The sequence below is a fragment of the Treponema socranskii subsp. buccale genome (assembly GCF_024181585.1).
Lineage (GTDB): Bacteria > Spirochaetota > Spirochaetia > Treponematales > Treponemataceae > Treponema_D > Treponema_D buccale.
In genome coordinates this window covers 518,499-576,169 of the sequence record NZ_CP054258.1, presented here as the reverse complement: position 1 = coordinate 576,169, position 57,671 = coordinate 518,499, and the positions used below count along the sequence as shown (strand labels likewise).

General features: G+C 51.6%; 54 protein-coding genes, 2 tRNA genes and 1 pseudogene (2 of these 57 cut by a window edge). 16 read left to right on the top strand and 41 right to left on the bottom strand.

From position 1 onward, the window contains the following. Positions 1–933: the 3' end of an ATP-dependent helicase gene (locus HRI97_RS02570; RefSeq protein WP_253726337.1), read on the top strand. The gene continues 1,083 nt to the left of window position 1, outside the view; the window shows 933 of its 2,016 coding nt (coding positions 1,084–2,016); the start codon falls outside the window, past its left edge; it ends in the stop codon at positions 931–933. Between the two features lie 212 nt (positions 934–1,145). On the opposite strand, the gene HRI97_RS02565 is transcribed toward HRI97_RS02570, so the two are convergent. The 3 genes from HRI97_RS02565 to HRI97_RS02555 all read right to left on the bottom strand — a co-directional run bounded on the left by HRI97_RS02565 (position 1,146) and on the right by HRI97_RS02555 (position 5,784). After that, complete coding sequence (locus tag HRI97_RS02565) at positions 1,146–2,192, bottom strand: YncE family protein (protein ID WP_253726336.1); 1,047 nt, start codon at positions 2,190–2,192, stop codon at positions 1,146–1,148. A 10-nt stretch (positions 2,193–2,202) separates the two neighbouring features. After that, positions 2,203–3,846 carry an ABC-F family ATP-binding cassette domain-containing protein gene (locus tag HRI97_RS02560; protein WP_253726335.1) on the bottom strand — a complete coding sequence of 548 codons (1,644 nt, stop codon included), beginning with the start codon at positions 3,844–3,846 and terminating at the stop codon, positions 2,203–2,205. Positions 3,847–4,092: 246 nt separating this feature from the next. Beyond that, positions 4,093–5,784, bottom strand: coding sequence for a DEAD/DEAH box helicase (locus HRI97_RS02555; protein WP_253726334.1), 1,692 nt, complete (start codon positions 5,782–5,784; stop codon positions 4,093–4,095). Positions 5,785–5,814: 30 nt separating this feature from the next. Between HRI97_RS02555 and HRI97_RS02550 the strand changes: the two genes are divergently transcribed. Further along, positions 5,815–7,023 carry a class I SAM-dependent methyltransferase gene (locus HRI97_RS02550; RefSeq protein ID WP_253726333.1) on the top strand — a complete coding sequence of 403 codons (1,209 nt, stop codon included), beginning with the start codon at positions 5,815–5,817 and terminating at the stop codon, positions 7,021–7,023. 46 nt (positions 7,024–7,069) lie between these two features. On the opposite strand, the gene rpmE is transcribed toward HRI97_RS02550, so the two are convergent. From rpmE to HRI97_RS02510, 8 genes are all read right to left on the bottom strand, one after another. Continuing rightward, positions 7,070–7,288, bottom strand: coding sequence for a 50S ribosomal protein L31 (gene rpmE / locus HRI97_RS02545; RefSeq protein ID WP_016520528.1), 219 nt, complete (start codon positions 7,286–7,288; stop codon positions 7,070–7,072). A 104-nt stretch (positions 7,289–7,392) separates the two neighbouring features. Then, a complete protein-coding gene (rho, locus tag HRI97_RS02540) occupies positions 7,393–9,147 on the bottom strand; it encodes a transcription termination factor Rho (RefSeq protein WP_253726332.1) in 1,755 nt (584 codons plus the stop codon). 361 nt (positions 9,148–9,508) lie between these two features. Further along, entirely contained in the window at positions 9,509–9,934 is a 426-nt protein-coding gene (locus HRI97_RS02535) for a bactofilin family protein (protein ID WP_180486729.1), read from the bottom strand. Between the two features lie 6 nt (positions 9,935–9,940). Then, positions 9,941–11,587, bottom strand: a complete 1,647-nt coding sequence (gene lnt / locus HRI97_RS02530; RefSeq protein ID WP_253726331.1) for an apolipoprotein N-acyltransferase — start codon at positions 11,585–11,587, stop codon at positions 9,941–9,943. Further along, positions 11,572–11,871, bottom strand: coding sequence for an HU family DNA-binding protein (locus HRI97_RS02525; protein ID WP_180486731.1), 300 nt, complete (start codon positions 11,869–11,871; stop codon positions 11,572–11,574). Before HRI97_RS02525 ends, lnt begins: the two co-directional genes overlap by 16 nt. Positions 11,872–11,953: 82 nt before the next feature. Continuing rightward, positions 11,954–12,247: a 30S ribosomal protein S20 gene (gene rpsT, locus HRI97_RS02520; protein ID WP_180486732.1), complete on the bottom strand. Its 294-nt coding sequence runs from the start codon at positions 12,245–12,247 to the stop codon at positions 11,954–11,956. A 154-nt stretch (positions 12,248–12,401) separates the two neighbouring features. Then, entirely contained in the window at positions 12,402–13,205 is an 804-nt protein-coding gene (locus tag HRI97_RS02515) for an ABC transporter ATP-binding protein (protein WP_253726330.1), read from the bottom strand. Next, the gene (locus HRI97_RS02510) at positions 13,202–14,134 is read right to left on the bottom strand and encodes an ABC transporter permease (RefSeq protein ID WP_253726329.1); all 933 of its coding nucleotides are present in this window, start codon (positions 14,132–14,134) and stop codon (positions 13,202–13,204) included. Before HRI97_RS02510 ends, HRI97_RS02515 begins: the two co-directional genes overlap by 4 nt. Before the next feature lie 140 nt (positions 14,135–14,274). On the opposite strand from HRI97_RS02510, the gene HRI97_RS02505 reads away from it, so the two are divergent. After that, on the top strand, positions 14,275–14,979 hold the full coding sequence (locus HRI97_RS02505) for a DUF3298 and DUF4163 domain-containing protein (protein WP_253726328.1): 705 nt from the start codon (positions 14,275–14,277) through the stop codon (positions 14,977–14,979). A 323-nt stretch (positions 14,980–15,302) separates the two neighbouring features. On the opposite strand, the gene HRI97_RS02500 is transcribed toward HRI97_RS02505, so the two are convergent. From HRI97_RS02500 to glgX, 7 genes are all read right to left on the bottom strand, one after another. Next, positions 15,303–16,697: an MATE family efflux transporter gene (locus HRI97_RS02500; RefSeq protein ID WP_253726327.1), complete on the bottom strand. Its 1,395-nt coding sequence runs from the start codon at positions 16,695–16,697 to the stop codon at positions 15,303–15,305. Positions 16,698–16,756: 59 nt separating this feature from the next. After that, on the bottom strand, positions 16,757–17,479 hold the full coding sequence (locus HRI97_RS02495; protein ID WP_253726326.1) for an amino acid ABC transporter ATP-binding protein: 723 nt from the start codon (positions 17,477–17,479) through the stop codon (positions 16,757–16,759). Next, positions 17,466–18,137, bottom strand: coding sequence for an amino acid ABC transporter permease (locus tag HRI97_RS02490; RefSeq protein ID WP_253726325.1), 672 nt, complete (start codon positions 18,135–18,137; stop codon positions 17,466–17,468). The genes HRI97_RS02495 and HRI97_RS02490 overlap by 14 nt, the downstream gene beginning before the upstream one ends. A gap of 63 nt (positions 18,138–18,200) precedes the next feature. After that, a complete protein-coding gene (locus tag HRI97_RS02485; RefSeq protein WP_253726324.1) occupies positions 18,201–18,974 on the bottom strand; it encodes a transporter substrate-binding domain-containing protein in 774 nt (257 codons plus the stop codon). A 431-nt stretch (positions 18,975–19,405) separates the two neighbouring features. Further along, positions 19,406–20,308, bottom strand: a complete 903-nt coding sequence (locus HRI97_RS02480; RefSeq protein WP_253726323.1) for a DMT family transporter — start codon at positions 20,306–20,308, stop codon at positions 19,406–19,408. Beyond that, a complete protein-coding gene (locus HRI97_RS02475; protein WP_253726322.1) occupies positions 20,305–22,761 on the bottom strand; it encodes a glycogen/starch/alpha-glucan phosphorylase in 2,457 nt (818 codons plus the stop codon). Before HRI97_RS02475 ends, HRI97_RS02480 begins: the two co-directional genes overlap by 4 nt. A gap of 61 nt (positions 22,762–22,822) precedes the next feature. Next, the gene (gene glgX / locus HRI97_RS02470; RefSeq protein ID WP_253726321.1) at positions 22,823–24,937 is read right to left on the bottom strand and encodes a glycogen debranching protein GlgX; all 2,115 of its coding nucleotides are present in this window, start codon (positions 24,935–24,937) and stop codon (positions 22,823–22,825) included. 167 nt (positions 24,938–25,104) lie between these two features. Between glgX and era the strand changes: the two genes are divergently transcribed. From era to HRI97_RS02450, 4 genes are all read left to right on the top strand, one after another. Then, a complete protein-coding gene (gene era / locus HRI97_RS02465) occupies positions 25,105–26,022 on the top strand; it encodes a GTPase Era (RefSeq protein WP_253726320.1) in 918 nt (305 codons plus the stop codon). A gap of 183 nt (positions 26,023–26,205) precedes the next feature. After that, positions 26,206–27,297: a chorismate synthase gene (gene aroC, locus HRI97_RS02460; protein WP_253726319.1), complete on the top strand. Its 1,092-nt coding sequence runs from the start codon at positions 26,206–26,208 to the stop codon at positions 27,295–27,297. Between the two features lie 96 nt (positions 27,298–27,393). After that, on the top strand, positions 27,394–28,920 hold the full coding sequence (locus HRI97_RS02455) for a D-alanyl-D-alanine carboxypeptidase family protein (protein WP_253726318.1): 1,527 nt from the start codon (positions 27,394–27,396) through the stop codon (positions 28,918–28,920). A gap of 305 nt (positions 28,921–29,225) precedes the next feature. After that, complete coding sequence (locus HRI97_RS02450) at positions 29,226–29,417, top strand: hypothetical protein (protein WP_253726317.1); 192 nt, start codon at positions 29,226–29,228, stop codon at positions 29,415–29,417. 28 nt (positions 29,418–29,445) lie between these two features. Here HRI97_RS02450 and hisIE read toward each other — a convergent pair whose 3' ends face one another. Then, positions 29,446–30,741, bottom strand: coding sequence for a bifunctional phosphoribosyl-AMP cyclohydrolase/phosphoribosyl-ATP diphosphatase HisIE (gene hisIE, locus HRI97_RS02445; RefSeq protein ID WP_253726316.1), 1,296 nt, complete (start codon positions 30,739–30,741; stop codon positions 29,446–29,448). Positions 30,742–30,857: 116 nt separating this feature from the next. After that, the gene (locus HRI97_RS02440; protein ID WP_253726315.1) at positions 30,858–32,201 is read right to left on the bottom strand and encodes an MATE family efflux transporter; all 1,344 of its coding nucleotides are present in this window, start codon (positions 32,199–32,201) and stop codon (positions 30,858–30,860) included. 156 nt (positions 32,202–32,357) lie between these two features. On the opposite strand from HRI97_RS02440, the gene trxA reads away from it, so the two are divergent. The 3 genes from trxA to HRI97_RS02425 are packed head-to-tail and all read left to right on the top strand — an operon-like array spanning position 32,358 to position 34,209. Further along, positions 32,358–32,669, top strand: a complete 312-nt coding sequence (gene trxA / locus HRI97_RS02435) for a thioredoxin (protein ID WP_253726314.1) — start codon at positions 32,358–32,360, stop codon at positions 32,667–32,669. Next, positions 32,666–33,346, top strand: a complete 681-nt coding sequence (locus HRI97_RS02430; RefSeq protein WP_253726313.1) for a tRNA-uridine aminocarboxypropyltransferase — start codon at positions 32,666–32,668, stop codon at positions 33,344–33,346. Before trxA ends, HRI97_RS02430 begins: the two co-directional genes overlap by 4 nt. A 32-nt stretch (positions 33,347–33,378) precedes the next feature. Continuing rightward, positions 33,379–34,209 (top strand): carbohydrate-binding protein, encoded by an 831-nt coding sequence (locus HRI97_RS02425; protein WP_253726312.1) that lies wholly within the window; start codon positions 33,379–33,381, stop codon positions 34,207–34,209. A 142-nt stretch (positions 34,210–34,351) separates the two neighbouring features. Here the strand turns inward: HRI97_RS02425 and HRI97_RS02420 are convergent, their stop codons facing one another. From HRI97_RS02420 to pepF, 7 genes are all read right to left on the bottom strand, one after another. After that, on the bottom strand, positions 34,352–36,055 hold the full coding sequence (locus tag HRI97_RS02420) for a glycoside hydrolase family 3 protein (protein WP_253726311.1): 1,704 nt from the start codon (positions 36,053–36,055) through the stop codon (positions 34,352–34,354). After that, positions 36,052–36,993, bottom strand: coding sequence for a thioredoxin-disulfide reductase (trxB, locus tag HRI97_RS02415; RefSeq protein WP_253726310.1), 942 nt, complete (start codon positions 36,991–36,993; stop codon positions 36,052–36,054). Before trxB ends, HRI97_RS02420 begins: the two co-directional genes overlap by 4 nt. 50 nt (positions 36,994–37,043) lie before the next feature. Continuing rightward, a tRNA-Cys gene (locus HRI97_RS02410) sits at positions 37,044–37,115 on the bottom strand. 140 nt (positions 37,116–37,255) lie between these two features. Continuing rightward, complete coding sequence (locus HRI97_RS02405) at positions 37,256–38,509, bottom strand: aminopeptidase (protein WP_253726309.1); 1,254 nt, start codon at positions 38,507–38,509, stop codon at positions 37,256–37,258. Between the two features lie 11 nt (positions 38,510–38,520). Then, positions 38,521–40,449 carry an AMP-dependent synthetase/ligase gene (locus HRI97_RS02400; protein WP_253726308.1) on the bottom strand — a complete coding sequence of 643 codons (1,929 nt, stop codon included), beginning with the start codon at positions 40,447–40,449 and terminating at the stop codon, positions 38,521–38,523. A 34-nt stretch (positions 40,450–40,483) separates the two neighbouring features. Further along, positions 40,484–41,515 (bottom strand): adenosine deaminase, encoded by a 1,032-nt coding sequence (add, locus tag HRI97_RS02395; protein WP_253726307.1) that lies wholly within the window; start codon positions 41,513–41,515, stop codon positions 40,484–40,486. A gap of 61 nt (positions 41,516–41,576) precedes the next feature. Beyond that, entirely contained in the window at positions 41,577–43,379 is a 1,803-nt protein-coding gene (gene pepF, locus HRI97_RS02390) for an oligoendopeptidase F (protein WP_253726306.1), read from the bottom strand. A 403-nt stretch (positions 43,380–43,782) separates the two neighbouring features. Here pepF and HRI97_RS02385 point away from each other — a divergent pair, with 403 nt between their 5' ends. Beyond that, complete coding sequence (locus tag HRI97_RS02385; protein WP_253726305.1) at positions 43,783–44,571, top strand: TetR/AcrR family transcriptional regulator; 789 nt, start codon at positions 43,783–43,785, stop codon at positions 44,569–44,571. 94 nt (positions 44,572–44,665) lie between these two features. On the opposite strand, the gene HRI97_RS02380 is transcribed toward HRI97_RS02385, so the two are convergent. Continuing rightward, the gene (locus tag HRI97_RS02380) at positions 44,666–45,811 is read right to left on the bottom strand and encodes an FAD:protein FMN transferase (protein WP_253726304.1); all 1,146 of its coding nucleotides are present in this window, start codon (positions 45,809–45,811) and stop codon (positions 44,666–44,668) included. After that, the gene (gene aspS, locus HRI97_RS02375) at positions 45,808–47,652 is read right to left on the bottom strand and encodes an aspartate--tRNA ligase (RefSeq protein ID WP_253726303.1); all 1,845 of its coding nucleotides are present in this window, start codon (positions 47,650–47,652) and stop codon (positions 45,808–45,810) included. Before aspS ends, HRI97_RS02380 begins: the two co-directional genes overlap by 4 nt. A gap of 183 nt (positions 47,653–47,835) precedes the next feature. Here aspS and HRI97_RS02370 point away from each other — a divergent pair, with 183 nt between their 5' ends. The 5 genes from HRI97_RS02370 to HRI97_RS02350 all read left to right on the top strand — a co-directional run bounded on the left by HRI97_RS02370 (position 47,836) and on the right by HRI97_RS02350 (position 50,503). After that, positions 47,836–48,096 carry a type II toxin-antitoxin system Phd/YefM family antitoxin gene (locus HRI97_RS02370; RefSeq protein ID WP_180486837.1) on the top strand — a complete coding sequence of 87 codons (261 nt, stop codon included), beginning with the start codon at positions 47,836–47,838 and terminating at the stop codon, positions 48,094–48,096. Next, positions 48,083–48,553: a type II toxin-antitoxin system VapC family toxin gene (locus HRI97_RS02365; RefSeq protein WP_253726302.1), complete on the top strand. Its 471-nt coding sequence runs from the start codon at positions 48,083–48,085 to the stop codon at positions 48,551–48,553. Before HRI97_RS02370 ends, HRI97_RS02365 begins: the two co-directional genes overlap by 14 nt. A gap of 115 nt (positions 48,554–48,668) precedes the next feature. Beyond that, a complete protein-coding gene (locus HRI97_RS02360) occupies positions 48,669–49,718 on the top strand; it encodes a mannose-1-phosphate guanylyltransferase/mannose-6-phosphate isomerase (RefSeq protein ID WP_253726301.1) in 1,050 nt (349 codons plus the stop codon). Positions 49,719–49,736: 18 nt separating this feature from the next. After that, the gene (locus HRI97_RS02355; protein ID WP_253726300.1) at positions 49,737–50,414 is read left to right on the top strand and encodes an HAD-IA family hydrolase; all 678 of its coding nucleotides are present in this window, start codon (positions 49,737–49,739) and stop codon (positions 50,412–50,414) included. Between the two features lie 16 nt (positions 50,415–50,430). Then, a tRNA-Ala gene (locus HRI97_RS02350) sits at positions 50,431–50,503 on the top strand. A gap of 350 nt (positions 50,504–50,853) precedes the next feature. On the opposite strand, the gene HRI97_RS02345 is transcribed toward HRI97_RS02350, so the two are convergent. From HRI97_RS02345 to rplF, 12 genes and pseudogenes are all read right to left on the bottom strand, one after another. Then, positions 50,854–51,108, bottom strand: coding sequence for a hypothetical protein (locus tag HRI97_RS02345; RefSeq protein ID WP_253726299.1), 255 nt, complete (start codon positions 51,106–51,108; stop codon positions 50,854–50,856). A 107-nt stretch (positions 51,109–51,215) separates the two neighbouring features. Further along, positions 51,216–51,770, bottom strand: a complete 555-nt coding sequence (gene rplQ, locus HRI97_RS02340) for a 50S ribosomal protein L17 (protein WP_253726298.1) — start codon at positions 51,768–51,770, stop codon at positions 51,216–51,218. Beyond that, positions 51,760–52,809, bottom strand: a complete 1,050-nt coding sequence (locus HRI97_RS02335; RefSeq protein WP_180486842.1) for a DNA-directed RNA polymerase subunit alpha — start codon at positions 52,807–52,809, stop codon at positions 51,760–51,762. The genes rplQ and HRI97_RS02335 overlap by 11 nt, the downstream gene beginning before the upstream one ends. A 200-nt stretch (positions 52,810–53,009) precedes the next feature. After that, positions 53,010–53,390, bottom strand: a complete 381-nt coding sequence (rpsK, locus tag HRI97_RS02330) for a 30S ribosomal protein S11 (RefSeq protein ID WP_180486843.1) — start codon at positions 53,388–53,390, stop codon at positions 53,010–53,012. 107 nt (positions 53,391–53,497) lie between these two features. Beyond that, entirely contained in the window at positions 53,498–53,866 is a 369-nt protein-coding gene (rpsM, locus tag HRI97_RS02325; protein WP_016520667.1) for a 30S ribosomal protein S13, read from the bottom strand. Positions 53,867–53,877: 11 nt separating this feature from the next. Further along, positions 53,878–53,991 carry a 50S ribosomal protein L36 gene (gene rpmJ, locus HRI97_RS02320; protein WP_016520668.1) on the bottom strand — a complete coding sequence of 38 codons (114 nt, stop codon included), beginning with the start codon at positions 53,989–53,991 and terminating at the stop codon, positions 53,878–53,880. Positions 53,992–54,029: 38 nt separating this feature from the next. Beyond that, on the bottom strand, positions 54,030–55,367 hold the full coding sequence (secY, locus tag HRI97_RS02315) for a preprotein translocase subunit SecY (protein WP_253726297.1): 1,338 nt from the start codon (positions 55,365–55,367) through the stop codon (positions 54,030–54,032). Between the two features lie 113 nt (positions 55,368–55,480). Next, positions 55,481–55,936: pseudogene (gene rplO / locus HRI97_RS02310) on the bottom strand (50S ribosomal protein L15); the annotation flags it as partial. After that, positions 55,936–56,121: a 50S ribosomal protein L30 gene (gene rpmD, locus HRI97_RS02305; RefSeq protein ID WP_180486846.1), complete on the bottom strand. Its 186-nt coding sequence runs from the start codon at positions 56,119–56,121 to the stop codon at positions 55,936–55,938. The gene rpmD and the pseudogene rplO, both read right to left, overlap by 1 nt. A gap of 3 nt (positions 56,122–56,124) precedes the next feature. Beyond that, positions 56,125–56,760, bottom strand: coding sequence for a 30S ribosomal protein S5 (gene rpsE / locus HRI97_RS02300; protein ID WP_180486847.1), 636 nt, complete (start codon positions 56,758–56,760; stop codon positions 56,125–56,127). A gap of 10 nt (positions 56,761–56,770) precedes the next feature. Further along, positions 56,771–57,133 carry a 50S ribosomal protein L18 gene (rplR, locus tag HRI97_RS02295; RefSeq protein ID WP_016520673.1) on the bottom strand — a complete coding sequence of 121 codons (363 nt, stop codon included), beginning with the start codon at positions 57,131–57,133 and terminating at the stop codon, positions 56,771–56,773. An 11-nt stretch (positions 57,134–57,144) separates the two neighbouring features. Further along, on the bottom strand, positions 57,145–57,671 hold the 3' portion of the coding sequence (rplF, locus tag HRI97_RS02290) for a 50S ribosomal protein L6 (RefSeq protein ID WP_180486848.1). 13 nt of this gene lie beyond the right edge of the window; only the last 527 of its 540 coding nucleotides appear in the window; its start codon lies beyond the right edge, outside the window; it ends in the stop codon at positions 57,145–57,147.

Genomic DNA, 57,671 nt, shown 5'->3' with positions numbered 1-57,671 from the left:
CTTCAAGCGAACATTCCCTATACGATGAGCGGCGGTACGAGTTTTTTCGAACGGCTCGAAATAAAAGATATCGTAAGCTATCTGCGCGTCGCGGCAAATCAAAGCGACGACATCAATCTGCTTCGGATCATCAATACGCCGCGGCGGGGCATCGGGAGGAGTACGATTTCGGCGATAAACGAAACGGCAAAGCAAAATGCGAGCACGCTGTGGGATGCGATCCGCTATCTGCAAAAAGATCCCGCAGGAGCGCTTTCCGATTCGGCAAAAAAATCGCTCGGAGAATTTATCGATACGATCGAAGGCGCAAGGGCGAAGCTTTTCGGCGGTCGGGGGCTTGCAAACAAAGTGCGCGAACTCATCGACGAGGTACAGTACCGCGACTACATCATCGGCGAATTTCAAAAAAACGAAAAAGCGGTGCGCTTTAAATTGCAGAATATCGAAACGCTGCTCATGTCGATCGAAACGTGGGAAAACAATCCCGACAATTTCGATCCGAGTCTGTTCAATTATTTGAACCGCATTACGCTCTTGAGCCGCGACGACATCGAAGACGACGACGGCAAAGGCAAAGTCAATTTGATGACGATCCACGCGTCGAAGGGGCTCGAATTTCCCGTCGTGTTTATCGCCGGTGCGGAAGAAGGGCTTATGCCGCACGCGCGTTCCGTCGAAGAAACGGACGGAGACGTCGAAGAAGAGAGGCGCCTTTTTTACGTCGCGATCACGCGCGCACGGGACAAATTATTGATTACGTCGTGCCAAAAGCGGAGGCGCATGCAGGCGACGGTCGAATGCACGCCGTCGCGTTTTCTTGAAGAGATACCGGAAAACCTCGTCGAATATCACGAAGCGAAAAAAGCGGAGCCGGTGAGCGAAGATAAAGCACACGATTATTTTGCCGACATGCTGAAAAAACTCAAAAGCTGAAATCTCAGGCGGTGCAACGTCTGCAATGCACGGGAGCGAACCGGCGGGTGTGCGGTATGTACGCGCGCACAAACCGACGAGAATGCGTACGCTCGCGCGACTGCAACACACACGAGAACATGCGATTTGTATGAGCGGGAGTCCCTTGTGCAAAACGGTCGCTCACCGGCGGAAACTCCGTCGTTCGCCGCGGCACAGATCGCGCGCGGCTTTTAAAATTCGGACGGCGGTCTTATGCGGTAGAGTTCGATGTTCGCATCTTGAAAATTCGAAGAACACAGGTACTTGCCGTCGTTTGAAATGCCGAGTCCCGTCGGCTGATTGCCGCCTTCTATCTCCTGTACTATTTTCCACGAGTCGATATCGATGACGGAAAGCCTGCCGTTGACAGGACTGCGTTTCGTGTAATCTTCGGGATTGTTCGGTCCGCGGGAAGAAACGAAAAGATAGCTGCCGTAAAGGGCTATCGTATTCGGATTCGAAAAAACGCGTATCGAACGCGTAAACGTAAATTTTATTAAATCGATTTCATATACCGAACAGTGATACATATCGCTCACATAGGCTTTCGTCTCATCGGCATTTATAACGATATGGCGCATCGCAGCTTTTTCTTTTTCGATCGCTTGTATGAGAGAGCCCGATTCGGTATCGAATTTTTGGATGGAGCCGCCGCCGAAACACAAAACGATAAGAGAGATGCCGCCCGAAGTAAACGCCGTTCCGCGAGGCTCCTTTCCCGTCTTGAGCGTACGCACGAGGCTTCCCGTTTCGTAATCGATGAGGCTTACGGTATTCGACACCCAATTCGAAACGGCGAGCATATTTTTTTCGTTCGACCACGAAATGAATTTCGGCCAGACGCCGAACGTTTTTATTTCACGGCGGTACGTAAATCCGGGCCACACGTATTCGTAGATATAACCGGTCGTCATCTGCGAAATAAAAAACGCATTTTTTTCGGCGACGAACAGAGCTTCGGCAAAACCTTTTTGCGCCGAACGCGGAGGATACATCGCGCGCACACTTTGATCGCCGGTCTGTACAATTTGAAAGCCTGCGTCATCGAGGAGCGGCAGGGCTATGCAGCTTCCGTCGGGAGAAAAGACGACCTGCTTCGGCTGCTTTCCGCACGGAACGGTATGAAGCTTTGTGAGGATCGGAAAATCTTTCGGCTTTGCGCTTTCTCCTGAGACAAAAGACACGGCGCACAATAAAACCGAAAGCGAAAAAATCATCCGCACTTTTTTGGTCGCCATGTACCCTCGCTCACACGCGGTATTTGATTTTTTTGCCGGTGCCTTCGTAATATTTTTTTCGAAGCTCCGTCACCGTATCGTCTGCGATATAGTCGTCGAAGTTCATCATGCGGTCGATGACGCCGTTCGGCGTGATTTCGACGATGCGGTTTGCGATCGACGAAATGAATTCGTGATCGTGGCTGTTGAACAGCACGACGCCCGGAAAATCTTCAAGCGCGTTGTTGAGACTTTCGATCGCTTCCAAATCCAAATGATTGGTCGGATCGTCGAATATGAGCACGTTCGCATTCTGCAGCATCATCTTCGAAAGCATGCACCTCACTTTTTCGCCGCCGGAAAGCACTTTAACCGGCTTCAGCGATTCGTCGCCGCTGAAAAGCATCCTGCCTAAAAATCCGCGCACGTAAGCGTCGTCCTGTTCTTTCGAATACTGTTTAAGCCACTCGGTAATCGTCAAATCGTTTTCAAAATACTTGTTCGTGTCGCGCGGTAAGTAGGAATAACTCGTCGTCTGTCCCCAAAACACTTCACCCGAATCCGCCTTCTTTTCACCTGCGATGATGTCGAAAAACGCCGAAATGGAATTGTGTTCGATACCGACGAAGGCGACTTTATCGGTACGGTTTACGATGAGCGAAAAATCTTTCAAAAGCTCGACACCGTCCTGAGCGTAATTGAGCTTTTTCACTTCGAGCGTGTTGTTGCCGATGGCGCGCTCTTGAGCAAAGTGAATGTACGGAAATTTTCTGCTCGTGACGGGAAGCTCTTCGAGGGCAAGCTTATCGAGCACTTTTTTGCGGCTCGTCGCTTGCCGGCTTTTCGCCGCGTTCGACGCAAAGCGCTGGATAAATTCTCTCAAGTCGGCCATTTTGTCTTCGCGCCGTCTCGCCTGATCTTTCGCCTGCTTTTGCAGCATTTGGCTCATCTGATACCAAAAATCGTAATTGCCGGAAAACTGCGTGATCTTTCCGTAATCGATATCGCAGATGACCGTACACACCGTATTGAGAAAGTGGCGATCGTGACTGACGACGATGACGATGTTTTCAAAGTCGAGCAGAAAATTTTCGAGCCACGTAATCGATTCGATATCGAGACCGTTCGTCGGCTCGTCGAGCAGCAGTATGTCGGGATTTCCGAAAATCGCCTGCGCGAGGAGAACGCGCACTTTTTGACTTTCGTCCAAATCGCTCATCGCTTTGTCGTGATATTCTTCTTCGAGACCGAGGCCGGAAAGCATCTGCTCGATTTGATTTTCCGCTTCGTAGCCGCCGAGTTCGCCGAACTCCGCCTCGAGTTCCGACGCTTTGATGCCGTCTTCTTCGGAAAAATCCGCTTTCGCGTAAATTTCGTCCCGCGCCTTCGTGCATTCGTAGAGTTTCGGATAACCCATCATCACCGTTTCTTTGACGGAATAATCGTCGAACGCAAAGTGGTTTTGCTGCAAAACGGCCATACGCTTTCCCTGCGCCATAGCTATGGTGCCGGTATCGTGTTCGAGTTCTCCCGAAAGCACTTTCAAAAAAGTCGATTTTCCGGCTCCGTTCGCGCCGATAATGCCGTAGCAGTTGCCCGGCGTAAATTTCACATTGACGTCTTTAAACAGCGGCTTGTCGCCGAATTTGACACTGACATCGGATACGGTTATCACTCACAGCTCCCTTGATAATATAAATAAATTGAACGGCGAATTTTAAAAATATTAATTAATCAACACCCCCGACGCAAGCGTCGGGTACAGTGCTCAACGTTTCGCACTGTATGTTCTCATAAGGTGGTTGCAGTCGGCTTTAATACCCTTTGTTACGACGCAAGCGTCGGGATATTAAACCCTCCGCACGAATAAAAATACGCGGCGCTCTCCGTGTGCACGGACTTCGGCGCACACGCTCGCGCCTTATTTTTTTCCGAACAGCGATTTGATTTTATGCCACAAGCTCTGCGACTGCAAACCTTTTTTGCTTTCGTCGTAGCGCTGCACACCGCTCCTCTTTTTCGCAGCCGACGGTTTTTGCACGTCTTGTCTCCCCCTCTCGAAAGAAGAGCGGGAAGCACCCTGCCCTCCACCGTTTTTGCGGCCGGTTTTTGCGCGGTCTTTTTTAGAGAACGGCTTTGCGCCCTTCGATTCGGAAGAAGAGCCGCCTTTGCCGTCCGTAAGCGCCGAAGCGGACTTTGCGTATTTTTCTTTATAGAGCTTCATGCGCTCTTCGAAAGACATACTCTGAAGCTTTTCCGTGTCGTCTTCGGTAAAGCGCTCTTTTCGAAACGCCGGTCTCTCGGATGCGCTTCCCGTTTTCCGTCTGCCGCGGCTTCCGCTTCGCGCATCGCTTTTTTTCGAATCGCGTCTTCCGGAAAACTTTCCGCCGCCCGCACCGCCTCTCCGCGAAGAAGAGCGGCCTCCATCGTAATCTTCGCGCCAATTTTCCGTTCTGATATACACGCCTTCGCTCGCATCGTTTCCGAGCATCGATGCATCGGCGACGCGCGAGGGAATTTGCATTTCTATATAACGTTCGATAGCAGGAAGATTGTATACGTCCTGTTCGCTGCAAAACGTATACGCTTTGCCCGTCTTGCCTGCGCGGGCGGTGCGCCCGATGCGATGCACGTAGTTTTCCGATTCGTTCGGCAAATCGTAATTGACGACCATCGCCAAATCGTGCACGTCGATGCCGCGTGCGGCGACGTCGGTTGCGACGAGGATCGAAACGCTTCCGTCTTTAAATCGGTTCAGCACTTGCAGCCGTTTCGCCTGCGGCAAATCGCCGATGATGAATTCGCTTTTAAAACCGTTTTTGACAAGCCGCTTCGAAACGACTTCGCACGAACGTTTCGTATTGCAAAAGACGAGTACGCTTTCGGGTTTTTCTTTTGAGAGGATACCGACGAGCAGTTTCATCTTTGCATCGCTCGAAACGTGCAGCAGTTCCTGATCGATTTGTTCGACGGTGACAGTATCCGATTCGATCGTAATCTCTTTCGCATCCCGCGTGTATTCCCATGCGAGATTTTTTACGTATGAATTGAGCGTCGCGGAAAAAAGCATCGTTTGGCGGTCTTCCGCTTTCGGCAGCACTTTGAGCAGCGTGCGCAAGTCGGGGTAAAAACCCATATCGAACATACGGTCGGCTTCATCGACGACGAGAAAACCGACATTCGACAAGTCGAGCTGGCGGCTTTGCTGAAGATCGATCATGCGGCCGGGAGTACCGATAATGATATCCACTCCTTTTTTGAGTGCAGCGATCTGCCGCTCATAGCCGACGCCGCCGTAAAAACTGAACGCTTTCAGCTGCGTTCCGCTCGTCAATTTTTTCGCTTCTTCTTCAACCTGCACCGCAAGCTCGCGTGTCGGAAGCAGGATGAGCACTTTTTTGCCCGCATTATCCGGAGAGGCGAGGAGTTCCTGTAAAATGGAAACGAGGTACGCCGCCGTTTTTCCCGTTCCCGTTTGAGACTGAACATATAAATCGGATCCGTCGAGCGCCGTTTTGAGCACCGCTTCCTGAACCGGCGTGCACGTCACATAACCTGCCGTTTCGAGGCCATTGAGCAGGTTTTCGTGCAAATTAAATTCGGTAAAATCCATATCTTTTTACTATATACTTTTTCCTTCGTTATGTATAGTATTGCGCTTATGCCGACGGAATGCAAAGACGATTATCAAGCCCAACTGTTTTCAAACCGCCTCGCAAAGCGCTTGAAGCACCTTCGAAAATGGGCGCGCAAAAACGGTGTTACTTGCTATCGCGTGTACGACCGCGATATACCGGAAATCCCGATTTCGGTCGATCTCTACGAATTTTTGCCGGACGAAATCGGAGATAAAAAAAGCGCCGTCCGTTTTACCGCAGACGAATTCGCACACCTTTCTGAAAACGATGCCGGGATGCAGGCGGAAATCGCTTCGAGGAGCGCCCTCGTCATCTGTCTGTACGAACGCCCGTACGAAAAAGCGGAAGCCGAAGAGAGAGCATGGCTTTCCAAAATCGCACAGGCGGCAAGCGCCGTCGTCGGTACGGCGGAAAATCGCATCGTCGTCAAAACGAGAAAACGCGATAAGGGCGGAAGCCAATACGCGGAAGACGTAAACGACATACAAAGCGCAGATCATATTGAAGGGCTCATACAGGAGTGCGCGTCTCTTTTCCGCGTCTCTATAAGTTCCCGCATCGACAGCGGACTTTTTTTCGATCACCGCCCCCTCCGCGCAAAAGTCCGTGAAAACGCGAGCGGAAAATCGGTATTGAATCTCTTTTGCTATACAGGCTCTTTTTCCGTGTACGCCGCCGAAGGAAACGCGCGCCTCGTCGATTCGGTCGATTTGTCGAATACCTATATCGAGCGCGCAAAAGAAAATATGCGCTTAAACGGTTTTTCCGACGAAAAAAAATATCGCTTTATCCGCGCGGATGCCGCCGAATTCATCTTTCAAAAAAAAGCATCCGGTGAGCGATACGATATCATCATTCTCGATCCGCCGACGTTCAGCAATTCGAAGATGACGAATACCGTACTCGATCTTGTAAAAGATTGGCCGCGCTTCGTAAACGGCTGCATCGCCCTGCTTACAAAAGGAGGCGTGCTCTATTTTTCGACGAACGCCAAACGCTTACGCTTCGACGAAAGCCTTATCGAAATACCGGCGAACGGGAACGATGAGTATGGAAGGAATGCGGGCAAAAAAGACGCGACAGAGGGAAACAATTCGCACGGAAGCGGTGCAAGTGAAAACACAATCACCGTGCGCGACATCACCGCTTCGACGATCCCCGAAGACTTTTTGCAAAAAAAGCCGCACCGCGCGTGGGAAATCCGCAGGAAGTAAAATATAAAAAAACCGCCCCCTAAGGAGCGGATTTTTTATACGGCGGTCAGTTTGCCGCGTCTTCGGACTTGATGCCGTAGCGCTTGTTGAAGCGGTCGATGCGACCTGCGGTGTCGACGAGCTTTTGCTTACCCGTATAAAACGGATGGCACGCCGAACAGATTTCCACGCGGATGTTTTGAGCCGTCGATCGCGTTTCGATGACGTTTCCGCACGCGCACGTGATCTTTGTCAATTTGTATTCGGGATGAATTCCTTTTTTCATAATTGCTCCTTTCATTTTGCCCGGCTGCGCGGCACGGGTTTACGCGCTGAGCGCAGCCACAAAACGACGATGTTCTATCAATATAGTAAAAAAATACGCGCTTGTCAATTATCCGAAACGGCTGCCGTACCGGTGTTCATGGACGCAAGGAAGGCTTCGTTCGTCTTCGTCTTTCTCATGCGGTCGAGCAAAAGTTCGAGAATGTCCGCGTCTTCCATAGGATTGAGCACTTTGCGCAGCACCCACATCTTTTGCAGTTCGTTTTCGGACAAAAGCAGTTCTTCTTTGCGCGTCCCCGATTTTTTGATGTTGATCGCCGGGAAAAGCCTGCGTTCGGCAAGCTTTCTGTCGAGGTCGATTTCGCTGTTGCCGGTGCCTTTGAATTCTTCAAAGATGACTTCATCCATGCGGCTTCCCGTTTCGATGAGCGCCGTCGAAATGATCGTCAAACTGCCGCCCTCTTCCACGTTGCGCGCCGCGCCGAAAAAGCGCTTGGGCTTGTGAAGGGCGTTCGAGTCGACGCCGCCGGAAAGCACTTTGCCCGACGTCGGTACCGTTTGGTTGTATGCGCGCGCAAGACGCGTAATCGAATCGAGGAAGATGACGACGTCGCGCTTGTGTTCGACGAGTCGCTTCGCTTTTTCGAGTACCATTTCCGCAACCTGCACATGGCGAGTCGCCTGTTCGTCGAAAGTCGATGAGATGACTTCCGCTTGAATCGAGCGCTCCATTTCGGTCACTTCTTCGGGACGTTCGTCGATAAGCAAAACGATGAGGTACACTTCGGGATGATTTTTCGTGATCGCATTTGCGATCTTTTGCATGAGGATCGTTTTACCGGCTTTCGGCGGCGCGACGATCAGGAGACGCTGCCCCTTACCGATCGGATTGAAAAGATCGAGGATGCGCGTCGAAACTTCGGTCGAAACCGTTTCGAGATGCAGTTTGTGATTCGGATAGAGCGGCGTCAGATTTTCAAACGGAATTCTCGTCTGCGCGACGCGCGGTTCGTCGAAGTTCACCGACTCGATGCGCAGCAGCGCAAAAAAGCGCTCGCCCTCTTTCGGAGACCGCGTCTGCCCGTACACGGTATCGCCCGTCTTTAAATTGAAAAGCCTGATTTGGCTCGGCGAAATATAGATATCGTCGGGGCCGGGAAGATAGCTGTTTTGCGGAGAGCGCAAAAAGCCGTAACCGTCCGGCAGGATTTCGAGCGCGCCGGAGGCAAATATCGTGCCGCCGTGTTCGGTGTGCGCTTTTAAGATGACGAAGATGAGCTCCTGCTTTTTCATCGGCGCCAAATCGTCGCTCGAAAAACCGTACTTCATCGCAAGCTCTCGAAGCTGCGTCATACCCATGACGGTCAAATCGTTTATGACAAGCTTCGGTTTCGCCTCTTCGTCTCCGTCGCTCTCCATAGGAAGCGATGCCTGATTTTGGAGGGCGGCGTCGACTGCGGGACTGGAATATGCACGGTTTGAACCGTAGCGCGCAGGCTTTCGGTACGTTTGATTTGCGTTTCCGTTCCAGCGCGGACGCGATCGCCGATCCGCAAAGGATTCGTGCACTTCTTCCGTCTCCGTTTCCTGAGCCGCATCGGCTTCACTCGCTTCTTCTTCCGCCGCCTTATCGACTTTGATCACCGCGCGGCGCCGAGTTTTAACGGTGCGTACCGGACGCGATTTTCCGCCGTCGTCTTCGGCAGGCGCTTCATCGGAAATTTTTTCTTCGGTTTCACCGGAAGCGGATTCCGCCGACTCGTAAGAATCCGGTTGAGCTTCGGACTCGCTCTGTACTTTTTCCGTCTTTTCAACATCACCTGATGCGTCGGCAGTGCGGCGCTTTCGTATTGGTGCCATTAATAATTCTCCATTGCGTTATGATTTATAAAAAATGACATACTCGATTTTAGGATGAAAGTATTCCTTAGAAAAGGGATATCGAAACGATTATGCAGTATTTTATTATTAGCGCATTTTCGAACGGTTGTCAAGCGCTTTTGTCAATCGTCTTTTGTCAATCGGTCGAGGATTTTCAAAACGGTAAGCACTTGCTGCTTTGAAACGCGTTGACAATCCTCATCCCGTCTCAAGCATTCCGTAAATGCGGACAGCTCGTTGTAATACCAGCCGACCGACGAAATCAGACGGAGAGTGAAATGACAAGCAGCAATTCATTTGTCATAAATTAAAATAATATGCGGCATTACAGAACAGCCGGTCAGCGGATCGCGTCGGATTTCAAAACGAGCGCGTCTTTGTATTCGGAAGACGCGACGGAAAACAGATCGATATCCGGCTCTTTGTCGAGCATTGTAACCTGCCCTTCAAAATTGACGTCGCTTGCAATGCGAAGACGGGATGTCGTTATGTCGCCGGTAACGCTGCTGCCGCTGCATATTTCAACGCGCTCGGATGCTTCGAGGTTTCCGGTAACGCTTCCCGACACGATGATCGACCGCGCCGTAATCGCTTCTCCGGTGCACACCGCGTCCTTTGCGATTTCCAAGTCGCCGCTCGCTTTTATCTTTCCGTTGAATTTTCCGGTGATGATGAGTTTGTCCGAAAATTCGAGCTCTCCGTCGAACTCCGTTTCCGGTCCGAATACCGTCACATTAATTTTTTCGTCGTCGTGTTTTTCCGCCATACTATCCTACTTCCGTTTTCGATTCCGAACGATGCAAACGATGCTCATGAGCAAAGCCGCCGCGACAAAAAAAATCGCAAGCGCATCGCCTGTTTTATTATACAGCGTTTTTCCCGCAGTGTCATCCGCGACAGGCATCATGCCGGTTAAATAGGTTTCGGTAAAGGGTTCCGCTTCGCACAAAATCTTTCCGGTGCGGTCGACGATGCACGTTTGCCCCGAGGCTGTGCTCCGAACGGCGGGCACTCGATTTTCGGCGCATCGGAAAACCGCCATTGCAAGGTGCTGATTTTGGCAGCTCAGGCTTTTCGACCACGCATCGTTCGACATATTGACAAAAGCGCGCGCACCGTCTGCGACAAAGCGGCGGCAGTCGTCACCGAACGTATCTTCAAAGCAGATCGGCACGGAAAACGAAATTCCCGCAGCGTGAAAAACGGTGCGCTCTCTTCCTTTCGCCCATAAATGCGTGTCCGCTTTTTCAAGCGCGTCGTAGAGCCACGGAAGCCGCTTTGCAAACGGCACCGTTTCCGTAAACGGCACCAAGTGAATTTTTCGATAGATTTCGGGTTCGGGCGGCACGACGTTTTTTCCGGGCGTAAAAACGAAAGCGCTGTTGTAATCGTCGGTGTGAATGCCGCCCGTGTCGACGGAGTGAAAGTTTCCGATTACGAACACGGCTTTTTTTTCATCGATAAAATGCAGCACGGAATCGACAAGATCGAACCGTCTCCTGTCGAGCCGCTTGGTATAGTGCGTCAAAATCGACGGAACGACGGCCGTCTCCGGCCACACGACAAGCGCTATGTCGGGATTTTCCGAAAGCGCACGATCCGTAAGCTTCATAAGCGTTTTAACGTCTTTTTCGTACGACGCTATATCACCCTGCCACGGATCGGTATTGTGCTGTACCGCACAGACTTTAATAAATTTTCCGTTTTCGTTTTTTTGCGAAAGAAGAAAAGTGCCGTACACGATGAACGCGGCGAGTGCACACGCCCAGATCGCAATACCCCGCGCGCGGCAAAAAGCCGAAGCTTTAAAGCCTGCGATATCTTTTGTTTCCGCGCCGATATAGACGGCGTAGAACCATGCGGATGTAAAATCGATAAGAAAAGTAAGCGCCCACACGCCGAAAAGGGAAGCGCTTTGAATGAGGATAAGATTTTGCCACTGCGTATAACCTGCAACGCCGTAGGAAAATCCCGCGAAGCCCGTCGTTTTAAGGTATTCGTGCGAACAGAGGATGAGCCACTGGACGATCCACGCGCGGCGTCCGCAAAACCTGTCTGCGATCTTCAAACATAAAAAGAGCAGCGCATACGATATAAAATATTCGATACTTATCGCCGCGGCGGCGACGGCATGAAAGGTGACGAGCCACGAAACGTACAAACAATACGAAAGCGCTCCGTATACGCCGCCCCACAGCCACACCGTTTTAAAGGACGAACGGCGGACGAGCATAAAGGCGGGAAAATACATCACCCACGCGGCAAGCGGAACGCCTTTCGAAAAAATAAAACCGGGATTTGCGAGCGCAAACAAAACCGCTCCCGCAAGCGTAAAACCTATATTAATAAAAAAACGATTCCGGGCGGAATTATTTTCCGAATGCGTCATCGGTTCGTCCGCTCTTACTTGAGATTCCACAATGACTTTTTAAGCTCCTGTCCGGAACGAAACGCGGCGACGTAATGAGGATCGACGGAAAGCGTTTCGCCGGTTTTCGGATTACGCGCAACGGATCTTCCCTTCCGTAAACGGGGTTCAAAAGTTCCGAAGCCGCGCAGTTCGATCGTCGCCCCTTCGATAAGCGATTTTTTAATTTCCTCAAGAAAATTTTCCATAACCTGCTGAACGACGCGCCGTTCACAGTCGGATACGCGATATACCGATTCGACAAGATCGTATTTCGTTATTTTTTTCTGAGGCATATCATTCCCGGATAAAGACGAAAAAAATTCCGGCAGAAAGCGCACGTCCGCTCCCGCCGGATTTTAAAAAGATAAGCCGAAATTATTTTGCCGCAGCTTCTTGAGGCGCGGAAAAAGTCACATTGAAAAGTTTTCTCATGCGGGATTTTTTGCGTGCGGCGGTATTGCGTTTTAAAACGCCTTTACTGCGCGCGGAATCGAGTTCTTTTTGAACAAGATTGTACATTTCTTCCGCTTTCTGCTGCTCTTTGCTCTGTACGGCGGCAATGAAATGCTTTACGGCCGTTCTGCAGCGCGATTTGATCGCTTTATTATGAAGGCGGCGCGCTTCGCTCTGCTTAAATCGTTTTTGCGCAGATGTCTGTTTTTTTGCCAAAGGAAACCCCCAGTTACTAACAAAAAAAATTACTGATCGTATAGTATCGAAGCGTTCGGCTTTAGTCAAGCAGCCGCATTTCGATCCGCATTTCGGGCAGGGGCGGCAAGGCGGCGCTTCGGACGGATTTTTTCGTGAGTGAATACTGTGCGATTTACTGCAATATCATGCGGTCGCTCGTAAGCGCCTTTTTCTTTATGGAGCGGAAGCGCTGTACGATATCGTCCATCGTCAAATTCTTTTTTTCGTCTCCGGCTATGTCGAAAATGATTTCGCCTTTGTCCATCATGATGAGGCGGTTGCCGTAGTCGAGCGCGTGCTGCATATTGTGCGTCACCATCATCACGGTGAGATTGTAGGATTCCGCAAAGCGCTTCGTCAAATTCATAACGAGGGCGGCGTTCGAAGGATCGAGGGCGGCAGTATGTTCGTCGAGCAAAAGGAGAGCGGGACGCGACATAACCGCCATGAGCAGCGTCAGCGCCTGACGCTGTCCGCCGGAAAACTGTTCGACATTGTCGGAAAGGCGCTCTTCAAGTCCCATGTTCAGCTGTTTGAGTTCGCTTCGGAAATATGAACGCGTGCGGGCGTTCAAGCCGATCTTCAAACCCTTCCAGCCTTTTTTGCTGCATATCATCATATTGTCTTCAAGCGACATTTTCCCCGCAGTTCCGAGCAGCGGATTTTGAAAGATGCGCCCGATGTACAGTGCCCGTTTGTATTCTTCGTCTTTCGTGATGTCGCGCACGGAACCGTTCATCGAAAGCGAAATCGTTCCGGCAGTCGGAGAAAGCGTACCGGCGATGACATTGTACAGCGTCGACTTTCCCGCTCCGTTCGAGCCTATCACCGTGATAAAGTCGCCCTTATTAATCGTCAAATCGATATGTTTAAGCGCCGCATTTTCATCGGCAGTGCCGGGATTGAACGTTATCGCAATATTTTTCAATTCAATCATGCTTCGCCTCCCGCTTTCGCCGACCGTAAAAGATGCGATTTAAAATTCGCTTTACCTTTCAAATTGGATATGAAGAGGCACAGGATGATAAGCAAACCGGTGACGAGTTTCAGATCGTTGCTCGTCAAGCCGATCCGATAGCCGTAGCTTCTGCCTGCGAACATGAGCGCGCGGTATAAAATCGATCCGAGCAAAACGCGGAGCGTCTGCATCGAAATCTTATTTGAACGGATGATAAACTCTCCGAGCATGAGGGAGGCAAGCCCTCCGACGATGACGCCCGTACCGCTTCCCACATCCGCAAAGCCGTTGTACATTGCGGCAAAGGCACCTGAAAGAGAAGCAAGTCCGTCGCCGAAAGACACGCCGATGCCGCGGAGTATTTTCGGATCGACGCCCTGCGAAACGACCATCTGTTCGTTCGCTCCGAGCGCGCCCATCGTCAAGCCCATGTCGGTGTGAAAAAAGAGATCGAGGAGTCCTTTTAAGACGGCGACGAAAATTATTAAAAACAAAAGGATGCCCGATTCAGGAGGAAGTGCGGGAAAGACGCGCTCCGTCCAAGCGGCGCTCTTCGAAAGCACCGTTTCGATGCGCAAAAACGATATGTTTGCACGGTTCGACATGATGCGGAGATTGATCGAATAAAGCATCGTCATGACGAGGATGCCGGCGAGCAGATCGGGTATGCGAAAGCGCGTATAGATGAGCGTCGTAACGAGCCCCGCAAAAGCGCCGCCGAAAAATGCGAGCGAAAGCGCGAAAACGGGCGGTATGCCGTGCAGCAAACACGCGGCAAGGATGCAGCCGCCGAGCGGAAAAGCCCCGTCGACCGTCATATCGCAAAAATTGATAACGCGGAAAGACACGAAGACGCCGAGCACCATGATGCCGTATATCAAGCCTTCGATTAAAATACCGTAAATCATGCAGACTCCCTTGTAACTATTGATAGTAATATTTTTTTTCATTTATGTGAATAGGTGGTAAATCCGAAACGGCAAGCGCAGATGCGTATCCGTTTTAATACAATCGCCGCCGGTTGACAAAAGTTTTTATAGGGGTTTTTATGAAAACAAAACACATCGTGTATACTGCAGTGCTTGCGGCTCTTGTATTTGCAGGATGTCAAACCGCATCCCAAAAGGGAGCGGCTCCTTACAAAATGACGACGGTTTCCGAAAAAAACGCCGTCTTCGAAGCGGAAATCGCCTATCCTCAGTTTGCGGGATTCGACGATCTAAACGCTCTTATCAAATCGCGCACGCTCGGTGCGTACAACGATTTCAAATCGTCCGCACAAAAAACGAGAAAGGAAATCGAAAGCGCGAAGAGCGCTTCCGCCGAAAAAATTCCGCCGTTCGAATATAAAGCCGTATGCGATTCGATCATCGTAAGCGACAAGTATATTTCGATGCTCTTTACGGCGTACCGTTATGAAGGAGGCGCACACGGAGAAACGCTGCTCGATTCGATCACCTACGATAAAGCGCTGAAAAAAGAAGTGTCGATCACGGAAGCGTCCGGCTTATCGATTAAAGATATCGCAACGCAATGCAAAGATTATTTTATGACGCACTTAAACTACGGCGGAAACGGAGCGGAAGCGCAAAAAGCGCGCACGGACTGGATCGCCGAAGGCACCATACCTGAAGCGGGCAATTACCAGACCTTCACGTACGACGGCAAAAAGCTCACCGTTTATTTCGAGCCTTATACGGTTGCGCCGTATTCGGAAGGCGTACAAAAAGTCACGATCGCAGCGGTCCGGTAAAATTGTCCGGTACAATTTGTTAATTAATCAACACCCCCGACGAAAGCGTCGGGGTATGTTGTTCTCATAAGGTGGTTGCAGTCGGCTTTAATACCCTTTGTTACGACGCAAGCGTCGGGGTATTAAACCCTCCGCACGAATAAATAATTCAGACCGCCGCGCACTGCGGCGGTTTTCTATGGGGCTGTCCAAAAACTGAAGTTTTTGGACAGCTTCCTTGATTTTATATGCGATGTTTAAAATTAAGTCCTTGCAATATAAAGACTTAATTTTAAACTCGACGGGCTGTCGAAAAAGTAACCGACTTTTGAGACAGCCCCTTTCTATATGACGCGCTTTTGTTTCCATTTGCCGCTTCGGAAGCGATACACAAAACACGACGAGCGCACGATCCAATCGAGTATCATCGCAAACCAGACGCCGAGTGCGCCGAAGGAAAGCGGCCAGCCGAATTGTGCCGTAAGGCCGAACATATCCGTCCACTTGAGCACATAGCTCATGCCGATGCGTACGACCCACATCGAAATCATCGAAACGATCATCGTAAACACGGCGTCTCCGGCAGCGCGGAGCGAGTTCGGAAACGTAAACGATACCGGCCAAATGAGCATCGCGCATACGCCGTGCAAAAGCGTCATATACCACGCAAGGCGCGTCGTTTCGGGTGAAAGCGCATACAGGCGCAAAATAGAATGCGCGGACAGGAGGAACGGCACATTCAACACAGCCATCGAAGCGAATGCGAGCGCGAGCAGTTTTTTCGTATAATATTCCGCCTGTTCCGCCTCTCCCGCACCGATACACTGTCCGACGACTGTCAGCATGGCGAGGCTCATTGCAGAACCCGGCAGCGTGCCGAACGAAGCGAGTGTATTCGCCGCGGCGTTTGCGGCGATCGCCGTCGTACCGTACGTTGCGATAAGCGAAAGCACGAGGATCTTTCCGATTTGAAACATGCTGTTTTCAAGCCCGTTCGGAACTCCGATCGCGAGGATGCGCTTGACAATTCCGCCGTCGAATTCGAAACGGAATATGCCGCGTATGGAAATAGCCGGATGTCCGTTGTATTCGCCGCCTCTGTACAAAAGCGCGAGTAAAACGGCGGCCGCCGCAGTACGCGACACGAGCGTCGGAAACGCCACTCCTTCGACGCCGCAGCGAAAGCCGTAGAGCAGGATCGCATTGCCGCCGATATTCAAAACATTGATCAAGAGCGAGATGAGCATCGATACGCGGGAATTGCCCTGTGCGCGGAACAGCGCCGCGCACGCGTTGTATAAACCGATCGAAGGGAGCGCAAAGATCGTTATAAAAAAATACGTGCGCGAAGCGCTCATAACGCCGTCGTCGATGCTGCCGAATAAAAACGAAAGAAGTTGCCGGTTAAACGCGAGGCAGAGTACCAAAACGGCGAGAGAAGCGGCGACGATCGTGTAGAGAAGCTGCTTTGCGGTTTTCGACGCCATATCGTGCGCGCCGTGCCCGATGTATTGTGAGGCAACGACAGCGCCTCCCGTACCGAGGGCTGCAAAGAGCTGGACGAGCAATACGTTCAGGGAATCGACGAGCGAGACGCCCGACACCGCTTCTTCGCCGAGCGTCGACACCATAACGATATCGGCCATGCCGAGAAATATCGAAAGGAGCTGTTCGCCGATGAGCGGCAAAATGAGGCGCCGCAAATCCTTCGGCGAAAATAACAAAGACGTATCGGACATAGAATTAATAATTATTCGGACACCGCTGAAAATCCAACCGTTCTCTCAGAAGCGCCCGTTTACAAAACCGATTTTAAAAACTGCTGCAGGCGTTCGCACTTCGGCCGGTTGAAAATATCGTCCGGCGTTCCCGATTCCGCGATGACTCCTCCGTCCATAAAAAGCACGCGCGTGGCGACTTCCCGCGCAAAGCCCATTTCGTGCGAAACGACAACCATCGTCATACCTTCTTCGGCGAGCTCTTTCATGAGGTTGAGCACTTCGCCGACCATTTCGGGATCGAGCGCGCTTGTCGGTTCGTCAAAGAGCATCACGTCGGGGTTCATCGCGAGCGAGCGTACGATTGCGATGCGCTGCTTTTGTCCGCCGGATAATTTCGACGGATAAGTCGAAGCCTTATCCGCCAGTCCGATTCTTGCGAGGAGTTTCATCGCATTTGCTTCGGCATCGCTTTTTGTCTGCCGCTTGAGCGTGACGGGCGCAAGCGTGATATTCTGCAAAACGGTCAAGTGCGGAAAAAGATTGAAGTGCTGAAATACCATGCCCATCTTTGCGCGCAGTTCGTCGACGTTCGTCTTTTCGGCGGTTATATCGACTCCGTTAAAAAAAATGCTGCCGCCGTCCGGGCGTTCGAGGAGATTGAGGCAGCGCAAAAACGTACTCTTGCCCGCCCCCGAAGGCCCTATGACGACGATCTTTTCGCCTTTAACGATCGTTTCCGAGATATCGTTGAGAACGGCCTCTCCTCCGAATTTTTTTATTAAGTTTTTAACTTCGATCACTGCGCGCCATCCTTTTCTCAAAAATAGAAAACAGCTTTGTCAACCCGACCGTAAGGCAGAGATAGATCGCCGCACACGACAAAAGCGGAAGCCATGCGTTGTACGTAGCGTTGCGGATATTGTCGCAGGCTTTTTGCAGATCGACGACCGCGATAAAACTCGCGACCGACGTTTCTTTGATGAGCGCGATAAACTCGCTCGTATACGTCGGAATGATGACGCGGAACGCCTGCGGCATAACGATTTTAACAAGCGTCTGCCGCCATGAAAGACCGAGCGAGCGCCCCGCTTCCGTCTGTCCCGCATCGACGCCTTGAATGCCCGCACGGAAGATCTCCGTGCAGTAGGCGCCGGAGTTGATACCGAAGGCAATGATCGCGACGAGCACCGCATTGCTTATACCGATCGGAGAGAAGATTACAAAATAAAAAATCATCAGCTGCGTCGCCATCGGTATGCCGCGTATGACCGTCGTATAAATTTCGGAAATCTTTTGCAGCACTTTGTTTTTCGAAATCTTAAAAAGAGCGAATGTACAGCCGAGCACCGAACCGATGAGGACGGCGCAGATCGCAATGAGCAGCGTCGTGCCGAGCCCGTAAAATACGAGCTTCCAGCGCATATTCGCAATCATCGTGTCATAGAATATTTGAAACACAATCCGCTCCTCGTAAAGCGCTTCGAGCCGAACGCAGCGTCCGGCTCAAAACGTTGCAATTAATTATTTTCGAACGATGATGACCTGATTCGACGAATAATACGGTTCGGAAAAATCGACGTTTTTTCTGCGCTCGTCGGTCGCGGTCATGCCCGCCGCAATAAAATCGATGGCGTCAGACTGGAGAGCTGCGATCAATCCGTCGAAAGCCATATCGACGACTTGCAGCTTTTTCCCCAAGTCGCGCGCGATCATCTGACTCATCGCGACGTCAAAACCGACGGGTTCCGTGCCCTCGATGTATTCAAACGGGGGGAAGGCCGCATTGGTTCCCATTTTAATAATTTCACTTCCGTTCGACGGAACTGCTTCGGGAACGACGATGGCGCCGTCTACAGGCATAAACGCCTTTATGAGTTTTTCATAAGTTCCGTCAGCTTTCATCGCGGAAATCGTTTTGTTGATCGAATCGAGCAAAGCCGCATTTCCTTTTTTTACGGCAATCGCATATTCTTCCGTCGCAAAGCGGACGTCGAGCACTTTTAAATCGTTGTTTCGCTTTACGATTTCTTTTGCAGGCAGCTCGTCGAGCACGATTGCATCGATCGCGCCGTTTTTCAAATCGAGAGCCGCATCCATACCCGTCTTAAACGATTTCAACGTCGCGTCTTTTACGTTGTCCTGAACATAAATTTCACCCGTCGTTCCCGCCTGACATCCGATTTTTTTGCCGTTCAAATCTTCCGCCGAAGCGATGTTCACCTGTGCTTTTTTCGAACACGAAACTGTGCCGAATAAAGCCAATGCGGCAAAAACCGCAAACACGATTCTTTTCATATTGTTATTCCTCCAATAAAAACTTTTGCAGGTATTTGCAGCAAAGCTTCAAGCAAGCTGCAAAACAAAAAGGGACAAAAGACTGCACACGCAGCTTTGTCCGCATACAAAAGTATAAAATTTGGCATATAAAATGTCAACGTTTAAACGAGCCGCTGAAATAGCGCGTCTCGTTTAACTGCGAGTTTTCTTTTGAAAACTCGCGGATATACGGGTGCGCGTTCGCGCACTAATTATACAGCTCCTAAATCCGAAGATTTACTCGCTGTATAATTTTAAGGGAGGTTTAAACGAGACGCCTACGCCCGGCCGGAGCGGTGCCGCAGGCAGACACCGGAGCGAGCGCAAGCGAGCGAGGAGGCCGAGCGCGAGTGAGCCGCGGAGGGCGGGATCGCAGATAAGTGTCGTCCGTATTCCCCTGAGATCCTGTTTTATCGCTTTTCTTTCGGCCGAAAATCGAATTTCGTTTCGGCGAGGACGACGGCAAAAAAGATGAGAGTACAGCCTGCGATCATGCGCGAAGTCAAACGCTCATGCAAAAGGACGGTACTGAACAGCACGCCGAACACCGACTCGAACGAAAGGAGGAGAGCTGCAAAAGACGAGCGCACGTATTTTAAGCCGACGTTCTGCAGCGCAAAGGAAATCATCGTGCTGAAAAGACCGAGGTAGAGCATCGAAACGATAACGCGCGTATTTTTTACGGCCGCGACAGGAAAGGCGCCGTCAAAAAGAAAGGCTCCGATCCACGAAAAGACGGCGGCGAAAAAGAACTGCAAAACGGTAAGCACGATCGGATCGTGACGGACATTGCATTTGGCCGTATAGAGAATGTGCAGCGCGTAAAAAACGCCGCAGCCGAGCGTAAGGGCGTCGCCGAAATTGATCGAAAGGAGCGATGATTCGCTTTTTGAAAGCGCGAGCAAACCGATGCCCAAAAGCGAAATCGCGGCGGCGGCAAAGACGTGTCCGCCCGGAAATTTTTTATACAGCGGCCAGCCGAAAAGCGGCACGAGCATTACGTACACCGTCGTGAGAAATGCGTTTTTTCCGGCGGTCGTGTAATCGCAGCCGACCGTTTGCAGCGCGTAGGCAAAAAACAACAGCGCGCCGAGTATCGCCCCGCGCTTCCAATACGAAGCATTGAGCAATTTGAGAGAGCGCACAAAGATAAGGGCGAGAGCCGCCGCCGCAATCGAAAAACGGAAAGCGAGCATATAGATCGCGCCGATATAGTCGAGGCTGTCTTTTACGACGACGAACGCGAATCCCCAAATGCACGCGGCGGCAAGCAGCCCCGCTCCCGCAAAAAACGATACGCGCTTTTCGTTCATACGTCGGCAAGCGGCGTCACTTTTTTAAGGTGCCAAATATCTCGCACGTATTCTTCGATCGTACGGTCGGAAGAAAATTTTCCGCTGTTCGCAATGTTGATAAGCGCTTTCCGCGCCCACTCTTTCGTATTTTGATAAGCCGCTTCAACTTCTTCGTGAGCTTTGCAGTACGCATCGAAATCCGCGAGCACGTAGAACACGTCGGGACGCTGACCTTCGACGCCGTAGACAAGCGAATCGTAGAGCTCTTTGAATTCCTGATGCGTCGGATCGTAGGTACCGTCGACGAGCTGCTGTACGACGCGGGAAAGCTCGGTGTTTCGCCTCAAGTATTCCTGTGGGTTGTAGCTGTGTTCGGTTTCCATTTTAATAATTTCATCGGCGGAAAGCCCGAACACGAATGCGTTTTCTTTTCCGGCCTCATTGACAATTTCGATATTCGCGCCGTCCATCGTACCGAGCGTAAGCGCGCCGTTTACCATAAACTTCATATTGCTCGTACCGGACGCTTCAAAGCCCGCAGTCGATATCTGCTCGGAAACGTCGGCTGCCGGAAAGATTTTTTCCGCGACGCTGACGCGGTAGTTTTCGACGAATACGACGCGGATTTTTCCGTGCACGCGCCGGTCGTTATTGACGCGGTCGGCGACGGTGTTGATCAGTTTGATGATCGTTTTCGCCCTGCGGTAGCCCGACGCGGCTTTTGCACCGAAGATAAAGGTCTGCGGCGGCGGGTTGAAATCGGGATCGTCGATGATGCGGTTATACAGATACATGATGTGCAAAACATTCAAAAGCTGGCGTTTGTATTCGTGCAGGCGTTTTACCTGTACGTCGAAAATGCTGTCGGGGTCGAGGAATTCGTTTTGCGTATGCTTGAGATATTCGGCCAAGCGCTGTTTGTTCGATCTTTTGATCGCCGTAAGCTCCGCAAGAGAAGCTTCATCGCTTGAAAAACGCTCGAGGGCTTTGAGCTTCGTCAAATCTTTTTCCCAGCCTCCTCCGATGCGCGCCGTGATAAATTTCGCAAGAGAGGGATTCGCATTTAAAAGCCAGCGCCGCTGCGTGATGCCGTTCGTTTTATTGTTGAATTTTTCGGGATAGAGTTCGTACCACTCTTTCAGTTCCCGCGTTTTTAATAATTCCGTGTGGAGTTCGGCAACGCCGTTTACGCTGAAGCACGAATGGATCGCGAGCCACGCCATAAAGACGTGTCCGTTGTTGATGATCGACAGTTTTTGATGACGTTCGAAATCGTTCGGATATTTTTCGCGCAGCGAAATGAGCAGCCGCCGGTTGATTTCTTCGACGATTTGATACACGCGCGGAAGCAGGCCTTGAAAGATTTCGATCGGCCACTTTTCGAGCGCTTCGGCAAGGATCGTGTGATTCGTATACGCAAACGTGTGCGTTACGATGTTCCATGCGTCGTCCCAGCCGACGTTGTATTCGTCCATGAGGATGCGCATCAGTTCGGGAATCGCTACGACCGGATGCGTGTCGTTCAGCTGGATGACATGCAGTTCGGCGAATTTGCCGAAATCGGTACCGAAGCGCGAAACGTAGGCGCGAACCAGATCCTGCAGACTCGCCGACGAAAAAAAGTATTGCTGTTTGAGCCTGAGCGCTTTTCCGCTCGGGCCGCTGTCGTTCGGATAAAGCACGCGGCTGATGTTTTCGGCGCTGTTTTGTCTTTCGACCGCGCGGTTGTACTGCATATCGTTGAACAGCTGGAGGTCGAAACCGTTCGGAGAAGTCGCTTCCCACAATCTCAGCGTGTTCACCGTGTTCGTGTCGTAGCCGACGATCGGCGTGTCGTAGGGAGTAGCCGTCACTTCTTCCGCGTTTTGCAAAGAAAAGTGCATGCGGCCGTCGGGCGTTCTGTCATACACGATCGTACCGCCGAAACGGACGGTTACCGCCAAATCGCTTCGCTTTACTTCCCACGGATCGCGGTGCTTGAGCCAGCGGTCGGGGTATTCGACTTGCCAGCCGTTTTCGATCCGCTGTTCGAACATACCGTATTCGTAGCGGATGCCGTAGCCGTGACCAGGATAATCGAGGGTTGCGAGGCTGTCGAGGAAACACGCGGCAAGCCGGCCGAGTCCTCCGTTTCCGAGTCCCGCGTCGGGCTCTTTGTCTTCTATCATATCGTAATCGATGCTCATGTCTTTGAGCACTTCCTTTACCTGCTTTTCGATTCCCGCGTTGATGAGGTTGTTGCCGAGGGCTCGCCCCATCAAAAACTCTGCGGAAAAATAATAAAGCTGCCGTACCGGCTGTGCATCGTAGGCTTCTCTCGTCGCCATCCAATTTTTGACGATCGGATCGAGCACGGAGGCCGCGACCGCATCGAACAGATCGTATTTCGTCGCCTGTGCGATGTTTTTTCCGTATCGGTCGTGAAGCCGTTTTTCAAGATTCCGTTTGAACTCTTCAGCGCTGAATTGCATACGCCTGTCTCCTTACACTTACTTAAAAAATTGACGACACATCTGAAAATCGCTTCGATTTTCAGAGACTCCGTTTACTTATCAACAGTACGAGGCTGTCGGAAGGCAAAACGTAGCGGTACTGTTCCTTTAACAATTCTTCGTCTCCCCGCTTTCGAACGGCATCTTCTCCGTCGATCGACGTGTCGGCGATGCGGTACCACGCGTTCCCTCCAGCGGGAGAAGGCAGCGTAACAGTCAAATCGTAGATGTCGATATTTATCGCAAAGTAGATTTCGTTGACGCCGATGCCGTCGGCCGATTCGTCGACTTTGAATGCGAGAAAGCGGTCGAGCTTCGCCCAATCGGGATTTTTCCCGTTCGCATCGTACCACGTGATCTCCGACGAATCCATAAAAAACGTATTGCGCCGAAACAGCGTATACGCTTTGCGGAGTTCGATCAGCATTTTCGTATACAGCAATATGTCCCTGTTTTTATCGCAGCAGTGCCAATCAATCCACGACGTTTCGTTGTCCTGACAATACGCGTTGTTGTTGCCCTGCTGCGTTCTCATCATCTCATCACCCGCAAGGAGCATCGGCGTTCCCTGCGAAAGAAACAGACAGGTAAGGAAATTTTTTATTTTCCGGCGGCGAACCGACACGATTTTCGGATTCGTCGAATCGCCTTCGAAGCCGTTATTATAGCTGAAATTGTCGTCGCTGCCGTCGCGGTTTCCTTCTCCGTTTTCTTCGTTATGCTTTACGTTATAGCTCACCAAATCGTTCATCGTAAAACCGTCGTGCGAAGTGATGTAATTGATGGAATTGACCGGAGAACGTCCGTTCGCTTTATACAGATCCGAACTGCCGGTCATCCTCGTCGCAGCTTCCGTCGCGGAGCGGTCATCGCCTCTGATAAAGCGGCGCATATCGTCCCGGAATTTTCCGTTCCACTCGCACCACCTGCCGCCTGCAAAAGAGCCGAGCTGGTAGCCTCCGCCGGCATCCCACGGTTCGGCGATGATCTTCGTTTTTGCAAGCAGCGGGTCTTGTGCTATCACATAGGGCAGCTGCCCCGAAGAGATGAGATGCCCGAGTTCGGAACGGTTCAATATCGTCGCAAGGTCGAAACGGAATCCGTCGACGTGCATATCGACGACCCAATGCCTCAAACTCGCGAGGATGAATTCGATCACCGTCGGATGGTTCGCGTTCACCGTATTGCCGCAGCCCGAATAATCGACATAGTATTGCTTTTGATCCTGCGGCAGCATATAGTATATGTTGTTTTCGATCCCGCGAAACGAAAAGGTCGGCCCGTTTTCGTTCCCCTCCGCCGTGTGATTGTATACGACGTCGAGAATCACTTCGATCCCTGCACGGTGCAATTCCCGCACGAGTTCTTTGAACTCCCGCACCGCCCCTCCCGGAGACCTGTCCGCAGCATAGGACGTTTTCGGCGCAAAAAAACCGACGGTATCGTAGCCCCAGTAATTTGTCAATAATTGCCCCGTACGCGGGTTTATGCGTTCGTTTTCCGCTTCGTCGAATTCGAACATCGGCATGAGCTCGACGGCCGTAACGCCGAGGTAGGAGAGGTAGGGAATCTTTTCGATAAAGCCGCGGTACGTGCCGGGATTTTGCACGCCGGACGTCGGAGAACGGGTAAAGCCCTTGACGTGCACTTCGTAGATGATCGTATCGGAGAGCGAGCGCGCGAGCGGTTTATCGCCCTGCCAATCGAAATCGGCATCGTCGATAACGACGCATTTCGGAAAATCGGACAAATCGGAAAGGAGTCCGTTTTCGATACCCGCCTGTCCTTGTTCGCGCTGCGCACGATAGGAGCGGAATACGGAACCCGCCGTAAATGCTTTTGCGCACGGATCGAAAAGGTATTTATTGAAATTGAACCGATCGCCTGCAGGAGGATTGTACGGTCCGTCGATGCGATACAGATAGAGCGCTCCCGCTTTCAACCCCTTGATAAAGACGTGCCACACGTCGCCGGTTTTATTGATTTTCGGATCGAATTCGATTGTATCGCAAAACGTTTTTGCATCGGGCGAGTCGAAAAAATAGAGGGCGACGCGAGAGGCATTTTTGCTGAACAGCGAAAAGTTCACGCCGCCGTCCGCAATGACGGCGCCGCATTGCATCGGTCTGCCTGCAAGCACACGAGAAGCATCCATAAGCGCATTTTATCATAAGATAATAATAAAAAGCAACATTGCTCATTATGCGTTCGTGCATCGGCACCGCGCGTACATTGTACGTAAGCACATCGGCTGCGTACATTGCCGGCGTACAAGCGCCGAGTAGCCGCGCATACGCCATATCGCTATACTGTGATGCATACATGAACACGGAACACACGGCACAAAGCGGCGGGCGGAAAGCGGGCATCGTCGCGATCATCGGACGGCCTTCCGCCGGAAAATCGACCTTTCTCAATACGGCGTGCGGAGAGCTCGTGTCGATCGTATCGGAAATACCGCAGACGACGCGCGACGCGATCCGCGGTATCATCAATACGTCGCTCGGCCAGCTCGTATGTATAGACACGCCGGGCTATCACGCGAGCGAAAAAAAACTCAACCTGAAATTGAAATCGCTTGCGGCCGAACAGCTGAAAACGGCCGACGCCCTGCTCTACATCATCGACAGTACGAGAGCCGCGGGAGAAGAAGAAGCGCTCGTCGCCGAACTCGTCAAACCCTTTTCCGACCGTACCGTCGTCGCAGTCAACAAACGCGATGCGCCGAACGCAAAAACCGCCGATGCGATCGAATTTATTAAAAACGTGCTGCCTGAAATTCCCGAAAAGAGAATCATCGCCGTATCGGCAAAAAACGACGAAAACATCGACGACGTATTGAAAGCGCTGTACGAACTCGTGCCCGTCGCCCCCGAATTATACCCGAGAGAATATTACACCGATCAGGACGTCGGCTTTCGCATTGCGGAAATCATACGGGGCGAAGCGATCAACCGTCTCGAAGAAGAAGTGCCGCATTGCCTCTATGTCGACATCATGGATATGGAAATGAAAGACGGCGGCAAACGCCTCTGGGTGAGAGCGAGCATCTGCGTCGAACGCGAAAGCCAAAAAGGCATCGTCATCGGCAAGGGAGGAGCGATGATAAAAGCGATCCGTACGGCATCGATCAACAGATTCCGCAGCATTTTCGATTACGCGGTCGACCTCGACCTGCAGGTGAAAGTCGATAAAAACTGGCGGCAAAAAGACGCCGTGCTGAAAAAATTAATAAAATAATCGTACGGCGGAATTATCGCGGTATTGGGGTCAATTTCGAGTTTCCTAAAACTTGAAATTTTCCAACCGTTTCGCTCACCAATTGAGTGTCAAGTTTCGAAAGACAGCTGCTTGTCCAAAACCGGTATGCATGTGTGCGGCGTGCGTGTTCCCCGCTTCCCGCTTTTATGCTATACTCGAGTTATGGCAGGCAATACGTTCGGGACAATTTTCCGCATTACGACATTCGGTGAAAGTCACGGAAGCGCAATCGGAGTCGTCATAGACGGCTGTCCCGCAGGCATACGCATCGACATAAACGATATACAGCGCGCGCTCGACAGGCGAAAACCGGGAGCGGCAGACGGAAAACAAAATCCCGCCGTCACATCGAGAAATGAAAGCGATAAAGCGGAAATCCTTTCGGGCGTTTTCGAAGGCGTATCGGAAGGAACGCCTATCGCGATCGAAATACGAAACAATTCCCAAAAATCTGAAGACTATTCCGATCTCGCGCACATGTTCCGCCCCGGACACGCCGATTATACGTATTTCAAAAAATACGGCGTACGCGACTGGCGGGGCGGCGGACGCTCGTCCGGACGCGAAACGGCTTCGCGCGTCGCAGCGGGTGCCGTCGCAAACGCGGTGCTACAAACGGCGGGCATAAGCGTCAAAGCGTACACGATTTCCGCAGCCGGCATTTCATGTAAAGCGCGCGATATGGACGCGGTCGAACGCACTTCCTTCCGTGCATGCGATGAGAAAGCCGCAAAAGAGATGGAGGCGCGAGTCGCCCGCCTCCGCGCCGAAGGTGAAAGCGCGGGCGGCATCGTCGAATGCACGGCGCACGGCGTTCCCGCAGGACTCGGCGAAACCGTCTTCGACAAACTCGATGCGGAACTCGCGAAAGCCGTTCTGTCGATCGGCGGGGTAAAGGGCATCGAATTCGGTGCGGGATTCGGAGCGGCACTCCTCACGGGAAGCGAAAACAACGATGCGATGCGCACCGTTGACGGCGAAGCCGCATTTCTTTCGAACAACTCAGGCGGCATACTCGGCGGCATATCGAACGGCAACGATATCGTCTTCCGCGCGGCGATAAAACCCGTGCCGAGCATTTCACTTACACAGGAAACGGTGCGCGAAGAAGGCGGCGCCTATTTCGACAGCGACATATCCGTCGAAGGGCGGCACGACGCGTGCCTGTGTCCGAGGATCGTTCCCGTCATCGAAGCGATGACCGAAATCGTCCTCGCCGATATGCTCCTTCGAAATCGGAGTGCGCGGATTTGAATACCGAAGGGTGCGCGACCGCGCACTAACGCGGCATTTTCGAAAATCGACATTTTCTGCAATACCGCATTTATCAAGGAACGAAACGGCAAAAAGATGAGCGAACGAGACGACGACACGATAACAAAAAAACGGCAACAGTGCCGTACACGGAACGCCGACCGGAACGTCCCGCGCGCGACGCGCACGCAGACCGGCGATATCGACCGGCGCGTACGATTAATAATTATTATTTTTATTACGGTGTTCTGCGCTTCGTTTATCGGAACTGCGGGAATCCGTCTTTATCGATTCAAACAGGCGACACCGCCGAGAGAGCTCACCGAAGACGAACGAAAGCTGCTCGACGATGCGCTCGATAAAGCTTATCCCTCTCGAAACGATATTTTAAAACCGCTCCCCTACCCCGTCGTTCCGGCAAAACTGTCCGTCGAAGCGGGATCGGCCATCCTCATCGACGTTGCAAGCGGCAGCGTTCTCTACGAAAAAAAAGCTGACAGGATCATCCCGCCTGCATCGATGACGAAGATCGCCGTCATGTACGTCGTCATGCAGGAAATCGAGCGCGGGACTATTTCCTACGGCGATATCGTGCCGCTGCCGCCGGAAACGTGGGCGTGCAATATGCTGCCGCATTCGTCGCTCATGTTTTTAGGCAAAGGGCAAATCGTCACCGTCGAAGAATTATTAACAGGCCTCGACGTGTGCTCGGGAAACGACGCAGCCTTCGCGCTCGCTTATTATATCGCGGGAAGTATGGATGAGTTTGTCGAACGCATGAACCGCGAAATGCGGCTTTTGGGATTGACGAAAACTCATTTCGCCGAAGCATCCGGCTACAGCGCCGACAACGAAACGACCGCACGGGAAATGGCGATGCTCGCGCGCGTGTATATTACGCGTTTTCCGGACACACTCGTCAAATTCCACTCGCGGCTTTCGTTTACCTATCCCCAAATTCACAATCTCGCAGTCGAAGACCGAAGCAAACCGACCGCACAGGATTTTTCAAAGGGTTTGCCCGAAAAGATTACGATGGGTATTACGCAGGAAAACACGAACGCGCTGCTCGGAAAACTCGCAGGCTGCGACGGCTTAAAGACCGGCTACATCGATGAAAGCGGTTACAACCTCGCGCTCACCGCGCACCGCGGCGTAACGCGTTTTTTATCGGTAACGATGAACGGGCCGGGACGAAACAGAAGCGAGGGAGATGCGTATCGCGTACAAGACGGAACGACGCTCATGGAATGGGCGTTCGCGCGATTTGCCGATTGCAAAAAAACCGACGCCGTGCACCGCTATTTTATCCCCGTCACGGGCGCAAAAGCGCAGTGGACATATCTCACGCCCGCCTACGATTTTACCGCGCTCACCGTACCGTTTATACTGGGCACCTCGCCCGAAGACGCCGCCCGATCAGTGCGCGTCCTCGTAAACCTGCCGCGCTCGATAGACGGCGGAGTCCGTGCCGGAAGCGAATACGGCAGCATCGAATACGTACTCGACGGCAAAACGCTCGAAGCGATCCCCCTCGTCGCAGACCGCTCGATCGGAAAAGCAAACCCCTTCGTTTCGGCAAGCGACGTCATCGCACGAATACTGCTCGCGCACAGACAATAGCACCGAAACGGATGCCTTGTACGGTATGACTGCAATTCCTCGGAAAGTACGGCATCGTACATTATCACGAAAGAGACCATACCGCATAAAGTACGGCGCTCGTATCACTAGCAAATCCTGAACAAGAAACGCCGATGTAATTGCACGATCATTCAGGTTCGGTTTTTTCAAAGGGGGAAGTCTCCCCCTCGCTCCCGACCTTTTCACTCCGCAAGCGCCTCCGCTTGCTCCGTTCATACGGTCGTCCGCTGCCCCTTCCGGCGGGGACACCCCGCAACGCCCCGATAGCGGCACAAGAGCCGAAGATGAAAAATCCGCGCGACACACGGCACGGATGCCGTGTCGTACCTTTGCAAAACAGCTGCGCATTTTTGCAAAGCAAAAATGCGGTAGTGAGCGGTACACGGATGTACCGCGAACGAACACTGCTCGGAATCATCCTTGAAGTCGGGAGGCGAAAAACGGCCGAGCCGTTTTTCTTTTATTGGAGACGCTAGCGGATTCCTGCGCACTGCTCGGAATCCGCTAGCTCTTATGTCGTCTGTCGAGCTCTGCATAAACGTCACGCCAGGTAACGCCTTCGCGGTACATGAGCACGTTCATAAAATAAAACAGATCCGCGGCTTCCCACACGACATCCTGCTTCGTCTCGGCTTCGTTGCACAGCTCGTCGGCTTCTTCCAAAATCTTTTCGCGGACGCGCTTTCCGTCGAGCGTCGCCGTATAAGAGCCGGGCTTCGGATGCGCGAACCTGTCCGCAATGATATCGTATAATCTTCCGGCGGACGACGCTTCGTCTGCTTCGCCCGTAAAGCAGGTAAAGCTGCCCGTATGACACACGCCCCCGTGAGGGACGACCGTCGCAAGCACGGTATCCCGATCGCAGTCGGCGCGAAGTTTTTGCACCGAAAGCCAGTGTCCGCTGTGCTCACCCTTCGTCCACAGCATTCCCCGCGTACGGCTGAAAAAAGTCAGCTTGTTCGTCTCAAACGTTTTTTCAAACGCCGCGCGGTTCGCATAGCCGAGCATGAGCACGTCTCCGTTTACGCTCTGCGCGACGACCGGAATGAGATCGACTTTATCCCAATTCAAACAGCCGATAAACGCATCGGCAAGCGAAACCTTTCCGGTATAAAGCGCCATACCGAGCTGCACGTCGCATCCGAGCTTTTCAAGCTGCACGATTTCTTCCGTCGACGAAACGCCGCCCGCGGCGACGATGCGGCACTGCACCGCTTTTCTCAGTTTTTCGATCGCGCCCGTATCTGCGCCCTGCATACAGCCTTCTTTTTCAACGCAGGTAAATAAAATTTCGCTGCAGTATTTTTCCGCCAGCACGGCTCCTTCTATAAACGGCACGTCCGTCGTTTCAGTCCAGCCGTGCACTGCAACTTTTCCGCCTTTCGCATCGACGGCGACGATAACGCGCTGCCGGCCGATCGCCTGTACGAGAGAATCGAGGAATTCGACATCGAGCGGGCACTCCCCCGCTTTCGGATTTTTTTTCCACGCCGCCGAACCGATGATCACTTTTTCCGCGCCGAGCGACACGAGCTCTTTTGCGCGCTCGACGCTGCGTATGCCGCCGCCCGTGCGTACGTTACCCATGCGCAAAAGCCGTTTTAAAAGCGGCGTATTTTTCGTGTCACCGTGAGAGTCGACGTTTCCGAGCGCCGCATCCAAATCGATGACGGCGACTTCGCCGTACCTGTCGAATTCTTCGATGAGCGATTCCGCATCGTCGCGCGCGAGTACTGGATGTTCGCCGTTTTTCAGCTGCACGACGTGTCCGTCTTTTAAATCGATGGAAGATATGACCATAGGCGCAGTGTAGCAGAAAGAGAAAGGACTGACAACATAAAAAATTATTAAGAAACCGTCGGCATCGTTTCCCCGCCTGCCTTATCACTATACACGAGGCGGAATGCGGTCGAGGACTACCGTTTTTGAAATTGCTTTTCGAGTTTATGACGGCAGTGGATAAACGCGGGTATCAAAAAGCAGTCGGCTAAAAGCCATGCAAACGGAGAGGCGAAGCCTGCGCTCACAAAACCGAAATGCGGCACCATAAAGACGCCCATGAGCATACGCGCAACCATTTCGAATACGCCGGAAAAAATCGCAAAGCGCGAAAACCCCATGCCTTGAATCATAAAACGGAAAATATTTACGACCGACAAAAGGATGTACGCGGAACCGTTTTGCAGTAAAAAGAGTTTCGCATTTTTAATAATTTCCGTCTGCCCTCCGTTCATAAAGAGCATGACGAGGTAATCACCGAGCACAAAGTAGATGAGCATCGCAAGCACGGAATACACAGCGGCGATGATCATGCTGTCGCGCACGCCAGCGCCGAGCCGGTCGATTTTGCCGGCACCCGTATTTTGTCCGCCGTAGGTTGCCATCGTCGTACCGAGAGAATCGAAGACCGTACAGAAAAATTGGCTCACGCGGGTCGCTGCGGTAACTGCGGCGACGGCGGCGGAACCGAGTCCGTTTACCGATGCCTGCAGGATAACGCTTCCGATCGCCGTTATGGAATATTGCAGTCCCATCGGCACGCCGACACCGCACAGCACGCTGCAGTATTTTTTATTAAATTTTCGCTCGTCGCCTTTCGGCTTGATGATATCGAACTTCTTGAGCATATAAAAAAGACACGCGATGCCGGCAACTCCCTGAGAGATGACCGTCGCGAGAGCCGCCCCCTGCACGTCCCAGTGAAACACAAGGATAAAGATCAAATCGAGAGCGATATTGAGCACCGACGAAAGCACGAGAAAAAATACCGGCGTTTTACTGTCGCCGAGTGCACGGATCAAACCGGATGTTATATTGTATAAAAACGTAAGCGGAATGCCTGCAAAGATTATCCTGATATAGCCGCCCGCCCGCTCGAGAATGTCTTCCGGCGTTTCCATAGCGAGCATGAGCGGATCGCAAAAGATAACCGTGCCGACGGCCATGACGACGGAAAATGCGATGACGAGATATACGATATTTGCGACGTACTTCCGCATGAGTGAAAAATCTTTTGCACCGAAACGCTGCGATACGGGGATCGTAAAACCGTTGCATACGCCCATGACGAATCCGATTATTAAAAAATTCACGGCGCCGGTCGAGCCGACGGCTGCGAGCGCTTGAACGCCGAGCGATTTTCCGACGATAACCGTGTCGGTGAGGTTGTAAAACTGCTGGAACAGATAGCCGAGCAGTACCGGAATCGAAAATTCGAGGATGAGAGGGAACGGTTTTCCCTGTGTCAAATCTTTTGTCATAGAACCACCCGTAAAGATATGCGGAAAGTCGGCCGCATTGTGAAAACCGACGAATTCGCGATTATCACTGTAGCGAATTTTATTTGCTTTTACAACAAGAAAAGACTATATTTAAATAAATACAATTTTATAATAAATAACATACCGGAGGCAATTATGGAACTCACGCTTACTGCGGAGAATTTTAAAAGTGAAGTGCTCGAATCCGATCTTCCCGTACTCGTCGATTTTTGGGCGTCGTGGTGCGGTCCGTGCCGCATGATGGGGCCGGTCGTTTCGGAAATCGCCGAAGAAAAAAAAGGCGTGCTGAAAGTCGGCAAAGTCAACGTCGACGAACAGGAAAGCCTTGCCGCACAGTTCAGCGTCATGAGCATCCCGACGTTCATCCTGTTTAAAAACGGCAAAGCCGCCGCACGGCAAACGGGCGCGATGAGCAAAGCCGATTTATTAAAATCGCTCGGCGTATGAGCGATCGCTGCTGGCGCTGTTTCCGGCCGGTGCGCTTCTGTCTCTGCAAATACGCGGAGCCGGTCGACGCAGGTGTCAAATTCGTGCTGCTCATGCATCCGAAAGAAGCGAAGCGTGAGCGCACGGGAACAGGCCGCATCGCACATGTGTCGCTCGTCGATTCGGAGATTCTCGTCGGAATCGATTTTTCAAAAAATGCGCGGCTGCACGAACTGCTCGCCGATCCGCGTTATTTTCCCGTGCTGCTCTATCCGGGAAAGGATGCGCACACGGTGCGTACCGAAGGATTCGCCGATCTCGTCGGAGACAAAACGCTTCTCGTGATCGTCATCGACGCGACGTGGTTTTGTTCGCGCAAAGTGATCGAGCACAGCGCTTTTTTGCTTGATCTTCCGCGTCTCTCGTTTGCAGGCAGTTACCGCTCCGAGTTTACGTTCAAGCGCGAACCTTTTCCCGATTATATCTCGACGATCGAATCCTGTTATTATCTCATAAAAGAGCTGCAGTCAGCGCACCTTGCAAACGAAAATGCAAACCCCGAACCGCTTATGACGGCTTTCCGAAAACTCATTCGCGATCAGCTGCAGGCGCAAAACGACCGCATCGACGGCAAGCTGCCCGACACGCACAGTTACAATTGGAAATACACGAAAAAAGTTAATATTCCGAAAACTTGATTAAAACGAATATTCGATATACAGTAGCGTGTATGTCGAAAAACACTCTGACACTTGAGATAAAAAATGAAAAAGGCGAAGTGCTTGCACGGCAAATCGGGGAAGATTTCGTGCACTTGGTATATGAACACGAATACCGCGTGGGCGACCGTATCGTATTTTCCGTGTCGAAAAGCAATTGTTTTTTTATAATTCAGTTCGATACGGTTTTAAATCCCGCTTTTGTCTACATGAAAGGACCGGTCTTCACATATGAAATTCCGTTCGGAGAAAAAAAGTTTTCTTACGATCCGAAAACTTTTTCGGGAACCTTGCATTTACTCAAAGCGCGCGTCGCATACGAAGAAGAAATCGATGCATATAAAAATCTCGCACTGAACGATCACGATACGCATACGAACGACGTTTGCTTTCCTCATGCAAAAGCAAATATCGAAACCAGAGGCGAATCCGTTTTCGCCGCACGCAATGCGATCAACGGCAACTGTGAAAATCGCTCGCACGGCAAATGGCCGTATGAATCGTGGGGTATCAATCGGGATCCCCAAGCGTTGCTTACGCTTGATTTCGGACGAAACATATATACGGATAAAATCATACTGATATGCCGCGCCGATTTTCCTCACGATAATTATTGGAAACAAATAGAAATCGGTTTTTCCGACGGCAGCGTACAAGTATTTTCTCTAAAGAAAAGCGCGGCACCCCATGTATTCAAAATCGTTCCGAAAAAAACGACATACATAACTTTAGGCAAATTGCTGAAAGATGAAACACTCGACTCGCCGTTTCCGGCGCTGACACAAATAGAAGTATACGGCAGAGAAGCGGACACGAAAAAAATTACAATCCCGAAATATTAATAATTTTCCCGGCGATGCAAAAAGGCGGCAGCGGCGCGCAAAAAGGCGGCAGCGGCGTTCGGGTTAAAAGCGCGCGACGTCATTCGGCAAGTTCGTTGATTGAAAGCGCGCGAAAGCCGCACGCAAAATCGGTACAAACGCTTTACGGTTTAAACGGCAAAGTGCCTTGGGCTTCGTATTCGCCTGCGAGCGCGCCGAACATCGCATCGAACGTATACGACGACCAGCTGTATCCCATAACGACGGAATCCGCCCAGCTGAAATCGAGTGAGTATTCGGGCGACATGATCGAAAAGATCACGATTCTCTTCCCGCTTCCTTTGAGCGTGCGGGCGATACGCGCGGACTGGGCATTCGAAACACAGCATATGACCGTATTGTAGGCGGCAGCGCTTTCAAGGATATGATCGCACATATACTGCGTTTCGTTCGGTCCGGGCTCCGAAGAAAACCGATAATCGCCGGAAGAGGCATAGCGCCGCTTTCCTTCGCTGAAAAATCGAGAAAGAGAGCCGACAAAGAGCACACGGCCGGCATCACGGCTCGAAAGCGGCAGCGTACCTTTTTTGTACAGCGTAATCGACCGGCACGCCTGTTCTAAAAAAAACTTTTCGCCTTCTTTATCGGGAATATACTTTCCGATCGAAGCGGCATCGGGATAAAGAGGTGCCGCATTTCCGCTTTTAAAATAATCGAGCTTTGCTTTTAAGACGCGATACGCCGCATCTTTTACGCGGTCGCGGAATGAAGCGTCCGTTTTCATGCGATCAAGGTTTACCGTCCACAACGGTTCGTTTAAGCGCGCCGTCGTCGAAGAGATGAGGATATCGTTGCCGGCCGCTATCGCAAGGTAAAACGCGTTCGTCAACGAACCCGCGTAGAGCGTATCGCCGTTCATCATCATATCGTCGGTAATGATCAAGCCGTCAAAGCCGAGCTTCGTGCGCAGCAAATCGGTGAGGAAATATTTTGAAAGGGAAGCGGGCGCACCGCTTGCATCGATTTTCGGAAAACTCAAATGCCCCGACATGATCGCGGGGATTTTTTGCCTGACGAGGTATTCGAACGGAACGAGTTCTCGATGCATGAACGTCTTTTCGTCGATATCGATTTCGGGAAGCCTTACGTGCGAGTCGCCGTCGGTGTCTCCGTGTCCCGGAAAATGCTTTGCCGTCGGGATAACGCCCGCCGCAATGCTCCCTGCGGAAAAAGCCGCACCGAGAATGCCCGCGTGTTCGGGATTGTCTCCGAAGGAGCGCGGTCCGATGATCGTGGAAGTGCGATCGGTAAAGAGATCGACCGACGGTGCAAAATTCATATTGATGCCGAGCGCTTTTATTTCGCGCGAAATATAATACGCGCTGTACCACGCGTCGACGGGGTAGCCTGCAGCTCCGATCGCCATATTGCCCGGCGTGATCGACGTTTCGCCTTTGACGTGGCGGATCCAACCGCCCTCCTGATCGGTCGCGACGAACAGCGGTATTTTAAATCTCGTTTGCGACGCGCTCCGCTGCAACGAAAAAACGGAACTCGCAACGAGGCGTATATCCCCCGTGTTCCATCCGAACACTTTTACGCTGCCGAGCCCGCGCGAAACCCAATCATACAAAAGCTGATCCGGCTCGGCGCCCGCCCAGCCGAACATAAATATCTGCGAAAGGCATTCCGCATCGCTCATGCGTTCGACGATCGTGCGTGCGAGCGTTTCTGCCGGATAATCGCTCCAAAACGTGACGCCTTTCGGAAGCGATTCGGAGCTCGTTTCGCTCTGCGCAAAAAGCCGCGGCGAAACGGCGATCGCCATATTAATAATTAATAATATTGATTTTGTAAAACGATTCATGCTCGTTCTCCGGCCGGCAAAACCCGCTTTACGTATTCGGCAGCTTCGTGTGCCGCGATCGCGCCGTCTGAAACCGCGGTGACGATTTGGCGGAACGGTTTTGCACGTACATCGCCTGCGCAGTACAGACCCTGCATAATCGTTTCCATCTTTTCGTTCGTCACGATATAACCCGCCCCGTCTTTCGGCAGCGTATCGAAGAGTTCCGTGCGCGCTTTCATGCCGACGAAGATGAATACGGCATCGGCAGGCAGTTCAGCTTCGTCTCCCGTTTCCGTATCTTCGAGCAGTACGGATTGTACCCGTCCGTTCCCTCGGATTTCTTTTACAAGCGTATTGTATTTGATATGTATGTTTTTATCGTTTTTCACTTTTTCGACAATAGAATATTCCGCACGGAACTGCGCTTTACGATGGACGAGCGTAACGTGCGGAGAAAGCGTTGCAAGGTAGAGAGACTCGGTACATGCCGAATCGCCGCCTCCGACTACGACAATCGCTTTGTTGCGAAAAAAAGGCCCGTCACAGGTCGCGCAGTACGAAACACCTCTTCCGGTCAATTCTTTTTCACCGGGAACGCCGAGCATCCGGTGTTCGGCACCCGTCGCAATAAGGAGCGCAAAAGAGCTGTATTCGCCGCTTTCGGTATGAACGTAAAACGTATTTTTAATTTTATCGATCGAAGCGATCTTCGCCTGCGCAATCCGCGCACCGAAAGATTCCGCCTGCTTTTTCATCGTACCGATAAAATCGATTCCCGTAACGGCCGGAAAGACGCCCGGATAATTTTCAAGCTCGACGATCTGCAGCGCCTGTCCGCCCGGCTCGAACGGATCGAAGACGATCGTGCGCAAACCCGCGCGCGCGGCATATTGCGCCGAGGCAAGCCCCGCGCTGCCGGCACCGACAATGATGTAATCGCACGAAATGGTTTCCATAAGCCGCCTCGATGAAAAAAAGCCGGAACATCATGCGATATTCCGGCCCAAGGCGTCGAGCGGAATTGAACCGCTGCATAAGGGTTTTGCAGACCCGTCCCTTACCACTTGGGTACGACGCCGAAATCATTATAACAAAAAATATCGCAGCATGTCAACGCAATTTTTTCACGCAATTTTTGCAAGTCTTATCGATTGCGGAAATTTTCATTTTCGTAACAAGCCGCAGTTTTTAAAACTTTCCGACAATCTGTTGTGCTGCTCACAGCATCAGGTCTCCGTTTCGCAAAACCGTCCGCACGGAGCCGTCTTCATACGTTATTTCGATCGTCGGTTCGCGGACGACGCCGTCAAGGTGAATCAGAGCGGGCGCATCGCTGTCGTAATTTTCACCGATCGCAAAGTGACACGTTCGGAACGCTTTTTCGTCTTCGAGCATGTTTCCCGTAATGACGGCGGCGGGATTCAAGCCGATACCGAGCTCTCCGATATTGCGCGCATTTCTGCGATACACGCTCCCTTCCCCTTCGGGCAGCTTTCCTTCCTTTTCCATCGCAAGCGATTTCGCTTCCGCGTCGGCGATCGTTTTTTTCAAGCGCGCGGCTTCCTCTCCGCCCTCTATGTCGGTTACAAAACCGTCGGCAACCTGCACGACTATCGGCGTTTCAAGAAGGGCATCTCCGTCACCGAACGTCATCGAACCGTCGAATACGATTTTCCCGTTTGTGCCGGATGCACCCGGCGCGTTTTTTTCTTCGGCGTGCCTGCCGTCCCCTTGCGCACCCGCTCCTTCCGCACTGCCTTGAACGCCGTCCGCGTCTTCGGCATCGCTTTGAGCACCGATCTTCTGTTTGATCTTATCGATGAGATTCCCCTCGTCCTGCACGTTTCCCGTACCGACGACGGGACTGATAAACACTTCTCCCGCGGGGATGTTTCCGCCCGAACCGGGCTTCGAAAAATCTCCGTCGTCTTCGAAGGCTTTGCGTCCCGCGACCGGCACGACGACATCCGTTCCGCCGGGAGAAGTAACGTGAACGGAGACGGCTTTTTCATACGCTTTTTTTAACACCGCACAGCGAGAGGCGAGCTCTTTGTAATCGATCTGAACCGCACGTTCGTACATCTCCTGCGTGATGCCCGGCATCCACACGGCGCGCATCGATTTTTTGCCGTTCAGTAAAAAGTCGAAGATATGCATGAATTTCGTGCCCTTTGCGTCGACATAGGGATGCGCCGCCGCGCCGGGATCTTTTCCGAGCTTTGACGACGACACGGAAAAGCACAGGTCGGGATTCGTCGCGATAGAAGCGAGCACTTCGGGCGATGCGTTGTCGAACGAATTTTTTATGGTTTGAAACATAAGCACCGGCACACCGCCCGCCTTTTTTACCGCTTCGAATAAATCCTGCGCAATCATATTCGTTTCGGGATTTGCGACGATGAGCACACGCTCGCCTTTTTTTACGCGGCACACATCGCGTACGATGATCTCCGCCGGCACTATGTCTTTCATATTCGATTTCCTCACATATCCGCTTTCTGATCCTGAACGAACAGAGAAGCGATTTCTTCAGCGTAGATTTCACCGATCCTGAAACGCATGATTTCCTGTTTCGCCGAAAGTTCGACGCCGACTTCAAATGGCTTTGTGATCAGTGCGAATTTATTGATCCGCTCGAACATCTTAAACCCGTTTTTCGAATTGATGAGGCCGTTGATTTCGCTCGCATACAGCGTTTGAATATATTCGGATGCGAGCAGATTTTCGTAGGTATCGTATTGGATGCCGTTTTCGGCCGCATAGCCTTTTACTTCGTCTTCATCGACGAGAATGAGCGCGCCGAGATAGCGTTCGTCCTGACCGACAACGACGGCCGCTTTGATAAAGCGCGACTCCTGCAGCTTTTGCTCGATCGGAAGCGGTTCGATATTTTCGCCGCCGCGGAGCACTATCGTATCTTTCATGCGGCCTTTTAAAACGATTTCGTCGTGAATCGAAAGGATGCCGATATCGCCCGTGTCGAACCAGCCGTCGACGGTCATCACTTTTGCCGTCAAATCGGGACGCTTGTAATATCCCTTCATCACCGTGCCGCCCTTTACCTGCACGACGCCCTGTTTGCAGCGTCCGAGCACATAGCCGTCCTGATCGACGATACGCACTTTGACGCCGCGGATGGGAGAGCCGACATTGCCGAACACGGGATCGGCTATCGGCCGTACGGAAACGACGGGAGCGGTTTCGGTGAGGCCGTAGCCTTCGACGACCTTTACGCCGATCGCCCAAAAGAACTCGTCGATGTTGTGCGGATAGGCGCCGCCGCCGGAAACGCCCGCGCGGAAGTTTTTCCCGAGCATCGCTTTGATTTTTCGAAACACGAGCGCATCCCCGAGCAATTTGAGAGGATAGAGCAAAAGCCACGGGATGACGAGCAGCGCCCACAGCGCACCGATGTAGTCCGGTCCGAAGCGCACGTTTTTGCGGAAGAGGAGCCTGTCGATCCGCGAATGCAAAATCGCAACTCCGACGAAAAATCGGAACAGCATGTAAACGAAACCGCCCGTTTTGCGCATCTTGCGGTTGATACCGTCGTAGATCGCTTCGTACACGCGGGGAACGGCGGGCATGAGGTGAGGATTGATCTTTTGAAAATCGGCGAGGAGGATACTTCCGACCGGCTTCGAATAACAGAGCGCGGCACCTTGAATCAAAATGACATATTCGCACAGCCGCTGAAACACGTGCCACACCGGAAGCACGCACAGCGCGCGGTCGCCGGGATTCAAATAAATTCGCTCCTGCAGTTCGTCGAGCTGCGTCAAAAAATTGCCGTGCGAAAGTTCGACACCCTTGGGCATACCCGTCGTACCCGACGTAAAGATGATACACGCGGTATCGTTCCACTCTCCCTTTTCGAGTTCGGCTTCGATTTCAGCCCTGTGTTCGATATTGTACTTTTTACCTTCGTTCAATAAATTATTAAAAAATAATAAATCGATCCCGGATTTTTTTACGTCCGTTTTTATATCGTCGCCGACGTCTTCAAACGAAATGAGCGTTTTCAGATGCGGCAGTTCGCTCTTTACGGAAACGATCTTTTTAATCTGCGCGGCATTTTCCGCAATGACGACGGCGCATTCCGTAAACGACAAAATTTGCTGCAAGTCGATAAGCGTCGCATCGCAGCCGCGGGGAACATCGACGGCACCGAGCGCCATAATCCCCATATCGGCCTGTTCCCACTCTTTACGGTTGTCGGAGATGAGACCGACAGGCTCGCCGCGCACTACGCCGAGCTGTTTTAAAGCAGCGGCAAAATCGAGGGAAGTTTCATACAGTTCTCGATACGATGTCGGTTCGAAAACACCTTCGGCATTTTTCGAATACTGCGCCGCGATTTCGGGAAAATCGACAGCGGTTTTTTTCAGCATTTTCGGGAGCGTTTGTTCCATAACTGAAAAGTATAACTGTAAAAAACAAAGCTCGTCAATCGGCGGGTGCGAAAGCTTTCCACGCGGCGTTCACTTCGCGGATGTAAGATTTTTTTGCAGTCTCTGAGAGGAAAGACGCGTTGAAGCCGTTGCAGATGAGGCGCTTGATTTCGGGAAGCGTAAAGTGCAGCTTTTTGTAGCACTTCCAATATTCTTCGATGAGATTCGTTTTGAAAAAGAGCGGATCGTCGGTGTTTACGGTGACGAAGATGTTTTCGTCGTACATGCGGCGAATCGGATGGTTTTCGACGGTATCGATAAAACGCTTCGTAAACACGTTGCTCGTAATGCACACTTCGAGCGGCAGCTGCGTTTCGGCGAGGTAGCTCATGAGTTCGGGATCCTGCACCGATGTGATGCCGTGACCGATTCGTTCGGCGCGGAGGAATTTGATCGTGTCCCACACGGATTCGGGTCCGACGTCTTCGCCCGCGTGTGCGACTGCATGAAAGCCGTCCGCGTGCGCACGCGAAAATACGGGTTCGAAATTTTTTGCGGGTCCCTTTTGTTCGGCTCCTCCGAGTCCGATGCCGATGATGTCTTTACACGGGTATTGCTTGAGCAGTTCGTAATTTTTCATCGCATTGTCGCAGCCGAATGTCCGCGATACGTCGAGCAGGAGTTTTATGACGATATTGTATTTTTCTTTGATCTCCGCGATCTTTTCGGAAAAGAGCGAAATCATTTCGCCGTAGTCGAATCCTTTTTTTAAAAAAGCGGAAGGCGCGAAAAAGGCTTCGCAATAGACGATATTGTTTTTGGCAAGATATTTTCCGAAATCGTCGAAAACGTATTTGAAATCGGAAACCGATTGAAAAAGATCCTGTACGGCGAGAAAGGCTTTGATAAAGCCGTTGAGATTATCGTATGAAAAGAGTTCGGCTTCGTCCGCAGCGCTCATCTTTTTACCGAAGCGCCGCTCGTACAATTTTTCGATCGTACGAAACGACATGACGGCTTCGATGTGGATGTGTATTTCCGCTTTCGGTATCTTTGCCAAAAAAGAGTTAAACTCGGTTTCTTTCAATTATAATCTCCGTAAGATTTTCCGCAAAAAATCCGACTTTATATATATCGGCACATTTTCGCTAAATCTTAAGCAGGGCCGAAAGCTCTTTTACGATGCGCGCGAATACGGCGCACGCGTCTTCGATCGGCTTGCTTTCGCTCATGTCGACGCCTGCGATTTTGAGCGATTCGATCGGGTAGCGGGAACCTCCCGATTTCAAAAAACCGAAATAATCGTCGCGTTCGGTTTTGCCTCCGTTCAATACGCGCTCGGCAAGCGCAAGAGACGCCGAAATCCCCGTTGCGTATTTGTATACGTAAAACGCGCTGTAAAAATGCGGGATACGCAAGCCTTCCATATCGCTGTTTGTTTCAAAATGCATTTCGCTTCCGAAATACTTTTCGAGAAGCGATCGATAGGTTTTACGAAGCAGTTCCGCCGAAAGCGGCTCTCCCGCCTCGACGAATTCGTGCGCTTTCAATTCGTATTCGGCGAACATCGTCTGGCGGTACAGCGTCGCGAGTATGTCGCCCGCATGAGTTGCGAGGAGATAGGCTTTCATATCGTCGGTTTCCGCTCGTTTTAAAAGATAGCGGAACACGAGTTCTTCGTTGAACGTCGATGCGACTTCGGCTTCGAAAATCGTGTAGTTGTACTGCATATAGGGATTCGCGTGCACCGAATACCACGTGTGCATCGAATGCCCGCCTTCATGCGCCATCGTAAACACGTCGCGGATGACGTCGTCTTTGTAGTTGAGCAGGATAAACGGATTTCCCGTGTATACGCCGCTTGAAAACGCGCCGCTTCTCTTTCCTTTGTTTTCATAGCGGTCGACCCAGCCGCCGAGAAGTCCGCTGCAGAGCCGGTCGGTATATTCGCTTCCGAGAGGAGAAAGCGCTTCGCGGCATATTTCGACCGCTTTTTCGTAACTCGTGTTCGTGCGCACGTTTTTGACGAGCGGCACGTATACGTCCCAGTGGCGCAGTTCGGAAAGATGAAGCGCTTTTTTTCTGAGCGCGTAATACTCGTGAAGTGCGGGAAGATTTTTATGTACGGTATCGATGAGATTGCGGTAGACGCTTACGGGCACATTGTCGGGATAGAGCGCTTTTTCGAGGCAGGACGCATAGCCTCGCGCTCGCATCGAAAACACGTCCTGATTGACGCTTCCCGAATAGAGGGATGCGAGCGTGTGCTCGTAAGCTTCGAAAGTGCCGTAGAATTTTTTATATGCGTTTTCGCGGACGCTCCGATCGGGATTGTCCATAAACACGCTCCACGTCGATTGCGTCAAAGGTTTTTCTGCTCCGCCGACCGTCACCGTGCCGAAGCGCAGATCGGCATCGGTAAACACGGTAAAAGCTTTGTGTGCGGCGGATGCGCTTTCGCTTTGCAGCGACATGATGCGCTCTTCTTTTTCGCTTAAAACAAAACGCTTCATACGGAGCAGTTTCGACAAAAAGACGCGGTAATCGCGGAAGGCGTCTTCTTCCATCCAAGCCCGTATCTTTTCATCCGGTATCGATTGAAGTTCGGGATTGAAAAAACTCGTTGCCGCGAGGTATTTCGTGTACGCCATGCGCGCGCGCCCTTCTTTGTTTTGAGCGGCGGAGTCGGTTTCATCCGCGGTCAGCTGCAAACTCGCGTAATTGAAAACGGCTTCGAGTTTTTTGTCGGCGGCTTCGTACGCTTTGAGCGCCGAAAGCAGCGTTTTATCGGATTCGGAAAGCCTGCCTTTGTACGCGGCGGCTTTTTCGGTGAGCGTTTCGATTTCCGAAAGCGCTTTTTCCCAATCGCCGTCCGATGCGAACAGCGACGATAAATCCCATTTGTCCGAAAAAGGAACGTCTTTTCGAAGCGGAACTGAATGCTGTGTCATACCGTCATTATAGCGTATATCGAACGTTCTCACAATAAAAAGCGCACAGCAGCCAGGGATTACGCATGAAAAATGTATACACAGAAAAGAGACATAATATAAAATAAAAAAGGCGGAACGCGAGGCAGCGGCAATGCCGCCGAGCCGCTCAGACCGATGGCAAGCGAACTTTTTGGTAAAAAAGTTCGCGCAGTCCGATTCCAATCACGGTCTGCCGCGGCGAACGGCAGGGCTGCTGCCGGGAGTGCAGCCGATTTTTTACGGTAATGGTTATTTTTTGAGGAATATAGATTCTCATGCGTAAGCCCTGCACAGCAGCCGGGGCTTCAGCATAAAAAAAGTATTTCAGCTCTGAAGTCGTCATCGTAGATACAAGCACGGCGCTTTTCGATATAATGACGGCATGGCAAAAAAACGGATCGACCGCGATAAAATACTACAAGCCTTTCTCACGTGTGCGTTCGAAAAAAGCGCGGGTGCCGTCTCCCTCGCCGACATCGCCTCTCTCCTCGGCGTAAACAAAGCCTCTCTCTACAATCACTTTTCGAGCAGAGATGCGATCTGTGAAGCCGCGATCGATTTTTGCGCGGACTATATGAGCGGCGTCCGCTTTATTCCCGAAACTGCGGATTCACTCGCCCCGCTTTCGTTTTCCGACGCGCTCGCAAAAATCGTCAAACAGTATTTCCGTTCGTACGAAATCGAACCGCTCTTTCAAATGTATGCGTTTATCCATTCGAGCAAATTTTTTTCATCCGAAGCCGCACGCGCGGCCGAACGCGAAACGCAAAAGATCGCGGACGATACGGCATCTTTTATCGCGCGATTCGCCGCGGAGGGAAAACTGCCGAGCACGGAAAGTAAAGCGGAACAAACGAGCCCGCTCGATGCGGGAAGCGCAGGGAATGTAAACCGTACGGGAGATATGCGGCAGACGGACGGCACGCCCGACGCCGGAAGCGCGGGAGACGCACCGCAAACGCTGCAAACAGCGGCATCCGATGCGCTCAAAGAACGCGCCCTCTTTTTTGCACGGGAGTTGAGCGCGGAGTTGAGCGCGTACATCGTCGAAAAAAAAGAAACGCTTCGGCAAAATCCCGAAAGCGGCGCGGGGAGTCTTTTTGCCCTTCCTTCGGACGATTCGGCGCTTGCAAAAATCATCGCGAGAGCCGAAGCGTATTGGAAAGGCTGACGATCGCAAAAACCGCAGCCGAACGCCGCATTGCAATTTTAACAAACCGTCCCGCTTCGGCATACGCATAGCGGTGCTGTATGCAAGCGAGACTCTATTCGAACTTTACGGCAGGCGCTTCGAGCGAACCTTCAAGCGCTTTCGATGCGCTTACGCTTCCGTCTTCTTCGATAAATATGCCGAGCACTTGCGCGTGAAGCCCCGGAATCTCGGCAAGAGGCGTACCGGCCGACGACTGTATCCTGTGCAGCAGATCCATGCCGCCTTCTTTACCGAGCACGAAAACGCTCGTCGAAAGCGCGTCGGCCGCCATGCTCGATTCGCACACGATCGTCGAAGAAAGCAAACCGCTGGCTGCAGGATATCCCGTCTTTACGTCAAGTATGTGATGATAGCGTACGCCGTTTTCCGTAAAAAAACGCTCGTAGACGCCGCTCGTCACGATCGTCGAATTTGCCACATTCAAAACGATAGCCGGCACGCCTTCGGGATCGTTCGGATCTTTAATGCCGACACGCCACGGAGAGCCGTCCTTTTTTTTGCCGTACACGAAGATGTTGCCGCCCAAATCGACGATGGCGCGGCGTACTTTTCGCGCTTTTAAAATTTTCGTCAATTCGTCTGCAGCGTAGCCTTTGACGATGCCGCCCAAGTCGAGCGCCATACCGCGCCGCTTGAGCATGACGGTATTGTCGTCTGCTGCGGAAACATCGCGCCAGTTTATCAAGGGCAGCACCGCATCGATTTCGCTCTGTGCGGGTACGCGCGCGTGATCGGTATTGATGCCCCACAGCTTTACGAGCGGGCCGACGGTCGGGTCGAAGGCGCCGCCGGTGAGTTCCGCAAAGGCGAGAGCAGATCTAACGACGTAGGCCGTATCGGAAGAAACGGAAACGCTTCGTTCACCGGCAGCTTTATTTATTGCGGAGATTTCCGAAGAGTCGATAGTGACGCTGAAAGTCTCATCGATTTCATGCAGCCGTGCGAAGAGTTCGTCGTACAGCGATTTCGTGCCGTCGTCGTACGCGTTCACCGTGCACACCGTTCCCATGAGGGCTTCGGTACGCGGATCCGCAGTACGCTCGCAGGAAGCAAAGCAAATAGAAAAAATAATAATTAATAAGGCGAATATCGAGTTTTGAAAATATTGTCTGAACAAAGGCACTCCGAAACAGCGTTTTATTAAAGCGCGACCCCTCTCGATTTTATTAAATTCATTAAAACCGAAAACGTTTTTCATACGTCTTTTGCATCTTCCTTTTCGGTTACCGCGATGTGCAGTTCATCGAGCTGTATCCGCTCCACTTCGCTCGGACTCTCGTCCATCGGAGAAGCGGCCAAATTATTTTTCGGAAAGGCGATCACTTCGTGGATGCTCTCTTCCCCTTCCATGAGCATGATAAGGCGGTCGAGACCCGGTGCGATGCCGCCGTGCGGAGGAGCTCCGAATTGAAATGCGCGCACGAGAAAACCGAACGCTTTTTGCGCGCGCTCTTCGCTGTAGCCGACGATTTTAAAAATGCGTTTTTGCAGTTCGGGATCGTTGATACGCATGGAACCGGATGCAAGCTCGTAGCCGTTGAGTACCAAATCGTAGAGATCGCCTTTGACGGCACCCGGATCGCGCTCGAGCGTATCCCAATATTTTTTTTGCGGAAGCGTAAACATGTGGTGTTCCGTTTCCCACTTGCTCTCGTCTTCGTTCCACGCAAAATACGGAAAGTCGATAATCCACACAAAGTGAAACCGATCACGGGGATCATAGAGATCGAGTTCTTTACCGAGCTGCTTGCGCACGGCACCGAGTGCGACGCAGGCGGTCTGCCATCTTTCGTCGCTCACAAACAAAAGCAAATCGTTTTTTTCGGCGCCGAGCTTTTCGCAAATCTCTTTTTCTTTGCCCGCATAGAATTTAGAGATGCCGCCTTCGAACGCGCCCTCACCGTCGACTTTCATCCACGCGAGCCCCTTCGCTTTATACGTCTTTGCAGCCGCTTCGAGCGCTTCGATCATTTTCCGGCTGTACTTGTCGGCGACGTTTTTGACGACGAGCGCTTTTATCGCCGAGCGTTTGTGCCGTTCGATATCGCGCCCTGCGTTTGCAGCTCCCGCTTTGAACGCGTTGAAATCCGAGAGTTCTGCCATAAAAGCCGCGTCCTGCATTTTCAAATCGAAGCGGAGATCGGGTTTATCCGAACCGTACAAATCGAACGCGTCCTCCCACGAAAGCCGGTCGAAGCGCAGAGGCAAATCGAAGTTCATCGTCTTTTTAAAAACCCAGCCCATCATGCCTTCGGTTACGCCGAGCACTTCTTCGCGGTCGGTAAAGCTCATCTCCATATCGATCTGCGTAAACTCAGGCTGCCGGTCGCCGCGCGCATCTTCGTCGCGGTAACATCGGGCGATTTGAAAATATTTATCGAAACCCGAAACCATCAAAAGCTGTTTGTACAGCTGCGGGCTTTGCGGCAGCGAATAAAATTTCCCCGCATGCACGCGCGAAGGCACGAGATAATCGCGCGCACCTTCCGGCGTCGATTTAATAAAAGTCGGCGTTTCGATTTCAAGAAAGCCCTGCTGCGTAAGATATTCGCGGACGGCGAAAGTCACTTGAGAGCGCAATATGATATGATGCTGCATCGGAGCACGGCGCAGATCGAGATAGCGGTATTTTAAACGGAGATCTTCATTCGGCAATACGACAGTTCCGTCCTTTTGGCGCACTTCGTCGATCGCAAAGGGCAGCGGATCGGAAGCCGTAAAGATTTCGATATCGCAGGCCGCCACTTCGATTTCACCCGTCGGCATATCGGCGTTGACGTCTTTATCGCCCCGCGCGGAAACGGTGCCGCGCACTGCAATGCAGTATTCGCTTTTGAGCGAAGCCGCGGTTTTTTTGACGCTTTGTGCCGCATCGGGTCCGACGAGCACTTGCGTTATGCCGTAGCGGTCGCGCAGACTGATAAAAAAGATACCGCCCAAATCGCGCGTGCGGTGCACCCAGCCGTTTAAGACGACGGTTTTACCGACATCGCTTTTTCGGAGTTCTCCGCAGGTAACGCTTCGTTTTAAATTTTCCATAATGTCGCATTGTAATACATTGCGCTTGAAGTGGGAAGAGAACGGATGAAAGGATTTTTTTACATACGTATCGCAGTGGAATCAGGACTAATTTTCAGGATACCCATTTAAATCAACCGGTCTTTTCAACCGGTTGATTTTCCGATTTTTTTATGTTATCTTATATGCAGCGGAGGTACGTGTATGCAGGGTACAATCGAAGTCGGTGCATTCGACGCGAAAACACATTTTTCCGAACTGCTCCGTAAAATCGAAAAAGGCATTACGGTTACCGTAACGAAAAACGGCCGCCCCGTCGCGACGCTTACAAAAGCAACCGCCGATACGACACGCGCGCGCGATGCCTGCCGCCGTATCGAAGCACGGGCAAAACTCATCGCTTCGCGCGGCAAGCCCGTCAGTCTGAAAGAAATAAACAAGTGGAAAACCGATGGAAGAGCGTAACACTCCGGCAGCCGTCGTTGATGCATCGTTTATGGCAGCGTATTTTCTCGGGCTTTTTACGGGAAAAGAAACTTCGCGCGAACAGGGATTTTCAAAAGCGCGTGAGGCGATTTCTGCAATCGTTTCGCAAAACGGGCAATTTTTTGTGCCGAATATATTTTTTTATGAAATGGGCAATATCCTGTACATTGCGGCGCACAAACGCATTACAAAAACGGAGCGGCATGAAATCGAATACGATTTGTTCGAACTTCCGATCGTCATCGACGGAAACTGCGATGCTGCACTCATGATGCGAATCCAAGAATTCGCCGATAAGCACTCGCTTTCGTTTTACGACGCATCCTATCTCGAACTTTCCGGGCGGCTGCAGCTGCCGCTGCTCACGTTCGATTCGGCGCTCGAAAACGCATCTCGTACCGAAGGCGTACGAAAGTACACATCTCGAAAAAATTAAAAGACGCTCATGCTCTGCGCTCGTATTCGATTCACACGCAAGTGCATATCGCACAAATACGACGCGTTTAAATACACGCCTTGCTCTTCGGCGTCAAGCGTGATACAGTGATCTCATGTTGCCCGTAATTCTTTCAGGCGGTGCGGGCTCGCGCCTGTGGCCGCTTTCGACACCCGACGTACCCAAGCAATTTCTCCCGCTCACGGATGCAAAACGAACGATGATTCAGCAGACGGCCATGCGGCTCGACGGTCTCGATTTTATATCGTCTCCGCTCGTAATCTGCAACGAACACCATATCGCTCTTGTCCGCTCGCAGCTTTCGGATATCGGTAAGCTGGAGCGCCCCGTCATGCTCGAACCGGTCGCGCGAAATACCGCACCGGCGATTGCAGCAGCGGCGCTGTACTGCAGAGAGCACGAAGGCGACGGTCTCATGCTCGTCCTTCCCTCCGACGCGACGATTTTAAACGTGCCCTCCTTTCAAAAAGCGGTCGTAAAAGCGCATAAAGCCGCACTGAAAAATAAATACGCGCTGTTCGGTATCGTGCCGACGAGGGCGGAAACCGGATACGGCTACATCGAAACCGAAGCGGGTACGCTCGAAGATGTACGTCCGGTCAAAGCGTTCAAAGAAAAGCCGGATGAAGCGACCGCCCGGCGATACGCCGCGGAAGGAAATTATTTTTGGAACAGCGGTATGTTTGTAATCCCCGCCGAACTGTACCTCGCGGAAATGAAAGCATTCGTACCGGAAATGCTTGCGCACGTAAAAGATGCGTACAAAAACGCCGAACGAACGGATACCGCCGTTAAACTCAATAAAAACGATTTTGAAGCCGTACAGGGCAATTCGATCGACTACGCCGTCATGGAACGCACGAAAAACGCCGTCGTTATTCCGCTCGATGCGGGCTGGAGCGACGTCGGCTCTTGGAACATAGTGTGGGAGCTTTCCGAAAAAGACGAAAGCGGCAACGCGGCAAACGGCATCGCATTTTTCAAAGATGCATCCGGCAATCTCATTCACACGGAAGACGGAAAAGCGGTCGCACTGCTCGGTATAAAAAACTGCGTCGTCATCGAGTCGAAAGACGGACTTCTTATCGCCGATATGCAGTACGTGCAGGAAGTGAAAAAAGCGGCCGAACAATTTTTAAAATAATACGGAATTATCAAAGGTATGGAAATCGCACACCTTTTATTCGATTTGGACAGCACGCTCTATGCACCGGAGTCCGATATGACGAAGGGCTTTTTGGAGCGCACGATTACGCTCGTTGCGGATTTTTTTCACATCAGCCGCGAAGAGGCGGCTGAAAGACGCCTTTCCAATCTGCCGCATTATTCGACGACGCTCGAATGGATGCGCCACGAAGGCCTTACGGACATTGAACGCTATTTGGCATACATACATCCCGAAAGCGAAGCGGATGAACTCGATGCCGATGAAAACCTGCGCCCGCTCCTTACATCGATCGATATGCCGAAATCGATTTTAACAAATTCGCCGAGAGAACACGCCGAGCGCGTACTTGAAAAACTGAACGTCGCCGACGAGTTCGAATCGATTTGCGACATACGCGACTGCGCTTTCAAAGGCAAACCCTACGAAAGCGCTTATCGTCGGGCGCTCGAAAAATGCGGAGGCACGATCGGCGACACGCTCTTTTTGGACGATCAACGCAAATATATCGACGGCTATACGGCGCTCGGAGGAAATGCCGTACTCGTCGGTGCGGCAGGTGAAAGTTCGGCTTCAAATGCCGCACGTGAATCGGACTTTGCGCAGGGACGCGTTTTTCGCATACCGAATATTTACGCGCTGCCTGCCCTCTTGCAACAAATTATCGATTTGTAGTATAATATCGAAATACGGGGATATAGCTCAGTTGGTAGAGCGATAGGTTCGCAATCTATAGGTCACCGGTTCGATCCCGGCTATCTCCACTCTTAATTCTTTGCATTATATATAATTGCAAGCCTTGTATTTTTTAGTCTACAGCAAAAATGTCAATAAAATATCAATAAAAATATCGGTTAAAAAAACGCCGCCGAAGTGCGTATATATAAAACGCGCATGGGCGGCATTTCCGCGGCAGTCCAAAAACTGAAGTTTTTGGACTGTTTCCTTGATGTACTATGCGATGTTTAAAATTGAGTCATTATAATATAAAAACTTAATTTTAAACTCGACAGGTTGTCGAAAAAGTAACCGACTTTTGAGACAGCCCCATACAGCGGTTAAAGATACTGAGCCGAACGGATACCGCGCTTGCAGGATTCCGTTCGGTATTCGCTTAACTTTCCGCGGTCGCTTCGGCGGGAGCTTCGTTCGCTTCCGCTGCGGGAGCGGCCGCCGGTTCTTTTGCAGGCGCTTCTTTCCGCGCTTTGTTTTTCATCGCCGCGTTGCAGAATTTGCACACTTTTATTTTTTGTCCGTCGATTTCAACTTCGTACAAAACTTTGATATTGGTTTTATGACAGACGGGGCACTCGTCTCTTCCGTGAGACGGCAAAGAGCGCAGACCCGTTCCTCGATGATTTTTAGACATACTTAACTCCCATGCGTAAGTCGGAAAACGTCGGTTTTCCGCAAACGTTTTAAAGTGCTGTCCGAAAACTTTGGTTTCCGGACAGTTTCCTGATTTACTCTGCGATATTATTTTTTAGCATCGGCTTTATCGGCCTTTGCCGACTTTTTTGCGTTGTCCGATTTCTTTTCAGCGCTCTTTTTTTCGGAAGCCGATTTCTTTTCCGCATCCTTTTTTTCGGGAGCCGATTTCTTTTCAGTGTTCTTTTTTTCCGCCGACTTCGCAGCTTTCTTTTCGGCCTTTTCCTCTTCGCTCGACGTATCAAGTTTATAGTCGACGAGTTCGAGGATGACGATATCGGCGGCATCGCCGCAGCGGAACCCGAGCTTCAAAATGCGAGTATAGCCGCCGGCACGCTCTTTCATGCGCGGCCCGATTTCCGTAAAAAGTTTATTTAAGATTTTTTCATCGGAAATAAACTTTGCCGCTTCTCTGCGGTTGTGTACGGAATCCTCTTTTGCGCGTGTAATCAGTTTTTCCGCAGATCTGCGCACTTCTTTCGCTTTCGATTGCGTCGTCGTAATGCGTTCGAATCGAAAAAGAGACGTTACCATATTCCGCGACATAGCTCTGCGATGTGCCGGTGTGCGTGAAAGCGGATTAAATCCCATCTTATGATTCATCTGTTTCTTCCTTCTTTGTGATATTCAAATTCTTCAGATGACTGTAATCGGTCATGCCGAGCGTCAAACCCCATTCCTGAAGCTTTTCTTTAATTTCCGTAAGACTCTTTTTGCCGAAGTTTCGCGTTTTCGTGATATCGTCTTCGGTTTTTTTCGTAAGTTCGCCGATCGTGCGGATATTCGCATTTTTCAGACAGTTCGACGAACGCACCGAAAGTTCAAGTTCGTCTACGGGCGTATTGAGGATTTCGCGGATGTGCTTGTCCCCTTCATCGCCGTCGTCTCCGCCGGAAATCGCACTGTCGTCGAAGTTGATAAAAATTCTGAAATGCTCTTCGGCGATTTTTGCCGCTTCCGCGAGCGCGTCTTCGGGAGAAATCGTTCCGTCCGTCCAGATTTCGAGCACGAGCTTGTCGTAATCGTTTCTTTGTCCGACGCGGCACGGTTCGATCGCGTACTTTACTTTGACGATCGGAGTAAAAATCGCATCCATCGGAATCGTACCGACGATTTCGATATAGTGCTCGTTTACTTCGGCCGGAACATAGCCCCTGCCCAAATCGACTTGAATTTCGATATCGACCCGTGCTCCGTCCGTCATCGTAAAGATGAGGGCATCCTTCGTCATGATTTCAAGTTCGCCCTCTTTGGCAAAGTCGTCGCTTTTGACCGTGCCGGGTCCCTTGAACTCATACAAAATCGTGTCCTGCTCGGTATCGCCGGGCAATCGCAAACGTATCTGTTTTAAGCTGTTGATAACTTCCAGCGTGTCTTCCGCAATATTCGGAATCGCTTCGAATTCGCTTGAAATAACGTGCGGAACACCGTCAGCACCGTACGATGTAATTCTGACGGACGTGACCGCATAGCCCTGAATCGAAGAAAGCAGGACACGGCGGAGCGTATTGCCGATCGTCGTCCCGAATCCCGTTTCAAAAGGATACGCCGTAAACTTTCCGTAATTCGGATTCGTTTCGAGCGGAGTGTAAGTAATGCCTTTCGGCTTTTTAAAACCTTTGAGCAGATTTTTGCGAGCCATCCGAACTCCTTATGTAGAATAGAGCTCAAATACGAGCCGTTCTTCGCTATCAGCCAAATCGGCAACTTCGATGCGATACGCCCGCCTTTTGCAGCGGCAGCTCTCATCGCCGTTCCCGACTAATAAATTTCTATGAACCGTTCCGCACGGTACAAGCCGTTTTTGCATACGCCGGAAAACGGCTATACCGCAACGCAGTTTTACATGCTGCGCGTTTTGCGCGGGCGGCATCCGTTATGGGGAATCGGTGTAACGTCGGAAATCGATTTTACTTTAAGTCCCATACTGCCGATGGAGCGGATCGCGTTTTCACGTCCCATTCCCGGCCCCTTAACGTACACGTGGACTTCGCGCAAGCCGTAACTCGCGGCTTTTTGAACGGCGGATTCCGCAACCGACTGAGCGGCAAACGGAGTCGATTTTTTCGCTCCGCGGAAGCCGAGCCCGCCGGAAGACGCCCATGCAATCGTATTGCCCTGCAAGTCGGTAATCGTAACGATCGTATTATTGAATGTAGCTTGAATGTATACGTTGCCTTCGTATACGCTCTTTTTTTCTTTTCGCTTTTTAACCGTAGCCATTGTATCTCCCAAAAACGCCGCATCGGACGGCGCCGTATCTTTTGCCGCAAAACGCATCCGCACTTTTTATGCCGCACAAAACGGCCGAGCGCGGACAAAGGTTCCGCTTACGCCTTTTTCTTGTTGGCGACCGTCTTCTTTTTGCCTTTGCGTGTGCGCGCATTCGTGCGCGTGCGCTGTCCGCGTACCGGAAGCCCGCGCCTGTGACGCAGTCCGCGGTAGCAGCCGATATCCATAAGCCGCTTTAAGTTCAAACCGATTTCCGTACGGAGCCGGCCTTCGACTTTGTAATTTTTGTCGATCGCTTCGCGCACACGGGCAAGCTCTTCTTCCGTAAGATCGTTTGCCAATTTTTGCGGATCTACTTTAGCCTTTTCGCAGATATCGCGCGCCGCGGGGCGGCCGATACCGTAGATATACGTCAATGCAATGCTTATGTGTTTGTTCGGGATATCCACACCCTCAATTCGAGCCATACAGTTTCTCCTTAGCCCTGTTTCTGCTTATGCTTCGGATTCGTGCAAATGATGCGGATAATGCCGCCCCGTTTGATGACCTTGCAGTTTGCGCAGATCGGTTTTACGCTGGTTCGTACTTTCATACTGTTCTCCCATGCAATGTTTCAGTTATACGCAAAGCCTAGAGGCTCCGCGACCTCCTGATTCTGCCCTTCGTCGTCAATCCGTCGTGATGGTGCATTTTGAGAAGGGCTTCAACCTGACTCATCGTATCCAAATCGACACCGACCATAATGATCAACGACGTTCCGCCCATCAGCATAGCGATCGACTGCGGAAACCTGAAAATCGTTTGAATAAAGGTCGGCAATATCGCGATAGCGCACAAAAAAATCGCGCCGGGCAATATGAGCCGATTCAATATCCGCTGCAGATATTCTTCCGTTTTATCCGTACGCACGCCGGGAATGGAACCTCCGTTTTCCCTGATGTTTTTTGCAATTTCCGTGGGGTTCAGCGTTACCTGAGTGTAGAAGTATGCAAAAAAGACGATGAGGATGACGAGCAGAATATTATACCATACTCCGTTCGGTGTGAGGAACGATGCGAGGCGCGACACCCACCGTGCGGAATTCCGATTGCTTCCGAACATTTGAATAAGCTGGATCGGGAACGTCAAAAGAGAAGACGCGAAGATGAGCGGGATGACGTTCGACGGATTGATCTTAAACGGGATATACGTGTTTTGCCCGCCGTACATTTTCCGTCCGACAACGCGCTTGGCGTAGTGTACGGGTATCTTCCGTTCGCCCGATTCTTCGTATACGACGAGCGCGATGATGCCGATAAACATGACAAGCACGATGATCGCAAACACGAGCTGTACGTCGCCCGCAACGATTTTCCGTCCGAGTTCCACGACCGCGCTCGGAAGACGCGCGACGATACCGGCAAAGATCATCATCGAAATGCCGTTGCCGATACCGCGCGACGTAATTTGGTCTCCGAGCCAAATCGTCACCATGGAACCGGTCGTAACGGTTATCATCGCGAGCATACGGAACGCGATCCTGTTTTCGATGATGATCGAATTCGGGATGCTCGACGCATAGACCGTCACCGCATAGGACTGGAGCAGACACACGAATATCGTGCCGACCCGCGTCCACATCGCGATTTTACGTTGCCCGCCGTCTTCTTCGGCGACTCGCTTCAGTGACGGAAAAATGATCACCGCAAGCTGCATGATGATCTGCGTCGAAATGTACGGCATAACGCCGAGCATGAAAATGGAAAAATTCGAAAAAGCGCCGCCGACGAAAAAGTCCATATAGCTCGCAAACGCGTTTTTGTTTTGACGCGCAAGCTCGTCGAAGTAGGACAAAAGCACGTTCGCATCGATACCCGGTATGGTCAGGACGCTTCCCATACGGAAAACGGCCAAAATCAACAGGGTAAAGAGCAGACGACTGCGGAGCTCTTTGATTTTAAACATATTCACGATAGAATTGCCTGCCATAATTCAACTCCGCGTTATTTTTTCTTGTCGCCGGCCGGTTTTGCCGCCGCTTCTTTTTTCGCGTCTCGCGCTTTCGCATACGCGATATTGCGCTCTTTTCTGTTTTGTCCGACGGAGGCTTGAACGGTTCCCCCCGCCTTTTCGATTTTCTCTTTTGCGGACGCGGAGATCTTATCGACCGTTACCGAAAACTTTTTCGTCACATCTCCGTCGCCGAGAATTTTGATCTTCGCATTGCGTTTCGACGGCATAAGTCCCTTTGCGACGAGGGAAGCGCGGTCGACGGTTTCTCCGTCCGCGAATTTCGCTTCGAGATCGGAAACGTTAAAATAGAGAACGTCTTCTTTAAAACGCGCGTTCGAAAAACCGCGCTGTGCGACGCGGCGGTACAGCGGCATCTGACCGCCTTCGAATCCGACGTAGGGATTGCCGCCGCCCGATCGCGACTGCTGGCCTTTATTGCCCCTTCCCGCCGTCGTTCCGAGTCCCGATGAGGAACCGCGGCCGACGCGCTTGGGTTTTTTATTTGCGCCTTCGGGCGCGTGAAGTACGGGATTGTAATCCGACATTATTTCGCCTCCTCGACTGCAAGAAGGTGAGAACACCTTGCAATCATTCCGCGAATAGAAGCGTTATCGTCGTGTACGACCGACGAATTGAGCTTTCCCAGACCGAGCGAGCGCACGGTCGCTTTTACATCCGACTTCTGTCTGATCGTACTTTTTTTCAGCGTAATTTTGAGTTTACCTGCCATAGATTAACCCCACAACTCGTCGAGCGTTTTGCCTCTGCCCGCAGCAACGGCCTTTGCATCGAGCAAATGCCCGATCGCATCGAAAGTCGCACGTACGACATTGACGGACGCGCTCGCGCCGAGCGATTTCGAAATAATATCCGTCGCTCCCGCAGCGTCCATAATCGCACGGACGGCACCTCCGGCGATGATACCGGTACCCGGACAGGCCGGTTTGATAAGCACTTCGGAGCTTTTATACTTGCCGATCATCTCGTGCGGAATCGTTCCGTTTTTTACCGGCAAAACGATGAGACTGCGCTTTGCGCGGTCGATGCTTTTTTTGATAGCTTCGGTTACGTCGTTCGCTTTTCCGAACCCGTAGCCGACGCGGCCCTTTTTATCGCCGACGACCGTAAGCGCCGCAAACGAAAAGCGGCGGCCGCCCTTTACGACTTTTGCCGTGCGGTTGAGCATGACGAGCTTTTCAACGAATTCTTTTTCTTCATCGCTTCTGCGCTCGCCGCGGTCTCTGCCCCTGCCTCGCCGTTCCCGTCCGCCTTCACGGGCGTTGTCTCTTGAAGTTTCCGCGCGGGGCGTGTCCTTCGGATCGGCTGCAGTTTTAACTTCTTTTACTTCTTTATTTTCCTGCTCTGCCATACATACTCCCTTAGAATACGATTCCCGCTTTGCGGGCTCCGTCGGCAAGTGCTTTAACGACGCCGTGATAGAGATACCCGTTGCGGTCGAACACGACAGTCGTAATCTGCTTGTCTTTCAGACGCGCGCCGAGCGCTTCGCCGAGCTTTGCAGCGTCGGCAACGGTCGGCTTCAGGTTTGCAAATTCTTTTTCAAGCGTCGAAATACAGGCGAGCGTTTTACCTTCATCGTCGTTGACGATCTGCACCGACAGATTTTTATTGCTCCGCGTCACCGTCATGCGGGGACGGGAAGCCGTTCCGTAGACCGTTTTGCGGATATGGAATTTTCTGTGCAGACGGCGTCTGTTTTTATCGTCCATCTTTTTAATCATAACACTTCACCTTATTTTACACCGGTTTTACCGACTTTGCGTCTGATGACTTCGGTTTCATAGCGGATACCCTTACCCTTATAAGGTTCGGGTTTGCGCAAACTGCGGATTTCCGCGCAAAACTGACCGACTTGCTGTTTACTGATACCGGACACCGTAACTTTGCCGTTCGCATCGGCTGCGACCGTAAGACCGTCGGGGATCAGCGCGATAAAATCGTTCGAATAACCGAGGTTCATCACCAGCTCTTTGCCTTTGACTTCGGCACGAAAACCGACGCCCGTGATGATGAGCGATTTCGAAAAACCGGTTGTCACTCCGATTACCATATCTTTGATAAGGCTGCGGTACAAACCGTGATCCGCATTCGCCTGTTTCGATGTATTGTTCGGCGTTACGGAAATGTTTCCGTCTTCGAACGAAACCTTTACATTGTTTCCGTAATGCTGATGCAGTTCGCCTTTCGGCCCCTTTACGGAAATCGAATCGGGATTTACCGTTACCGTGACGCCCGCCGGAACAGCGACGGGAAGTTTAC

Excerpts from the sequence above, each read along its gene's own strand:
- trxB (WP_253726310.1), bottom strand. The coding sequence starts at position 36,993 with ATGGAAACCATTTCGTGCGATTACATCATTGTCGGTGCCGGCAGCGCG.
- HRI97_RS02335 (WP_180486842.1), bottom strand. The coding sequence starts at position 52,809 with ATGGCTCGCAAAAATCTGCTCAAAGGTTTTAAAAAGCCGAAAGGCATT.
- aroC (WP_253726319.1), top strand. The coding sequence starts at position 26,206 with ATGGCAGGCAATACGTTCGGGACAATTTTCCGCATTACGACATTCGGT.
- HRI97_RS02345 (WP_253726299.1), bottom strand. The coding sequence starts at position 51,108 with ATGTCTAAAAATCATCGAGGAACGGGTCTGCGCTCTTTGCCGTCTCAC.
- rpsK (WP_180486843.1), bottom strand. The coding sequence starts at position 53,390 with ATGGCTACGGTTAAAAAGCGAAAAGAAAAAAAGAGCGTATACGAAGGC.
- HRI97_RS02380 (WP_253726304.1), bottom strand. The coding sequence starts at position 45,811 with ATGAAAAACGTTTTCGGTTTTAATGAATTTAATAAAATCGAGAGGGGT.
- HRI97_RS02400 (WP_253726308.1), bottom strand. The coding sequence starts at position 40,449 with ATGGAACAAACGCTCCCGAAAATGCTGAAAAAAACCGCTGTCGATTTT.
- rpmJ (WP_016520668.1), bottom strand. The coding sequence starts at position 53,991 with ATGAAAGTACGAACCAGCGTAAAACCGATCTGCGCAAACTGCAAGGTC.
- HRI97_RS02455 (WP_253726318.1), top strand. The coding sequence starts at position 27,394 with ATGAGCGAACGAGACGACGACACGATAACAAAAAAACGGCAACAGTGC.
- secY (WP_253726297.1), bottom strand. The coding sequence starts at position 55,367 with ATGGCAGGCAATTCTATCGTGAATATGTTTAAAATCAAAGAGCTCCGC.
- HRI97_RS02510 (WP_253726329.1), bottom strand. The coding sequence starts at position 14,134 with ATGATTTACGGTATTTTAATCGAAGGCTTGATATACGGCATCATGGTG.
- HRI97_RS02500 (WP_253726327.1), bottom strand. The coding sequence starts at position 16,697 with ATGTCCGATACGTCTTTGTTATTTTCGCCGAAGGATTTGCGGCGCCTC.
- trxA (WP_253726314.1), top strand. The coding sequence starts at position 32,358 with ATGGAACTCACGCTTACTGCGGAGAATTTTAAAAGTGAAGTGCTCGAA.
- HRI97_RS02370 (WP_180486837.1), top strand. The coding sequence starts at position 47,836 with ATGCAGGGTACAATCGAAGTCGGTGCATTCGACGCGAAAACACATTTT.
- era (WP_253726320.1), top strand. The coding sequence starts at position 25,105 with ATGAACACGGAACACACGGCACAAAGCGGCGGGCGGAAAGCGGGCATC.
- rplQ (WP_253726298.1), bottom strand. The coding sequence starts at position 51,770 with ATGAATCATAAGATGGGATTTAATCCGCTTTCACGCACACCGGCACAT.
- HRI97_RS02360 (WP_253726301.1), top strand. The coding sequence starts at position 48,669 with ATGTTGCCCGTAATTCTTTCAGGCGGTGCGGGCTCGCGCCTGTGGCCG.
- HRI97_RS02355 (WP_253726300.1), top strand. The coding sequence starts at position 49,737 with ATGGAAATCGCACACCTTTTATTCGATTTGGACAGCACGCTCTATGCA.
- HRI97_RS02365 (WP_253726302.1), top strand. The coding sequence starts at position 48,083 with ATGGAAGAGCGTAACACTCCGGCAGCCGTCGTTGATGCATCGTTTATG.
- rho (WP_253726332.1), bottom strand. The coding sequence starts at position 9,147 with ATGGCACCAATACGAAAGCGCCGCACTGCCGACGCATCAGGTGATGTT.
- rpmD (WP_180486846.1), bottom strand. The coding sequence starts at position 56,121 with ATGGCAGGTAAACTCAAAATTACGCTGAAAAAAAGTACGATCAGACAG.
- HRI97_RS02440 (WP_253726315.1), bottom strand. The coding sequence starts at position 32,201 with ATGACAAAAGATTTGACACAGGGAAAACCGTTCCCTCTCATCCTCGAA.
- HRI97_RS02385 (WP_253726305.1), top strand. The coding sequence starts at position 43,783 with ATGGCAAAAAAACGGATCGACCGCGATAAAATACTACAAGCCTTTCTC.
- HRI97_RS02485 (WP_253726324.1), bottom strand. The coding sequence starts at position 18,974 with ATGAAAAGAATCGTGTTTGCGGTTTTTGCCGCATTGGCTTTATTCGGC.
- pepF (WP_253726306.1), bottom strand. The coding sequence starts at position 43,379 with ATGACACAGCATTCAGTTCCGCTTCGAAAAGACGTTCCTTTTTCGGAC.
- HRI97_RS02505 (WP_253726328.1), top strand. The coding sequence starts at position 14,275 with ATGAAAACAAAACACATCGTGTATACTGCAGTGCTTGCGGCTCTTGTA.
- HRI97_RS02420 (WP_253726311.1), bottom strand. The coding sequence starts at position 36,055 with ATGAATCGTTTTACAAAATCAATATTATTAATTATTAATATGGCGATC.
- HRI97_RS02425 (WP_253726312.1), top strand. The coding sequence starts at position 33,379 with ATGTCGAAAAACACTCTGACACTTGAGATAAAAAATGAAAAAGGCGAA.
- HRI97_RS02565 (WP_253726336.1), bottom strand. The coding sequence starts at position 2,192 with ATGGCGACCAAAAAAGTGCGGATGATTTTTTCGCTTTCGGTTTTATTG.
- rpsM (WP_016520667.1), bottom strand. The coding sequence starts at position 53,866 with ATGGCTCGAATTGAGGGTGTGGATATCCCGAACAAACACATAAGCATT.
- HRI97_RS02525 (WP_180486731.1), bottom strand. The coding sequence starts at position 11,871 with ATGCCTCAGAAAAAAATAACGAAATACGATCTTGTCGAATCGGTATAT.
- HRI97_RS02515 (WP_253726330.1), bottom strand. The coding sequence starts at position 13,205 with ATGATTGAATTGAAAAATATTGCGATAACGTTCAATCCCGGCACTGCC.
- rpsE (WP_180486847.1), bottom strand. The coding sequence starts at position 56,760 with ATGGCAGAGCAGGAAAATAAAGAAGTAAAAGAAGTTAAAACTGCAGCC.
- hisIE (WP_253726316.1), bottom strand. The coding sequence starts at position 30,741 with ATGGTCATATCTTCCATCGATTTAAAAGACGGACACGTCGTGCAGCTG.
- HRI97_RS02430 (WP_253726313.1), top strand. The coding sequence starts at position 32,666 with ATGAGCGATCGCTGCTGGCGCTGTTTCCGGCCGGTGCGCTTCTGTCTC.
- HRI97_RS02555 (WP_253726334.1), bottom strand. The coding sequence starts at position 5,784 with ATGGATTTTACCGAATTTAATTTGCACGAAAACCTGCTCAATGGCCTC.
- aspS (WP_253726303.1), bottom strand. The coding sequence starts at position 47,652 with ATGGAAAATTTAAAACGAAGCGTTACCTGCGGAGAACTCCGAAAAAGC.
- HRI97_RS02550 (WP_253726333.1), top strand. The coding sequence starts at position 5,815 with ATGTATAGTATTGCGCTTATGCCGACGGAATGCAAAGACGATTATCAA.
- HRI97_RS02480 (WP_253726323.1), bottom strand. The coding sequence starts at position 20,308 with ATGAACGAAAAGCGCGTATCGTTTTTTGCGGGAGCGGGGCTGCTTGCC.
- rplR (WP_016520673.1), bottom strand. The coding sequence starts at position 57,133 with ATGATTAAAAAGATGGACGATAAAAACAGACGCCGTCTGCACAGAAAA.
- HRI97_RS02450 (WP_253726317.1), top strand. The coding sequence starts at position 29,226 with ATGAAAAATCCGCGCGACACACGGCACGGATGCCGTGTCGTACCTTTG.
- HRI97_RS02535 (WP_180486729.1), bottom strand. The coding sequence starts at position 9,934 with ATGGCGGAAAAACACGACGACGAAAAAATTAATGTGACGGTATTCGGA.
- glgX (WP_253726321.1), bottom strand. The coding sequence starts at position 24,937 with ATGGATGCTTCTCGTGTGCTTGCAGGCAGACCGATGCAATGCGGCGCC.
- HRI97_RS02405 (WP_253726309.1), bottom strand. The coding sequence starts at position 38,509 with ATGAAAGACATAGTGCCGGCGGAGATCATCGTACGCGATGTGTGCCGC.
- rpmE (WP_016520528.1), bottom strand. The coding sequence starts at position 7,288 with ATGAAAAAAGGAATTCATCCCGAATACAAATTGACAAAGATCACGTGC.
- HRI97_RS02475 (WP_253726322.1), bottom strand. The coding sequence starts at position 22,761 with ATGCAATTCAGCGCTGAAGAGTTCAAACGGAATCTTGAAAAACGGCTT.